At 68.3% G+C, this 56,442-nt stretch carries 51 protein-coding genes, 1 other RNA gene and 1 riboswitch (1 of these 53 only partly in view); of the genes, 24 read left to right on the top strand and 28 right to left on the bottom strand.

The genetic code is table 11. The features are described from left to right. Positions 1–2,978, bottom strand: part of the annotated coding region (locus ACT6QK_RS04970; protein WP_444596705.1) for a LamG-like jellyroll fold domain-containing protein (this coding region is incomplete at its 3' end). 353 nt of the annotated region lie to the left of the window's left edge; 2,978 of its 3,331 annotated nt are in view. A gap of 257 nt (positions 2,979–3,235) precedes the next feature. Between ACT6QK_RS04970 and ACT6QK_RS04965 the strand changes: the two genes are divergently transcribed. Continuing rightward, positions 3,236–6,100 carry a TonB-dependent receptor gene (locus tag ACT6QK_RS04965; RefSeq protein WP_444596704.1) on the top strand — a complete coding sequence of 955 codons (2,865 nt, stop codon included), beginning with the start codon at positions 3,236–3,238 and terminating at the stop codon, positions 6,098–6,100. Positions 6,101–6,160: 60 nt separating this feature from the next. Here ACT6QK_RS04965 and ACT6QK_RS04960 read toward each other — a convergent pair whose 3' ends face one another. Further along, positions 6,161–6,826 (bottom strand): LamG domain-containing protein, encoded by a 666-nt coding sequence (locus ACT6QK_RS04960; protein WP_444596703.1) that lies wholly within the window; start codon positions 6,824–6,826, stop codon positions 6,161–6,163. 247 nt (positions 6,827–7,073) lie between these two features. Here ACT6QK_RS04960 and gluQRS point away from each other — a divergent pair, with 247 nt between their 5' ends. The 9 genes from gluQRS (at position 7,074) to ACT6QK_RS04915 (ending at position 13,192) form a co-directional block, all read left to right on the top strand. Continuing rightward, on the top strand, positions 7,074–7,925 hold the full coding sequence (gene gluQRS, locus ACT6QK_RS04955; RefSeq protein ID WP_444596702.1) for a tRNA glutamyl-Q(34) synthetase GluQRS: 852 nt from the start codon (positions 7,074–7,076) through the stop codon (positions 7,923–7,925). Positions 7,926–7,972: 47 nt separating this feature from the next. Then, on the top strand, positions 7,973–9,496 hold the full coding sequence (gene gltX / locus ACT6QK_RS04950) for a glutamate--tRNA ligase (protein ID WP_444596701.1): 1,524 nt from the start codon (positions 7,973–7,975) through the stop codon (positions 9,494–9,496). Between the two features lie 4 nt (positions 9,497–9,500). Continuing rightward, positions 9,501–10,190 (top strand): fumarylacetoacetate hydrolase family protein, encoded by a 690-nt coding sequence (locus ACT6QK_RS04945; protein ID WP_444596700.1) that lies wholly within the window; start codon positions 9,501–9,503, stop codon positions 10,188–10,190. Positions 10,191–10,206: 16 nt separating this feature from the next. Next, the gene (maiA, locus tag ACT6QK_RS04940) at positions 10,207–10,827 is read left to right on the top strand and encodes a maleylacetoacetate isomerase (protein WP_444596699.1); all 621 of its coding nucleotides are present in this window, start codon (positions 10,207–10,209) and stop codon (positions 10,825–10,827) included. 72 nt (positions 10,828–10,899) lie between these two features. Next, positions 10,900–11,062, top strand: a non-coding RNA gene (gene ssrS / locus ACT6QK_RS04935) — 6S RNA. A 66-nt stretch (positions 11,063–11,128) separates the two neighbouring features. Further along, complete coding sequence (locus ACT6QK_RS04930; RefSeq protein ID WP_444596698.1) at positions 11,129–11,689, top strand: 5-formyltetrahydrofolate cyclo-ligase; 561 nt, start codon at positions 11,129–11,131, stop codon at positions 11,687–11,689. A 31-nt stretch (positions 11,690–11,720) separates the two neighbouring features. Next, positions 11,721–11,954 (top strand): type II toxin-antitoxin system VapB family antitoxin, encoded by a 234-nt coding sequence (gene vapB / locus ACT6QK_RS04925; RefSeq protein ID WP_444596697.1) that lies wholly within the window; start codon positions 11,721–11,723, stop codon positions 11,952–11,954. Beyond that, the gene (locus ACT6QK_RS04920) at positions 11,955–12,374 is read left to right on the top strand and encodes a PIN domain-containing protein (RefSeq protein ID WP_444596696.1); all 420 of its coding nucleotides are present in this window, start codon (positions 11,955–11,957) and stop codon (positions 12,372–12,374) included. It begins immediately after the preceding gene. Next, a complete protein-coding gene (locus ACT6QK_RS04915) occupies positions 12,371–13,192 on the top strand; it encodes a TIGR00282 family metallophosphoesterase (RefSeq protein WP_444596695.1) in 822 nt (273 codons plus the stop codon). The genes ACT6QK_RS04920 and ACT6QK_RS04915 overlap by 4 nt, the downstream gene beginning before the upstream one ends. Here the strand turns inward: ACT6QK_RS04915 and ACT6QK_RS04910 are convergent. Further along, complete coding sequence (locus ACT6QK_RS04910) at positions 13,189–14,757, bottom strand: alkaline phosphatase D family protein (protein ID WP_444596694.1); 1,569 nt, start codon at positions 14,755–14,757, stop codon at positions 13,189–13,191. The two genes, ACT6QK_RS04915 and ACT6QK_RS04910, sit on opposite strands and share 4 nt — an antisense overlap. Positions 14,758–14,887: 130 nt before the next feature. On the opposite strand from ACT6QK_RS04910, the gene ACT6QK_RS04905 reads away from it, so the two are divergent. Beyond that, positions 14,888–15,322, top strand: coding sequence for a hypothetical protein (locus ACT6QK_RS04905; RefSeq protein ID WP_444596693.1), 435 nt, complete (start codon positions 14,888–14,890; stop codon positions 15,320–15,322). On the opposite strand, the gene ACT6QK_RS04900 is transcribed toward ACT6QK_RS04905, so the two are convergent. The 4 genes from ACT6QK_RS04900 to ACT6QK_RS04885 all read right to left on the bottom strand — a co-directional run bounded on the left by ACT6QK_RS04900 (position 15,294) and on the right by ACT6QK_RS04885 (position 20,349). Further along, entirely contained in the window at positions 15,294–16,688 is a 1,395-nt protein-coding gene (locus ACT6QK_RS04900) for a cytochrome P450 (RefSeq protein WP_444596692.1), read from the bottom strand. The genes ACT6QK_RS04905 and ACT6QK_RS04900 overlap by 29 nt on opposite strands. A 68-nt stretch (positions 16,689–16,756) precedes the next feature. After that, a complete protein-coding gene (locus ACT6QK_RS04895; protein WP_444596691.1) occupies positions 16,757–17,272 on the bottom strand; it encodes a hypothetical protein in 516 nt (171 codons plus the stop codon). 32 nt (positions 17,273–17,304) lie between these two features. Continuing rightward, on the bottom strand, positions 17,305–19,503 hold the full coding sequence (gene purL, locus ACT6QK_RS04890; protein WP_444596690.1) for a phosphoribosylformylglycinamidine synthase subunit PurL: 2,199 nt from the start codon (positions 19,501–19,503) through the stop codon (positions 17,305–17,307). A 54-nt stretch (positions 19,504–19,557) separates the two neighbouring features. Beyond that, positions 19,558–20,349, bottom strand: a complete 792-nt coding sequence (locus tag ACT6QK_RS04885; protein ID WP_444596689.1) for a hypothetical protein — start codon at positions 20,347–20,349, stop codon at positions 19,558–19,560. A 132-nt stretch (positions 20,350–20,481) separates the two neighbouring features. Between ACT6QK_RS04885 and ACT6QK_RS04880 the strand changes: the two genes are divergently transcribed. Next, a complete protein-coding gene (locus ACT6QK_RS04880; RefSeq protein WP_444596688.1) occupies positions 20,482–20,697 on the top strand; it encodes a hypothetical protein in 216 nt (71 codons plus the stop codon). A gap of 65 nt (positions 20,698–20,762) precedes the next feature. Further along, positions 20,763–21,800: an aspartyl/asparaginyl beta-hydroxylase domain-containing protein gene (locus ACT6QK_RS04875; RefSeq protein WP_444596687.1), complete on the top strand. Its 1,038-nt coding sequence runs from the start codon at positions 20,763–20,765 to the stop codon at positions 21,798–21,800. Here ACT6QK_RS04875 and ACT6QK_RS04870 read toward each other — a convergent pair. The 7 genes from ACT6QK_RS04870 to ACT6QK_RS04840 all read right to left on the bottom strand — a co-directional run bounded on the left by ACT6QK_RS04870 (position 21,797) and on the right by ACT6QK_RS04840 (position 27,940). Beyond that, on the bottom strand, positions 21,797–23,170 hold the full coding sequence (locus tag ACT6QK_RS04870) for a sulfite reductase subunit alpha (protein WP_444596686.1): 1,374 nt from the start codon (positions 23,168–23,170) through the stop codon (positions 21,797–21,799). The genes ACT6QK_RS04875 and ACT6QK_RS04870 overlap by 4 nt on opposite strands. Position 23,171: 1 nt before the next feature. Then, positions 23,172–24,191 carry an FAD:protein FMN transferase gene (locus tag ACT6QK_RS04865; protein ID WP_444596685.1) on the bottom strand — a complete coding sequence of 340 codons (1,020 nt, stop codon included), beginning with the start codon at positions 24,189–24,191 and terminating at the stop codon, positions 23,172–23,174. 65 nt (positions 24,192–24,256) lie between these two features. Continuing rightward, on the bottom strand, positions 24,257–25,081 hold the full coding sequence (locus tag ACT6QK_RS04860; RefSeq protein WP_444596684.1) for a DUF4198 domain-containing protein: 825 nt from the start codon (positions 25,079–25,081) through the stop codon (positions 24,257–24,259). 21 nt (positions 25,082–25,102) lie between these two features. Continuing rightward, on the bottom strand, positions 25,103–25,618 hold the full coding sequence (locus ACT6QK_RS04855) for a DUF2271 domain-containing protein (RefSeq protein ID WP_444596683.1): 516 nt from the start codon (positions 25,616–25,618) through the stop codon (positions 25,103–25,105). A gap of 14 nt (positions 25,619–25,632) precedes the next feature. Beyond that, positions 25,633–26,307, bottom strand: a complete 675-nt coding sequence (locus ACT6QK_RS04850) for a PepSY-associated TM helix domain-containing protein (RefSeq protein WP_444596682.1) — start codon at positions 26,305–26,307, stop codon at positions 25,633–25,635. Positions 26,308–26,531: 224 nt separating this feature from the next. Next, positions 26,532–27,503: a glutamate ligase domain-containing protein gene (locus ACT6QK_RS04845; RefSeq protein ID WP_444596681.1), complete on the bottom strand. Its 972-nt coding sequence runs from the start codon at positions 27,501–27,503 to the stop codon at positions 26,532–26,534. An 11-nt stretch (positions 27,504–27,514) separates the two neighbouring features. After that, entirely contained in the window at positions 27,515–27,940 is a 426-nt protein-coding gene (locus ACT6QK_RS04840) for a Mur ligase domain-containing protein (RefSeq protein WP_444596680.1), read from the bottom strand. 118 nt (positions 27,941–28,058) lie between these two features. On the opposite strand from ACT6QK_RS04840, the gene ACT6QK_RS04835 reads away from it, so the two are divergent. Beyond that, positions 28,059–28,385: a hypothetical protein gene (locus ACT6QK_RS04835; RefSeq protein ID WP_444596679.1), complete on the top strand. Its 327-nt coding sequence runs from the start codon at positions 28,059–28,061 to the stop codon at positions 28,383–28,385. Then, on the top strand, positions 28,382–29,227 hold the full coding sequence (locus ACT6QK_RS04830; protein ID WP_444596678.1) for an LD-carboxypeptidase: 846 nt from the start codon (positions 28,382–28,384) through the stop codon (positions 29,225–29,227). The genes ACT6QK_RS04835 and ACT6QK_RS04830 overlap by 4 nt, the downstream gene beginning before the upstream one ends. Positions 29,228–29,535: 308 nt before the next feature. On the opposite strand, the gene ACT6QK_RS04825 is transcribed toward ACT6QK_RS04830, so the two are convergent. The 4 genes from ACT6QK_RS04825 to ACT6QK_RS04810 form a co-directional block, all read right to left on the bottom strand. Next, complete coding sequence (locus ACT6QK_RS04825) at positions 29,536–30,000, bottom strand: RcnB family protein (RefSeq protein ID WP_444596677.1); 465 nt, start codon at positions 29,998–30,000, stop codon at positions 29,536–29,538. Between the two features lie 177 nt (positions 30,001–30,177). Beyond that, a complete protein-coding gene (gene metB, locus ACT6QK_RS04820) occupies positions 30,178–31,362 on the bottom strand; it encodes a cystathionine gamma-synthase (RefSeq protein WP_444596676.1) in 1,185 nt (394 codons plus the stop codon). Continuing rightward, complete coding sequence (metX, locus tag ACT6QK_RS04815; protein WP_444596675.1) at positions 31,359–32,414, bottom strand: homoserine O-succinyltransferase MetX; 1,056 nt, start codon at positions 32,412–32,414, stop codon at positions 31,359–31,361. Before metX ends, metB begins: the two co-directional genes overlap by 4 nt. A 76-nt stretch (positions 32,415–32,490) precedes the next feature. Next, a riboswitch (SAM riboswitch) is annotated at positions 32,491–32,606 on the bottom strand. Positions 32,607–32,773: 167 nt separating this feature from the next. After that, positions 32,774–32,896 (bottom strand): hypothetical protein, encoded by a 123-nt coding sequence (locus tag ACT6QK_RS04810; protein ID WP_444596674.1) that lies wholly within the window; start codon positions 32,894–32,896, stop codon positions 32,774–32,776. A gap of 156 nt (positions 32,897–33,052) precedes the next feature. Between ACT6QK_RS04810 and ACT6QK_RS04805 the strand changes: the two genes are divergently transcribed. Continuing rightward, a complete protein-coding gene (locus ACT6QK_RS04805) occupies positions 33,053–34,801 on the top strand; it encodes an amino acid kinase family protein (protein ID WP_444596673.1) in 1,749 nt (582 codons plus the stop codon). A 27-nt stretch (positions 34,802–34,828) separates the two neighbouring features. Then, entirely contained in the window at positions 34,829–35,776 is a 948-nt protein-coding gene (gene thrB, locus ACT6QK_RS04800; RefSeq protein WP_444596672.1) for a homoserine kinase, read from the top strand. 214 nt (positions 35,777–35,990) lie between these two features. Here thrB and thrC read toward each other — a convergent pair whose 3' ends face one another. After that, positions 35,991–37,412, bottom strand: coding sequence for a threonine synthase (gene thrC, locus ACT6QK_RS04795; RefSeq protein ID WP_444596671.1), 1,422 nt, complete (start codon positions 37,410–37,412; stop codon positions 35,991–35,993). Positions 37,413–37,620: 208 nt separating this feature from the next. Between thrC and ACT6QK_RS04790 the strand changes: the two genes are divergently transcribed. Together ACT6QK_RS04790 and ACT6QK_RS04785 are read left to right on the top strand one after the other, a co-directional pair. Then, a complete protein-coding gene (locus tag ACT6QK_RS04790) occupies positions 37,621–38,568 on the top strand; it encodes an aspartyl protease family protein (protein ID WP_444596670.1) in 948 nt (315 codons plus the stop codon). A gap of 14 nt (positions 38,569–38,582) precedes the next feature. Then, positions 38,583–39,302: a 16S rRNA (uracil(1498)-N(3))-methyltransferase gene (locus ACT6QK_RS04785; RefSeq protein ID WP_444596669.1), complete on the top strand. Its 720-nt coding sequence runs from the start codon at positions 38,583–38,585 to the stop codon at positions 39,300–39,302. A 30-nt stretch (positions 39,303–39,332) separates the two neighbouring features. Here the strand turns inward: ACT6QK_RS04785 and ACT6QK_RS04780 are convergent, their stop codons facing one another. Together ACT6QK_RS04780 and ACT6QK_RS04775 are read right to left on the bottom strand one after the other, a co-directional pair. Then, positions 39,333–40,310 carry a quinone oxidoreductase family protein gene (locus tag ACT6QK_RS04780; protein WP_444596668.1) on the bottom strand — a complete coding sequence of 326 codons (978 nt, stop codon included), beginning with the start codon at positions 40,308–40,310 and terminating at the stop codon, positions 39,333–39,335. Between the two features lie 57 nt (positions 40,311–40,367). After that, entirely contained in the window at positions 40,368–41,297 is a 930-nt protein-coding gene (locus ACT6QK_RS04775; RefSeq protein ID WP_444596667.1) for a type IIL restriction-modification enzyme MmeI, read from the bottom strand. A 295-nt stretch (positions 41,298–41,592) separates the two neighbouring features. Here ACT6QK_RS04775 and ACT6QK_RS04770 point away from each other — a divergent pair, with 295 nt between their 5' ends. Continuing rightward, positions 41,593–41,862 carry a hypothetical protein gene (locus tag ACT6QK_RS04770; RefSeq protein WP_444596666.1) on the top strand — a complete coding sequence of 90 codons (270 nt, stop codon included), beginning with the start codon at positions 41,593–41,595 and terminating at the stop codon, positions 41,860–41,862. A gap of 69 nt (positions 41,863–41,931) precedes the next feature. On the opposite strand, the gene ACT6QK_RS04765 is transcribed toward ACT6QK_RS04770, so the two are convergent. From ACT6QK_RS04765 to ACT6QK_RS04745, 5 genes are all read right to left on the bottom strand, one after another. Beyond that, a complete protein-coding gene (locus tag ACT6QK_RS04765) occupies positions 41,932–42,471 on the bottom strand; it encodes a methylated-DNA--[protein]-cysteine S-methyltransferase (protein WP_444596665.1) in 540 nt (179 codons plus the stop codon). After that, the gene (locus ACT6QK_RS04760; RefSeq protein ID WP_444596664.1) at positions 42,452–43,594 is read right to left on the bottom strand and encodes a bifunctional transcriptional activator/DNA repair enzyme AdaA; all 1,143 of its coding nucleotides are present in this window, start codon (positions 43,592–43,594) and stop codon (positions 42,452–42,454) included. The genes ACT6QK_RS04765 and ACT6QK_RS04760 overlap by 20 nt, the downstream gene beginning before the upstream one ends. A gap of 76 nt (positions 43,595–43,670) precedes the next feature. Beyond that, on the bottom strand, positions 43,671–44,807 hold the full coding sequence (locus tag ACT6QK_RS04755; RefSeq protein ID WP_444596663.1) for an HAAS signaling domain-containing protein: 1,137 nt from the start codon (positions 44,805–44,807) through the stop codon (positions 43,671–43,673). A 27-nt stretch (positions 44,808–44,834) separates the two neighbouring features. Continuing rightward, complete coding sequence (locus tag ACT6QK_RS04750) at positions 44,835–45,164, bottom strand: PadR family transcriptional regulator (protein WP_444596662.1); 330 nt, start codon at positions 45,162–45,164, stop codon at positions 44,835–44,837. 276 nt (positions 45,165–45,440) lie between these two features. Continuing rightward, on the bottom strand, positions 45,441–46,139 hold the full coding sequence (locus tag ACT6QK_RS04745; protein ID WP_444596661.1) for a helix-turn-helix transcriptional regulator: 699 nt from the start codon (positions 46,137–46,139) through the stop codon (positions 45,441–45,443). A 171-nt stretch (positions 46,140–46,310) separates the two neighbouring features. Here ACT6QK_RS04745 and ACT6QK_RS04740 point away from each other — a divergent pair, with 171 nt between their 5' ends. The 4 genes from ACT6QK_RS04740 (at position 46,311) to ACT6QK_RS04725 (ending at position 53,734) form a co-directional block, all read left to right on the top strand. Continuing rightward, entirely contained in the window at positions 46,311–48,977 is a 2,667-nt protein-coding gene (locus ACT6QK_RS04740) for a M14 family metallopeptidase (protein ID WP_444596660.1), read from the top strand. 41 nt (positions 48,978–49,018) lie between these two features. Beyond that, positions 49,019–50,905, top strand: a complete 1,887-nt coding sequence (gene dnaG / locus ACT6QK_RS04735) for a DNA primase (RefSeq protein WP_444596659.1) — start codon at positions 49,019–49,021, stop codon at positions 50,903–50,905. 90 nt (positions 50,906–50,995) lie between these two features. Further along, a complete protein-coding gene (gene rpoD, locus ACT6QK_RS04730; RefSeq protein WP_444596658.1) occupies positions 50,996–52,954 on the top strand; it encodes an RNA polymerase sigma factor RpoD in 1,959 nt (652 codons plus the stop codon). A 357-nt stretch (positions 52,955–53,311) separates the two neighbouring features. Continuing rightward, positions 53,312–53,734, top strand: coding sequence for a hypothetical protein (locus ACT6QK_RS04725; RefSeq protein ID WP_444596657.1), 423 nt, complete (start codon positions 53,312–53,314; stop codon positions 53,732–53,734). Between the two features lie 6 nt (positions 53,735–53,740). Here the strand turns inward: ACT6QK_RS04725 and ACT6QK_RS04720 are convergent, their stop codons facing one another. Beyond that, positions 53,741–54,598 (bottom strand): restriction endonuclease, encoded by an 858-nt coding sequence (locus ACT6QK_RS04720; RefSeq protein ID WP_444596656.1) that lies wholly within the window; start codon positions 54,596–54,598, stop codon positions 53,741–53,743. Beyond that, on the bottom strand, positions 54,598–56,442 hold a 1,845-nt coding region (locus ACT6QK_RS04715), incomplete at its 5' end, for a type ISP restriction/modification enzyme (protein ID WP_444596655.1). The genes ACT6QK_RS04715 and ACT6QK_RS04720, both read right to left, overlap by 1 nt.

Below are 56,442 nucleotides of genomic sequence, written 5' to 3'. Positions count from 1 at the left end.
GCCGGGTTGCGTGCGGCGGCGGCCTCGACCCAGCCCTCGCGCAGTTCGGGCCGGTTCAGCTCCGCGGCGAAATCGCCGTTGACGATGCCGACCAGCGAACGCGGCCCGCCCTCGCGCAGGGCCTGTTCGATGGGGCGCAGGTATTTGACGTCGCCGGTCCAACGATAGGCCGCCCACATCAAAAGGTTGGTCTGCTGCGGCCCGCCCGAGCCGCGCGTTGCGCCGTCGGGCCAGTTGATCTCGGCCGGGAAGCTCCAGCGGCCTTCGGCGTCCTGGGTCCCGTGGGCCAGATAGCCGTCGGCCAGTTCCAGCAGCAGGGCTTTCACCTGCGGCGAGCCGTTGTAGTCCACCAGGCGGATGCCCGGATGAAGGATCAGGTAGGAATAGGGTTTGGACCACTGCCACGGGTCCTCGCGCACGATATGGTCGCCGCCGAAATAGTTGCTGACGAACAGGCGGTTGCCCTTGGGGTTCACGGCCGTCAGGTCGGAATAGCGGGCCGCCGTCTCCATCAGCCGCTCGACTGCCTGCGGGTCGGACGGGGTCAGGTAGGAGGCCTGGCTGATGGCGTTGATGCCCTCCTCGTAGACGTGGAGTTCGTCGGTCACGATCTTGCCGAGGCCGTTCTCCCACATGTCGTTGCGGTAGGTGGCGTCGATCAGGTCAGCGAGCGACCGGGTGATCTTGTCCGGCTCGACCCCCATCAGGGCGACGCCTGGCCACTGGTTCATCAGGTCGGTGTCGTCCGACAGGCCGCCGCCGAACTCGCCATCGACCTGACGGTTGTCGATCCACCAGTTGATGAAGCCGCCCGCCTGTTTCAGCGCCTCGGTCTGGCCCCAGGCCCAGGCGGGGACGCCGGCCGGGGCGGCCGCGATCTCGACCGGCGGGCGCGGCTGCTGCGGATTCCATTCGGACCAGTAGGCGACGGCGCCCGGATGCTCCGGGCTGACGCGCAGCAGGTCGGTCAGGTCCTCGTAAAAGCGTTCGAACAGGCCCAAATTTCGGTTCGACTGCCGCTCCTCGACGAGGAAGCCATAGTTGTCGCGGATCTGCTCGAAGCGATCCTTTTCGTGCTCGGCCAGGGCGTCGGCGCGGCTCTTGAAGACCAGGCCGATCTTCGCGCCGTTCAGGCTGGCGGCGCCAAAGGCCGGATTGGACGAGGCGACGGTCAGATAGAGGGGCTTGTTGGGCGGCAGGATGCGGTCGCGCGTGTCCAGCCACAGGGTCCGCGCCTCGCCGGGCTTCACCGAGATATTGACGTCCATCAGGTCGCGGGTCGGATTCAGTGGATCCTTCACCCGGATGTTCAGCGGGATCAGGCCGTCGCGCCCGGCGGGAATGTCCAGAGCCGGGACGGTCAGCTCCATGCCGTCGAGACCGCCGAAATTCTCGAAGCCGAAGGTCGCGCCCCGGTTCAGGGGCAGGCCCCGACCCTGGGTGCGCGAGTCCTGCGGGATGAGGATGTGGACGAGGGGGCGCGCATCGGGCGCGGCGTCGGTGGAGCGAGCACGGGTGGCGGCGCCGGCGGGCACGGCCACGACCGTGGCCCGCTCCTCGACCGGATAGCGGCCGGCGATCCAGTCGGTCAGGTCCTTCGTGACCGGGAAGTCGGCGGCGACGTCTGAGCGCACGATCATGTCGAAGCGGCCGATGCCGTCGGGGGCCTTGCCGGCTGAGACGCGATAGACGCCGATCTCCTCGATCGGGGTCTCCTGGGCGTCGTTGACGAAGTGGACGGCGCCTCCGGTGCGATCCGCGGACAGGCGAGTGGTGGTGCGTTCGGCGCCCTGGGGCCTGCGGGCCAGCAGATCGCCGTCGGCCGTGACCTGTCCGGCCCCAGCGGGCGGCGTTCCGTCGGCGAGGGCCGACAGACGGCCATAGGCCGCGCCTTGGATCTCCACCTGGTTCCAGGGTTCGGACGGCAGGAACCATGTCCCGGCCTTGCCCCCGGTCGAATAGACGTTCCAGTCGGGCAGGGTGAAATAGTCGTGGCGGCCGGTCAGGCGCGAGCGGTTGTAAACGCCGGGCCAGGTGGTCTCGCGGATGCCGTCATTTCCCTTCCACATCCGCTGGGCGACGTCGCGCTGGTCGGTGAACTCCACCCGTCGGATCGCGGTTGAGGTGTCGGCCAGATAGGGGGGAGGGGCGCCGTCGAAGCCGAGGCGGCGGTTCCAGGTCGCCTGCCACTCCGGCGCGGCGGGCGCTATGGCTGGCTCGGCGTTCTTCGCCAGGGCCGAGATCGCCTCGGGCGTCAGGGCGTGGTCGTAGATGCGCAACTCGTCCAGATCGCCGCCGCGCAGGAAGTTGTAGCGGCTCTGCACCTGCATCGGGCTGATGATGCGGCTGTGCGGCCCGAACTGGTCGAGTCCGGCGTCGAGCAGGGCCGGCTGGTCCTTGCGCGCCGCCAGCTGGCCGTTGACGTAGAGCTGGACGCCCGTGGTCTCGTCCCAGGCGAAGGCGATGTGCGTCCAGGCGTCGGGGGCGGGGGTCTGCGGAACCTTCCACGACACCCGGACGCGCGACAGGTTGGCGTCGGTGACGAAGGCGTCAAAGCCCTCGCCGTTCCAGTCGATGCGCAGGAAGACCATGTCCCAGCTGGAATGGTCGGCGAAGCTGACGCGGAAGATCGGGAACTGATTCGTCCCGAGCGGGGTCCGGGCGCGCCAGAAGAAGGACAGGGTTCCGCGCTGGGCCTGAACATTGCCGGGCGCCGACCAGGCCAGGACCTGTTCGTCCTCGGCCTTCAGATAGCCGTTGGAGACGCCGCCGGAGGGCTGGATCGCGACGCGGTCGGCGAACGTCGGCTCGGCCGGACCGGTCGCCTGATCGGCGGTCAGGGTCGTGTCGGCGGACAACCGAAACAGCAGCCCTGATTCAGTCGTGCCGCTGGTCTGCGCGAGAGTCTCGGTCTGGGCGGCTCCGCCCAGCAGCAGGCCCATAGCGGCGCCGGTCAGCAGAATTCTGCGCAAAGCCATATCGATTTCCTCCTGCCGGACATCGTCGCGTCCGATCGATTTTGTTGTCGCCGTCGCCCGACTGTGGCGCGGGTGCGTCACGGATGAAATCCGGTCGGCCACCTTCTTGCCACATGCGCGAAACTGTGCGTAAGAACTATGACACCGGTAGCAGAGCTTTGGCAAACCAATCCTGACACCGGTGTCGTCCGCCTCGGCGGGCTTCGACACAGGGGGCGCTTCGACCTCCGAAATGACTCATCAGGGAGGAGACCCAAATGAACCACCACACGCCCTATTCGCGCCGTTTCCTGGCCGCCGGCGCCTCGCTGGCCGCCATGACCCTGGCTATGGCCGCTTCGCCGGCACTGGCCCAGACGACCCCCGCCAGCCCGCAGGACGATGCGACCGAGGTCGAGGAAATCGTCGTCACCGGCTTCCGCGCCTCGCTGGCCAACGCCCTGAACATCAAGCGCCGCGAAGCCGGCGTGGTGGACGCCATCTCGGCGGAGGATATCGCCGACTTCCCCGACACCAACCTCGCTGAATCGATCCAGCGCATTCCCGGTGTCTCCATCGACCGCGACGCCGGCGAAGGCCGAACGATCACTGTGCGCGGTCTGAGCTCGGAGTTCACCCGCACGCGCATCAACGGCATCGAGGCCCAGGCGACCACGGGCGCCACGGACTCCTCGGGCAGCGTGAACCGCGGTCGGGGCTTCGACTTCAACGTCTTCGCCTCGGAACTCTTCAACAACATCACCGTGCGCAAGACCGCTTCGGCCGAGGTCGAGGAAGGGTCGCTGGGCGCCACGGTGGACCTGCGCACCAGCCGCCCATTCGACAGCGGCGGCGCGGCCCAGACGGTTCTGTCGGCCCAGTACGGCTACAACGACCTGTCGCAGGAATACTCGCCGCGCGTCGCCGGCCTGATCTCGCGCACCTGGATGGACGGCCGCATCGGCGCCCTGGCCTCCGTGGCCTACAGCGACAAGGACTCGATCGAGGAAGGCTTCTCGTCCGTGCGTTGGGGCCCGGCCAACGGCGACAACGGCTTCCAGAACCCGGCGGCCCTGCCGGGCGGCGCTGCGGCGGCCGGCGGCCTGTTCCATCCTCGTATCCCGCGCTACGGCCGCCTGACCCACGGTCAGGAGCGTCTGGGCGGCACCCTGTCGCTGCAGGCGCGCCCGAACAGCGATCGCACCCTGTTCACCTTCGACGCCATGTATTCCAAGCTGGATTCGACGCGCAAGGAACAGTTCCTTGAAGCCTGGTCGCTGAGCCGCAACGCCTCGGCCGGCGGCAAGCCCGAGGTCGACATCGTCGAGGCCGTCGCCGATCCGGAAACGGGTGAGCTGGTCTATATGAAGCTCGACGACATGGACCTGCGGACCGAGAGCCGTTTCGACGTCCTGGAAACCGAGTTCACCCAGTACACCCTGGCGGTCGAGCACGAGTTCACCGACAATCTGAAGTTCTCCGGCACGGTCGGCCGCTCCAAGTCGGCCTTCTCCAACCCGCTTCAGGTCAATGCGATCATCGATCGCCAGAACACCGACGGCTATAGCTGGGACTTCCGCCAGAACCGCAATCTGCCGCTCATCAACTACGGCTTCGATGTCGCCAATCCGGCGAACTGGACCTTCACCGGCCCCAATGGCCTTCAGCCGCTGACGGAGCTGCGCCTGAGCTCCAGCGAGCAGACCAATATCTACACGACGGTCGAGGGCGGCCTGGATTGGGCGCTGAACGACAATCTTACCCTGAAGGGCGGCGCCAGCTACAAGGAGTACAGCTCCATCGGTTCCGGCCTGGCCCGGCTCAGCAACACGGCTCCCGCTCTGCCGGCCGGCACCTCGGTCGCCTCGGTGACGGGGCTGCTCGAAGGCTTCGGGCGCAATCTCGACCTGCCGGCCGGTTCGGCCACGTCCTGGGTCATTCCCGATCTTGAAGCCCTGCGGAACCTGTGGAAGTGGGACTGTAACTGCAACACGGGCGTGGCCGGCGGCGACTTCCGCCTGCTGGGCCTGGACAACCCGTCCTCCTTCGGCAGCTTCCGCGAAGTCACGGAAAAGGACACCGGCTTCTGGGTCCAGGCCGACTGGAACATGACGCTCGGCTCCATGCCGTTCCGCGGCAATGTCGGCGTGCGGCAGGTCAAGACCGAGATCGAGGCGATCGGCTTCTCGAACGTCGGCGGGGTCGCGCGCGTCACGCCCGGCGAGAACGAGTATGACGACACCCTGCCATCGCTGAACATGTCGCTGGAGCCGGTCGAGAACGTGATCGTCCGCTTCGGCGCGGCCAAGGTGATGGCGCGTCCGCCGGTGACCAGCCTGATCCCGGTCTTCACGATCACGGCCCTGAACGCGCCGAACCCCAGCGCCTCGCTGGGCAACGTCGAACTCGAGCCCTATCGCGCCAAAACCTACGACCTCTCGCTGGAATGGTATTTCGCGCCTGAGTCGCTGATTTCCTTCGCCTACTTCTACAAGGACATCTCGACCTATGTGCAGACGACCCAGCAGACGCTGACCTATGCCCAACTGACGGAGCTCAACGCCGTCGCCTTCCCGGCCGGCGGGGGTCGCGATCCGACCCTGACCTATATCTATTCGACCCCGACCAACTCCGAGGGCGGGCCGTTGAAGGGTTGGGAGATCAGTTATCAGCAGCCGTTCCGCTTCCTGCCCGGCCTCCTGTCCAACCTGGGCACCCAGCTGAACTACACCCACGTCGAATCTGAGATCGACTACTGCACGACCGCGGCCTGCACCGTCATCGTGACGGAGGATCTGGTGAACCTGTCGCCCAACGCCTGGAACGCCACCCTCTACTACGACGACGGCAAGTTTAATGCCCGGGTGTCGGCCGCCTATCGCGACGGCTACTACCAGAACGTCCCGGGCAGCAACGGCGGCACGCGCGGCATTCCGGTGCAGGGCAAGACCGAGACGCTCAGCATCGACGCTTCGGCCTCCTATGCGCTGAACGACAAGATGACTTTCTCGCTGGAGGGCATCAACCTGACCGACGAGCCCAACCGCCAATACCACGGCGACCTGGGCGGCAATCGCGACAGCACCTACGTCTATCACCACACGGGCCGGCAGGTGTTCGCCGGCATCCGCTACAAGTTCTGATACCGCATTACTCCTGGAACTGACCGGCCGGCGTCCTTCGGGACGTCGGCCTTTTCTTTGTCAGATCAGCCGGGTGAAGCGCTCGGGCGTCAGGGCCTCGGGTGTGAAGCGCGCCTCGCGCACCGCCCCGTTGAAAAAGTTGACCCGGTTGATGCGGCAGCCGACCGAGGCGCGGCCGGCGCCCTGGGGCTTGAAGGCCACGGCCGCCTCGCCCTGGAGTACGCCATCGACGTAGGAGCGATAGGTCGTCCCGTCATAGGTCTGGGCGACGTGGAACCACTGTCCGATCGGGTGGCGCTTCTCCGGATAGATCAGCACCTGATTGTAGCCGGGGCCCTTGATGAAGGCGTCCAGCCACCATTCGTCCTTCTCGACGCGGATCTCGAACAGGAAGCGGGTGCCGGGCGGCTGGCCCTGGGCGGCGCTGATCTCCTCGGCCTCCTGCAGGTGGAACCAGCGTTGCTCGAAGGCGCCGCCGTCGGGGCGGAAGACGGCCTCGAAGGTGAACATCTCCGCGCCCGCCAGCGGATGGTTGTCGATGAACAGGGCGTCGTCCACCCCGTCGAACTTGACCGCCTTGCCCAGCGGCGTGTCGATCAGGACCGGCTCGCCCTCGACCGTCGTGGCATGGCCGCCGATGTCGGTCAGCCGGTCGAAGGTCCAGACGGTGGTTTCAGTCGTCGGAGAGCCCGAAACGGTGGCGCAGCCGGGCAGGGCGCCAATCACGCCAACGGCCCCGGCCCCAACCAGAATGTCTCGACGATTCAATGCGGTCTCCCATGTTTTGATCTGGTCGGCGACCCTTAGGAGACACCGGAGATTTTGGCGACGGTCGGCGCGACGATTTCGGTGACACCGGTGACAGAGACTACTCTGGCGAGCCTGTGGTCGAAAGCGGAATGACGTCGGTCGGCCCCGGCCCGAACGGGGAGGCGGCTCTGGTCGGGCGGAATGCGGTGTGCGAACAAGGCTGATGCCCGCCGTCCGTTTCGCCCCCAGCCCCACGGGAGACCTGCACCTGGGCCACGCCTTCTCGGCGGCCTATGCGGCGCGGGCCGGACAGGAGATCGGCGCGCGCCTGCTGATCCGCATCGAGGACATAGACCAGGGTCGCAGCCGGCCGGAGTTCATCGCTCGCAATCTGGAGGATCTGGCCTGGCTGGGGCTGGTGTCCGAAGGCGAGGTCTGGCGCCAGTCGGAGCGGATGCCCGTCTATCGAGAGGCCCTGGATCGGCTGGAGGGGCTGGGCGTCCTCTATCCCTGTTTCTGCACCCGGGCCGACATCCGGCGCGAGATCGAGGCCATGGGCGGGGCGCCTCAGGACCATGTCGGGCATGTCTATTCCGGGCGATGCCGGACGCTGTCGCCCGACGAATGCGCAGAGCGGATCGGGCGCGGCGAGGCCTACGCCGTCCGCATCGACGGCGACCGGGCGCTGGACCTGACCGGACCGCTGGACTGGACCGACGTGCATCGCGGGAGCTTCGCCGTCTCTCTGGCCACGCTCGGCGATTTCGTGGTGGCGCGGAAGGAGACGCCGACCTCCTATCACCTGGCCGTCACGGTCGATGATGCGGCCCAGAGTGTGACCCGGGTGACGCGCGGCGAGGACCTGCTGTCCTCCACCCACGCCCACCGATTGTTGCAGGCTCTGCTGGGGCTGGAGGTTCCGGTCTGGGATCACCATCTGCTGGTCGTGGATGATGAAGGCCGTCGTCTGGCCAAACGTCTGGGCTCTCCATCCCTGCGCGACATGCGCGAGGCGGGGCTCAGTCCCCAATCCGTGCTTGAGACCGCCGCCGCGCGGGCTATAGGACGCGCCTGAGACATTGAGCGAGACGCGGCGATCCGCGACCGCACTGGAGTAGAGACATGACCGTCAAGACGCGCGTGGCGCCGTCGCCCACCGGCGATCCCCACGTCGGCACCGCCTATGTGGCCCTGATGAACTATCTGTTCGCCAAGCAGCACGGCGGCACGTTCATCCTGCGCATCGAGGACACCGACCGGGCGCGCAGCACGCTGGAGTCCGAACAGGTCATTCTGAAGGCCCTGAAGTGGATGGGCCTGTCCTGGTCGGAGGGCCCGGACGTGGGCGGTCCGAACGGCCCCTATCGTCAGTCCGAGCGCAGCGACATCTATGCGAGATACGCGGACCAGCTGCTGAACGACGGCCACGCCTTCCGCTGCTTCTGCACGCCCGAGCGGCTGGACGCCCTGCGCGCGCGCCAGTCGTCGGAAGGCCAGCCGCCCCGCTATGACGGCCGCTGCCTGCATGTGCCTCCGGCCGAGGCCGAGGCGCGCGTGGCGGCCGGCGAGCCCCACGTCCTGCGCATGAAGGTGCCCAGCGAGGGGGTCTGCGTCTTCAACGATATGGCCCGCGGCGACATCGAGATTCCGTGGGAAAGCGTCGACATGCAGGTGCTGATGAAGTCCGACGGCTTCCCCACCTATCACCTCGCCAATGTCGTCGACGACCATCTGATGGGCATTACCCATGTGCTGCGCGGCGAGGAGTGGATTCCGTCCGCGCCCAAGCACCAGCTGCTCTATCGCTATTTCGGCTGGGACATGCCGCAGCTGTTCCACCTGCCGCTGCTGCGCAATCCGGACAAGTCCAAGCTGTCAAAGCGCAAGAACCCGACCAGCGTCCTGTTTTACGAGCGGATGGGATATCTGCCGGAGGCCCTGACCAACTTCCTCGGTCTGTCGGCGGTGTCGCAGGCCGAGGGCGACGAGCTGATGGATTTCGCGACGCTCCAGTCGCGGTTCGACGTGTCCAACATCTCGCTGGGCGGGCCGATCTTTGACATCTCCAAGCTGGACTGGCTGAACGGCCGCTGGCTGCGCGAGGTGCTGTCGCCCGAGGGCTTCCGCGCCGCCATCAATGCCTGGATCACCCCGGCCTATCTGAACGAGGTGGCCGACATGGCCCAGTCGCGGGTGACGCGGCTGTCGGACCTCGGCCCCGCGACCAGCTTCCTGTTCGCCGGCCGCCTGGAACCGTCGCTGGCGATCCTGCTGGACGGCAAGCTGGACCAGCCGACCTTGAACCGCGCCCTGAACCTGGCCTCCATCGCCTTCGAGCGCGAGGCCGACTGGACGCATGAGGCGATCGAAGGCGCACTGCGGACCGTGGCGGAGATCACGGGCGTGAAGTTCAAGGATCTGGTGCGCCACATGTTCATCGTCATGACCGGCAAGCCCCAGTCCCTGCCCCTGTTCCGCTCGATGGAGCTGATGGGCCGCGACATCGCGCGCGAGCGGATGCGCGAGTCCATCGCGGTCCTCGGCGGCGCCTCGGCCAAGGAGGTCAAGGCCTGGACCGCCGACTTCGACAAACACCTCAAGGCCAAGGCGGCCGAAGCCGCCGCCGAACCCGCCGTGGAAGGCTGATCCCATGACCCTGGCCTTCGCCGCACCCCCGCCCGTCCTGGCCGCCGTCTCCAACGGCGAGCAGTTCCCGGTGCGCCGGGTCTTCTGCGTCGGGCGCAACTACGCCGACCATGCGCGCGAGATGGGGTCGGACCCCGACCGCGAACCGCCCTTCTTCTTCACCGCCTGGGCCGAGGCGGTCGTGCCGTCGGGGACGACCATCGTCTATCCGCAGGCGACCAGGGACTATCAGTTCGAGGTCGAGCTGGTCGTGGCCATCGGCAAGGGCGGTCGGAACATCGATGCCGCCGATGCCCTTGGTCACGTCTATGGCTATGGCGTCGGTCTCGACATGACCCGGCGTGATCTCCAGAACGCGGCCAAGAAGACCGGCCGTCCTTGGGACACCGGCAAGAATGTCGAACAGTCCAAGCCCCTGGGTCTGCTGCGTCCGGCCGAGGGGTTCGATCCCGGCCTCGGCGCCATCCGCCTGACCGTCAACGGCGAGACGAAACAGACCGGCGACCTGTCCGATCAGATCTGGCCGGTGGCCGACGTCATCGCCCATCTGTCGGGCCTCTATCGGCTGGAGCCCGGCGACCTGATCTATACGGGCACGCCGGCGGGCGTCGGCCCCGTGGTTCCGGGGGACGTTCTGGTCGCGACCATCGAGGGTCTGGAGACCCTGACCGTCGCCATCGGCGATCCGGTCTGACACAAAGGGTGAGGGCATGATCCTGCACGGCTATTGGCGGTCCTCGGCGGCCTGGCGGGTGCGCATCGTTCTGGCGCTCAAGGGGCTGACGGCGGATCAGGTCCCCCATCACCTGCGCGATGGAGGCCAGCGCGCGCCCGGCTATCTGGCGCTGAACCCGCAGGGGCTGGTGCCGGCCTTGGTCACTGACGACGGGCAGGTGCTGACCCAGTCCCTGGCCATCTGCGAGTATCTGGAGGAGATCGCGCCGGAGCCCTCGATCCTGCCCGGCGATGCGGCGATGCGGGCCCGCATCCGGGCGGCGGCGCTTGTGGTGGCGGCCGATATCCATCCGATCCAGAATCTGAAGATCCTCAGGCGGCTGCGCGACCTGGGGCAGGACGATCAGGCCTGGGCGCGACAGGTGATCGAGGACGGGTTCGACGCCCTGGAGGCCCTGCTGGCGGACACGCCCGGCCCCTTCGCCTTCGGCGCCGCCCCGACCCTGGCCGACGTCTGCCTCGTTCCCCAGATGGCCAACACCCGTCGCTTCGGCTGCGACCTGCGCTGGCCGCGGCTGCAGGCGATCGAGGCCGAATGCCTGAAACTGGACGCCTTCCGCCTGACCGCCGCCGAGCATCAGCCCGACGCGGAATAGTCTTCGCCCGATGTCATCACCGGGCGGCCGCTTGTGGGGCGGAGGACGAAGGCCTATCTTGTTCCATGGCGGGTCATGCTGTGGCTCTCGTCGAAGGCAACATATCCTCGCGGCCTTAATTCACTCGAAGGGATCTGTCCCTGTCTGACCTCGTGGGGTCGGGTACACGGAGCCCACCTGGCTACCCAGGCTCGAGAGGATTCAAACCGTCCTTCACGGCTCTTACGGCGCCGCCAACCCATTCCCTTCCGGTGCGCTACCGCTCGCGACGCGGTCGCTCGCTGCTTGAGCGCGGCAGGCCATGACCCCTTCAGACAAGGCGGCCCTTCGCGCGGAGATGCGCGCCATTCGCAAGCGGCTGGCGGAAGTCGGGCCGGAAGCTGCCGAACGGGCGGCGTCCCATATGGCTGATCTGCCGCCCGGCGATCTCCTGGCCGTCTATCGCGCCATGGGATCGGAGCTGGACCCAGAGCCACTGGCCCGCGCCCTGGTCGCGTCAGGGCGTCGGCTCTGTCTGCCGGTCGTTCTGGAACGCGACGCTCCGATGATCTTCCGCGCCTGGACGCCGGGGGAGCCGCTGGAACTGGACGCCGCCGGATGCCCCGCCCCCCTGCCGTTGGCCGAGGCCGTCGATCCCGACCTGATCGTCACCCCCCTGCTGGCGTTCGATGACACAGGCGGCCGGCTGGGGCAGGGCGGAGGCTACTACGACCGGACCTTCGCGGCTCGACCCGGAGCCACCCGGATAGGCCTGGCCTACGCCGGACAGGCGACCGCGAACCTGCCGGTCGAGGCCCACGACATTCGATTGCACGGTGTCCTGACCGAGGCCGGCTACAGGTCATTCGGCATATCCCATTGACATATACATGACGCAGGCCGATACCGCCGTCATGAACGCGCCGCTGAAAGCCACGGTCTTCAAGTCCAACCGCTCGCAGGCGGTGCGCCTGCCCAAGGCCGTCGCCTTTCCGGACGACGTCAAGGAACTGCGCGTCATCAAGGAGGGCAAGAGCCTGCGCCTGGTGCCGGTGAATGCGCTCTGGGACGACTTTTTCGCCCAGCCCGGAATCGATATTCGGATCGCCGAGGATGTGATCGACGATGGCGTCGTCGAGTTCGAGTGAGTGTATCTGCTCGATTCTGACATCTGTGTTCGCATTCTGCGTAATCGCGCCGCAACGCTGGAACCCCGGCTGAAGGCCCATGCGGAGGCCTTGTTCACCTCGACCGTGGTGCGTCATGAGCTGATGCACGGTGCGCTGATGTCTGAACGACCTACGGACCAGCGAGCGGCCGTAGAGGCCCTGCTGGATCGACTTGAGGTTCTGGATTTCGATGAGGCGGCGGCTGACCACGCCGCCGACATCAAGGCGGACTTGCAGCGGCGGGGGCTGATGATCGGCGCGAACGACCTGCTGATCGCAGGGCATGCCCGCAGCCGCGCCTTGATCGTTGTTACCGGCAACCTGCGCGAGTTCGGTCGTGTGGACGGACTGCGGTGTGAAGATTGGCCGGCGGGACCGGCGGGACCTTACCTTTCATGAGACTGGCGTTTTTTGGTGATGTGGTCGGCAAGTCGGGCAGGGATGGTCTTTCGGACCATCTGCCGGGGCTGAAGCGCGACCTGAAGCTCGACTTTGTGGTGGTGAATGCGGAGAACGCCGCCGGTGGTTTCGGCATCACCGAGAACACGGCGCGCGAACTGTTCATGGCGGGCGCTGATTGCCTGACGCTCGGCAACCATTCGTGGGACCAGCGCGAAGCCCTGACCTATATCGTACGCGAGCCGCGGCTGATCCGCCCGGCCAACTATCCGCCCCTGATGGATGCGCCGGGCGCGGGGGCCAATCTGTTCGAGACGCAGAGCGGCAAGACGGTTCTGGTCATGAATGTTCTGGGCCGCGTCCATATGGACCCGATGGACGATCCCTTCGGCGCCGTGGACCGCGAACTGAACGCCGCGCCCTTGGGCGCCGTGGCCGACGCCGTCATCGTCGACATGCACGCCGAGGCGACGTCGGAGAAGATGGCCATGGGGCACTTCTGCGACGGGCGGGCGAGTCTGGTCGTCGGCACCCACACCCATGTGCCCACCGCCGACTGCCAGATCCTGCCGGGCGGCACGGCCTATCAGACCGACGCCGGCGGCTGCTGCGACTATGACTCGGTGATCGGCAACGAGAAGGAAGAGCCGCTCAGGCGCTTCACCACCCGCATCTCGGGCGGCCGCTATGCGCCCGCCCACGGCCCGGCCACCATCTGCGGCGTCTATGTCGAGACCGACGACCGGACCGGGCTGGCGACGCGCGTCGAGCCGATCCGGGTGGGCGGACGGCTGAGCCAGGCCATCCCGGCTCTCTAGGCGGCGACCAGCCGCGCGTCGCCCGCCTCCACCGCCAGTTTCAGCCGCGTGGAGAGCACGCCGTCACGATCGTGGATCTGGTCCAGCACCTTGAACTCGGTCTGCCAGCGTTCCTTTGTCACGTCGCAGAGGACATAGCCGCGCTGGCTGTTGCGGAACTTCAGCTGGGGGTTGGCCGCGAGGAAGGCCTCCTGATCCGGCCGCTGGTCCGATCCGTCGCCGCCCGAACTGATCGAGGTCGAGACGAATTCCGTGGCGATCGGCGCGCCTTCGGGATTACGGCCGTCGAGGTAGAGTTCGCCGGCGTAGTTCTGATGCTCGTCGCCGGTCAGGACGACGGTGTTGGCGATGCGGCGGTCGCGGATATGGCGCAGCAGTCGTTCGCGGGGCGTCCGGTATCCGGCCCAGCTGTCGGTGTTGACGGCGTAACCGTCACCCGGATGGCGATCCAGGTCCATGACCATGACCTGCTGAGCCAGGGCCTTCCAGGTCGCCTCCGACCGATCCAGATTGTTCAGCAGCCAGGCTTCCTGCGCCTCGCCCAGGACCTGGGCCGCGCGGTCGTTGATGCCTTCACAGCTGCTGTTGGGCCGGTCGTCGCAGGGCTGGTCGGTGCGGAACTGCCGGGTGTCCAGCAGGTTCAGGTCCAACAGGTCGCCATAGACGGCGCGGCGATAGAGCTGCATGGCCGAGCCGCGCGGGAAGGAGGATTTCCGCAGCGGCATATGCTCATAATAGGCCTGCATGGCCGCCGCCTTTCGCAGGGCGAAGATCTGCGGGTCGGTGCCGTCCTGATCCAGGTCAGAGACCCAGTTGTTGTCGATTTCGTGGTCGTCCCAGACGGTGAACCAGGCCGCCGAGGCGTGGCTCGCCTGCAGGTCCGTGTCCATCTTGTACTGGGCGTAGCGCTGGCGATAGTCGGTGACGGTGTAGACCTCGCCGCCGACATGAGTGCGCAGGTTCTCCTGCGGGCTGGTCGAACCATAGAGGCGATTGCCCCGGCCTTCGTAGATGTAGTCGCCGTAGCAGTAGATGAAATCCAGATCCTCGCCGGCGATCTTGCGGTGGGCCGTGTAGTAGCCGCTCTCATAAGCCTGGCAGCCGACGACGCCGAAGCGCACGCCGGCCAATGGAGCGCCCGCGACGGGCATGGTCTTGGCCCGACCGACGCCCGACCGCTCGCGCCCGGACATGAAGCGGTAGAAATAGGGACGGCCCGGCTCCAGACCGCCGACCTCGACGTGAACGGCGTGGCCCAGTTCGGGGCGGGCGACCGTATCGCCCTTCTGAACGACGCTGTTTCCGAAGCCGACTTCGGTGGCGACCTCCCACGAGACGGCGACAGGCTGGGACGGCATGCCGTGGTCGGGCTCGAGGGGTCGGGGCGCGAGCCGGGACCAGATCACGAAACCGTCGGGCAGGGGGTCGCCCGCGGCGACTCCCAGCTGGAACGGATTGTCCTCGTAGACCATCTGGGCCATGGCCTGGCGGCCGGCCACCAGGGTGGCCCCGCCGGCGGCGACGGTCAGCAGCAGGCCGCGTCGTGAAAGATTGATCCTGTCCATGGGCCCCGCTCCGGATGTGTGGCCGACATCTAGCCCCTCCATGTGACAGTCATCCTGCGATCGTCAGCCGTCGTCAGGTGCGTTGACGCCGTCATCCGCCCTAGTCTGCGAGGGTGCAGGGGAGACGGCCATGAAGCGGATCGATTGGGGGCGAACCCTTGTGGTGGTCGGGGTCTTCGCCCTGGTGGGGCCGTTCATCGGCTTCCTGACGGCTCTGGGATGGAGCATTTCCCAGGCGCCTGAGGATGCGCCCCGGCTGCGATCCCTGATGCTGCTGTCGGGCTTCTTCACCGTCGTTGTCGGCTATGTGATCGGCCTGCCGCTGGCGCTGCTGACGGGACTGGCGTCCGGTCTGGCGTCGCACTGGATCCGCTCAAGCCTGATCTGGGTGGTGGCGACGACGGGGCTGGGCGCGGGTCTGACCTATGCCCTGCACCCCGTGGTCAGTCCCAACACAGGCCAGGGGCTGGTCGTCAGCTGCGCCGCTGTGGCGTCCCTGGGTTGCGCCCTGACGCTGGCGTCCGTCCGGCCCCGGTTCAGGCCGGGGAAGGCGTCCTCGACCTGAGCTGGAGCCGGAGCCGCATCGGATCACGGCTGCGCAGGGTGATCTGATGCACGGGGTAGGGCTCCATCGTGGTGACCGCCTCGACCTCGGCGGACCGAAGGACGGTCGCAAGCGCGATCATCGCCTCCTGCATGGCGAAGGCCGCGCCGATGCAGACACGCGGCCCGGCGCTGAAGGGGATATAGGCGTAGCGGTCTATGGCCTTGCGGTTCTCGGGAAGGAAACGGTGGGGACGGAAGGCGGCGGGATCGTCCCACAGCGTCTCGTGACGGTGCAGGACCCAGGGCGAGACGATCACCGCCGTGCCGGCCTCGATCGGCTGACCCCCGATCACGTCGGGGCCGAGCGCGCGTCTGGCCAGACTGGGGGCCGGGGGAAACAGCCGCATGGCCTCCTCGATCACGGCGCGGGTCCAGGGCAGGTGGTCGGCCCAGTCGGGGGCGGCCACATCCAGACCGTCGGCCTCGATCTTGAGCCTCGCTGCGACCTCCGGGCTGCGGGAAATCAGATGCAGGGTCCAGCCCAGGGTGCGCGCCGTCGTCTCATGCCCGGCCAGGATGAAGGTCAGGATGTTGGCGGCGACCTCGCGATCGCTGAGCGCCGCGCCGTCGGTTTCGTCGCGGGCCGAGAGCAGGGCGGTCAGGAGGTCGTCCGGGGCGGACTCCCCGGTGTCGATCCGGGCGCGGCGCGCCTTCACCAGGCTGGCGACCCGGCTTTCGAAGAAGCGGGCCGTGTCCCCGGCCGCCAGCCGTCCGAGGCGGGGGATCCAGGCCGGAGCGCCGATGACGTCCAGCGGGCTGATCCGGGCGCCGACGCCGAGATAACGGTTCAGGGCGGCCTCGAAACCCGCCGCGTCGCCGTCCAGTTCGTCGGAGAAGAGGGTGGCCGACAGGATGTCGAAGGTCAGGCCCGACATCTCCGAGTCCATGTTCAGCACTCGCGCGCCCTGCTCCAGCCGCCAGCCCTCGACCCGACGGGCGCAAACCTCCGCCATCCTGGCCGACGTCCGGACGGTGCGGGCGGGGGTGAACAGGGGCGCCAGGATGCGGCGCGCGCGGCGCCAGACGTCGCCCTCGGTCAACAGCAGGCCGTCCGCGAGCAAGGGCCCCAGCACCCGCCTTTGCAGCGCGCCCTTCTCGTAGTTGGCGGCGTTTTCAGTCAGGACGTGCCGGACGCCTTCGGGATGGCTGACCACCATGACGGCGCCCAGAGGCCCGTTGCCGTACAGCTGCGGCTCACGGAAATGGCGGTCCGACCAGATGCCCAGGGGATCGCGCCACGCCTGCCACATGAAGGGCAGCAGTTTCAGCGGCGCGGTGCGTCGCGGCGGCGTCCATGGACGGAAGTGGGGAGAACCGTCGGCCATGGCGGGAAGCTAAGCCCGGATCATGGCGGAGGGAAGACAGTGGGTAAGCGGCACGACGAAGGGTGCTGTCAGAGCCAAGGCCCTTGTTGTGGAGATGCGGCCAGATCGCGTATTTTTGCTACGATGTCGGCTGCATTTATCGAATGGTAAACTGGGTTGATCAGGATCAGCGGCTTCTTCCGATCATGCACAAACACCGAAATCTCCTCGACACGACCATAGATTGACAGACGCCGCTTCACGACGATGTCCCCGATTTCGTCGAGGGCTGCGGCTTGTCTGAAGGGGTTGAACACCACCAGTTTCTTTCCATCCACGAAGATCGATGGGCCGTCTTGGCGGATATTGCGAATGGCCGCAGCTGTCCAAGACACAAGAGCGACAGCCATCGCCGCGCATAGAAGCGCTTGAATGACGATGTAGCCGGGCTGAGCCGCCATCGGCGGTAGGGTCCCGCGCCCGGCGTTCCAGAGCAGAAGCGCAATCACGACCGCACATCCGGCAATCAACACCGCCGCCATCAGCAAAAGCGTCCATGTCAGACGCTGGGCCACCTTTGGGTTGTGATAGGCGATCGGCAGCATACAACGCCTTGCTTGCGGGGTCTTGGGAGAGCTTAGCCCTCTATCCAACCCGGCATCCAGCCTTCATGCCATTCGCGCAGGTGGGCGAGGGGGATGCGGAACAGGTCGCCGGACGCGAAGTCCGTTCCGCCGACCCGGCCGACGACAGAGGCGTGCAGACCCGCCTCCTGCGCCTTGGCGATCAGGGCGGCGGGGTCCGACACCGCCGTCAGATAGCGGGCCTGGTCCTCGCCGAAGAGGAAGATGTGGGCATGGGTCGCCGAGGTCGCGTCCAGTTCGATGCCAACGTCCGAGGCCAGGGCGATGTCGGCCGCCGCGCCGATCAGGCCGCCGTCGGACAGGTCGTGGACGCAGGTCAGTTCGCCGGCCTCGATCAGGTCGCGCACGAAATCGCCGGTCTTGCGTTCCAGCTTCAGGTCCACCGGTGGCGGGGCGCCGTCCTCGCGGCCCAGAACCTCGCGCAGATAGATGGAGGCGCCGAGTTCTCCGACTGTGTCGCCGATCAGGACCAGGGTCTCGCCGTCGGTCGCCCCGCCGAACCCGGTGACGACGTCATAGTTGGGCAAGAGGCCGACGGCGCCGACGGTTGGCGTCGGGGGAATGGCGACGCCGTTGGTCTCGTTATAGAGGCTGACGTTTCCGCTCACGACCGGGAAGTCCAGCTCGCGGCAGGCCTCGGCCATGCCGTCGATCGCGCGGACGATCTGGCCCATGATCTCGGGGCGTTGCGGGTTGCCGAAGTTCAGGTTGTCGGTGATGGCAATGGGGCGGCTGCCCACGGCCGTCAGGTTGCGCCAGGCCTCGGCCACGGCCTGTTTGCCACCCTCATAGGGGTCGTTCTGGACATAGCGGGGGGTGCAGTCCGAGGTGACCGCCAGACCCTTGTCCGTGCCATGGACACGGACCACGCCGGCGTCGGCGCCGGTGGAGCTGTCCTGAAGCGTGTCGGCCATGACGTGGCGGTCGTACTGTTCCCAGATCCAGCGCTTTGACGCCATGTCGGGACAGGCGACGACCTTCATCACCGCATCGGCCCAGTTCTCGGGGGCCGGCACGTCGGCGGGGGCGAGGCGGGCGTGCAACTCCGGCTGGACCCAAGGGCGATCATAGAGCGGCGCATCGTCGAACAGGGGCGCCAAGGGCACGTCGCAGACGACTTCGCCGTGGTGGTTCAGCACCAGACGGCCGGTGTCGGTGGTCTTGCCGATGACGGCGAAGTCCAGGCCCCACTTCCTGAAGATGCGCTCTCCGTCCGCCTCGCGGCCCGGCTTCAGCACCGCCAGCATCCGCTCCTGGCTTTCCGACAGCATCATCTCATAGGCCGTCATGCCGGTTTCGCGCTGCGGCACCTTGTTCATGTCCAGCTCGATGCCGACGCCGCCCTTCCCGGCCATCTCCACGGAGGAAGAGGTCAGACCCGCTGCGCCCATGTCCTGGATGGCGGCGACGGCGCCCGAGGCCATCAGCTCCAGCGTGGCCTCGATCAGCAGCTTTTCGGCGAAGGGGTCGCCGACCTGGACGGTGGGGCGCTTGGAGTCCGACTCGTCGTCGAACTCGGCCGAGGACATGGTGGCGCCGTGGATGCCGTCGCGGCCCGTCTTGGAGCCGAAATAGACCACGGCGTGGCCCGCTTCCGGGGCGGCCGAATAGTAGATCTCGTCGGCACGGGCCAGGCCCACGCACATGGCGTTGACCAGGATGTTGCCGTTGTAGCCCTTGTGGAAGTTGGTCTCGCCGGCGACGGTCGGCACCCCGACGCAGTTGCCGTAGCCGCCGATGCCCGACACCACTCCGGAGACCAGACGCTTCGTCTTCTCGTGTGACGGATCGCCGAAACGCAGGGCGTTCAGCAGGGCCACGGGACGGGCGCCCATGGTGAAGACGTCGCGCATGATGCCGCCCACGCCCGTCGCCGCGCCCTGGTAGGGCTCGATGTAGGAGGGGTGGTTGTGGCTCTCCATCTTGAAGATGCAGGCGTCGCCGTCGTCGATGTCGATCACGCCCGCGTTCTCGCCAGGGCCGCAAATGACGCGATCGCCGGTGGTCGGGAACTTGCCGAGGTGGATTTTCGAGGACTTGTAGGAGCAGTGCTCCGACCACATGACCGAGAAGACGCCCAGCTCGACATGGTTGGGTTCGCGCCCCAGCCGTTCCAGCACGACGGCGTATTCATTCGGGGCCAGGCCGTAGTCGGCGGCCAGTTCGGCCTTGGATTTTTCAGGAGCGCTCATGGGCGCGCCTTCTAGACGGACTCGCGCCAAGAGTCAGCCACGGCGCCCCCTAAACTACCGCTCGATGCCGGGGCGAAGACGGAACGTCAGCAGCACCCCCGCCAGGATCAGGATGACGGCGGCGGCCAGCGCCGCGAATCCGAGCGTCGGGTTGCGTTCCTGCTCGGCCGCGAAGGCGCCGATCAGGCCCCAGGCGATGGGCAGGGGATAGGCCAGCACACGCAGACGCCAGGTCACGCCGAGCCCGACCAGCAACACAACGGCCACCGCCGCGAGCGCCCAGCCGGTCGGGGACAGGGCGGCGGGCAAGGCGTCCAGAGCCGTCGCCGTGGTGATCAGGTTCAGCGGCGCCGCCACCGTCAACCAGCCCGCGAGGGCGGCGAGGGGCCAAGCGACCAGCAAACGATCCCGGTCGCCGCGCGACAGGCTGCGGATCGTCCCGGCGCTCAGCAGCAGCGGGATCAGCAAGGCCAGCAGAGAGGCGAAGATGACCCCGACGCTGGCGACCTTGAGATCCAGCGCCGCCACGACGATCCAGAAACCGATGCCGAACAGGGCGACCGCCGAGGGCCAGCCCATGCGGGTGATCAGTGGGCTCTCGCCCGTCTGGGGCAGGGCCTGACGGATCGCATAGGCCATCAGCCCCAGATAGATCAGGCTCCAGATCGCAAAGGCGTAGCCGGCCACGCGAAGGGTGGTGTTGCCGTCGGCGGCGAACTCGGCTTGGGTCAGGCCCAGACCGGCGAGGTTCTGGACCAGCGGCACGACCACGGCGAAGACGGCGGCGGCGAGAACGATCAGGCGGCGGGTGCGCTGGGCCGGGGTGGGGCGGACGATGGAGGACATGACGATCTTTCAATGACGCTCGGACACCCCATACGCAGGAACAACGGCAAAGGTTCACCCACACCGCGATTTGCCGCACGGAACCGCCGTCGCGGCGGCTGGTTGTCCTTCTGAACCTCACAGGAGACCGACATGGCCGATCCCAAGGATATCGAACCCGAAACCCCGCATTTCGACACCAGCGACGTCGAGGCCAATCTGGCGATCGAACAGGGTCTGGGCGTCGGCGCCCGAGAACTGGCCGCCCCGCGCGATCCCGGTGGGGTGGTGACGCCGGATGAGGAAGACGATGCTGACGCCCTTGACCAGACCGTGGGCCGCGAGGCCGGGGACGACGCGCAAATCTAGCGATCAGCGACGGCTGAGCCCGCTTTCGGCTTGACCAACCCGGATCGACGACGTCCGATCCGGGAATGGCGCTATCCGAACCGAACCCGAAGCTGGCCGAGGCCGAGGCGCGGCTGTCGCGCGATCCCAACGACATGGCCGCCCTGATCGCCAAGGGCGACGCTCTTGCGGCGTCGGGCGACGGGCGTGGGGCGTCCAGCTTTTACAATGCGGCCTTGAGGATCGCGGGCGAAAGGCAGGGGCAGGGGCGAGCGCTCGCCGCCGACCTTATCCCCGAACTGCGCCGGGTCCAGGCGGCGGTGAAGGCCCAGGCCGAGGCGTTTCAGACCCATCTGGCTGAGGGACTGTCGGCGGCAGGTTTCGACCCGGCGACCTCCAGCGACCGCTTCGCCCTGTCGCTGGACCTGATGGCGGGGCGGAAACAGCTCTATTTCCAGCAGCCGCGCTTCTATCTGTTTCCCGGACTGCCGCAGGTTCAGTTTCAGCCGCGCGAGACCCTGCCCTGGCTTTCGGCGGTGGAAAAGGCGACCGACGACATCGCCGCCGAGCTGCGAACCCTTCTGGAGGAGCCGGGCCTGTTCGAGCCCTATATCCAGCCCCGCAAGGACCGGCCCAACTCGGACCAGGCGGGCATGATGGCCAACCCCGACTGGAGCGCGCTGTTCCTGTGGAAGGACGGCGTCGAGCAGCCCGACATCGCCCGCCGCTGTCCCCGCACGATGGAGGCCCTGGCCGAGGTTCCCCTGTGCCGGATCGAGGGGCGGACGCCGTCGATCCTGTTCTCGCGCCTGACGCCGGGGGCGAGGATTCCGCCGCACAACGGGCTCATCAATACGAGGCTGATCTGCCACCTGCCGCTGATCACCCCGCCGAACTGCACCTTCCGCGTCGGAAACGATGTGCGCGACTGGGAACAGGGTCGAGCCTGGGCCTTCGATGACACCATCGAGCATGAGGCGGCGAACCACAGCGATCAGGATCGCACCATCCTGATCTTCGATGTCTGGAAGCCCGAACTGACGGCCGAGGAGCGGGAGCTGGTCGCCAGTCTGTTCCGCACCATCGACGCCTATGGGGCCAAGGGCGCGGCCTGGGGGGTTTAGTAGACGTCGCGCCGGTAGCGGCCGGTCTCGGTGAGTTCGATCAGGCGGTCAGGGCCGAGCGCCGTTTCGAGCGCCGCATGGACGCCAGAGGCCATGCCGTCCAGGCTGCCGCAGACATAGATGGCCGCGCCGCGTTCGACCCAGGCGACGATCTCCTCGGCATGGTCGTCGATCAGGTGCTGGACATAGCGGCCGGTGCGGCCCTCGGCGTCGGGGTCGCGGGAGAAGGTGCGGTCCAGGCGGGTGAGGACGCCGGCGGCGAGAGCGGTCTGGAGCTCGTCGTCGAAGAAGGCGTCGTGGGCGGCGGTGCGTTCGCCGAACAGCAGCCAGGCCCCGCCGTCCCCAGTCGTGCGCGATTTCAGATGGGCGCGCAGGCCGGCGATACCGGTCCCGTTGCCGATCAGGATCATCGGCGTCGAGGCCGCCGGGGCGTGGAAAGCCGCGTTGGTGCGGATACGCAAGGGAAGCTCGTCGCCGACGCCAAGACCCAGGGCGAGACGGCCCGAGCCCAGCCCGGGCGTTCCGTCCGGATGGCGCATCAGACGCACCAGCAGCTCGAGCCGCCCGTCCGACGGCAGGGAGCCGATGGAGTATTCGCGCGAGACCTCCCCGCCGTCGGCCGTCGGCACGCCGATCTCGGCGATATCGCCGGCGACCCAGTTCGCAGGGCCATCGAGCGGTTCCAGCGCGATATGGAAGGCCTCGCCGCCCGGGCTGCCGGGATTGACGTGGGTCCGCTCGACCATCCGCCAGCGGTCGTAGGCGGGCGGGGTCCAGTCGGGGGCGGTGGTTGCGCCGGTCAGCTGGTTCAACTGGTGCTGCCAGTGGCGGACGGCCGCTGGATCACCGTCGTCCACCTCGACCGTGTCGAACAGGGGCAGGGCGTCGGAGCGGCGCAGCCAGGCTTCCAGCGCCCGGCCGAAGCCGCAGTAGTCGCGATAGGTCAGGTCGCCGAGCGACAGAACGCCGTAGCTCAGCCCGTCGAGGCCGGCGGCCTCGCCCAGCAGGGTGCGGACCACGCGGCCCGCACTGTCCGGGGCGTCGCCCTCGCCGGTGGTGGAGACGACGAACAGGGCGCGGCGCGAACCCTTCAGCAGGTCCAGATCGAGGTCCGAGAAGGAGACGACGCGCACGGGCCAACCGCCGTCGGACAGGGCGCGGGCGGTCATCCAGGCCAGTTGCTCGGCCAGGCCGGTCTGGCTGGCGTAGGCGATCAGAGTGGCGTCGCCGCCGTCTCCCGCGAGCGACTCGGAGCGGGCCTTTTCCTCACGGCGGGCACGTCGCACACCCAGGATCACAGCCAGCACCGAGGCCAGCCAGAGGCCGGTCGCGAGGGCCGCGAGCGTCAGACGGGCGACGTCCTCGGTCACCTCAGTCCTCGTCCATCATCTCAAGGAAGGCGGGGGAAAGAACCTCGACCAGCCCGCCCCGGTCGTGGGCCATGAATCGGGCGGCCAGTTTCATGTCCGTGGCGAAGGCCAGGCCTTCGTCCATGCCCATGACGGTCAGGGCGGTGGCGAAGGCGTCGGCCTGCATGGCCGAGGGGTGCAGGACGGTGACAGAGGCCAGCCCGTTCTCGATCGGACGGCCGGTGCGGCCATCGATGCTGTGGGCGTAGAGGCGGCCATCATAGCCGAAGTAGCGGCGGTAATCGCCGGAGGTGGCGACCGACAGGCCGTACAGGGCGACCACGGTCCGGCGCGCCTCGCCGGCCGGCGGCTGCTCCAACTCGACCCACCAAGGCTGGCCGTCCGGCTTGACGCCCTCGCCACGCAACTCGCCCCCGACCTCGATCAGGTGGGAGGTCGCGCCCAGCGCCGTCAGGCGTTCGGAGATGCGGTCCACCGCATGGCCCTTGGCGATGGCGGAGAAATCCAGACGCAGGCCGCCGGGCTGGAGCGCGGCGCGGGCTCCGGGGTCCAGCCGCAGCCTTCGCCAGCCGGAGACGGCCAGAGCCTCCTCGATCTCGCTCGGCCAGGGCAGGGGCTGTTCGGAGCTGCGCGGACCGGGCGGGCCGAAGCCCCAGAGATCGACGAGGGCGCCCAAGGTCGGATCGACGGCGCCGTCGGTGTCGTCCGACAGGTCCATCGACGCCTGCAGCAGGGCCCAGAAGGGCTCGGACAGGGAGACCGCACCCGGCGGGGCGGTGTTGAACCGGCTGATCTCGCTGTCGGCGACCCAGGGGCTGAACAGGGCGACGACGGCGTCGAGCTCGGCCTGGATCGCATCGGCGTAGGCGGTCTGGATCGCGCCGGGCGCAGCGATGACGCGGGCGGACCAGGTGGTGCCCATGGTCTCGCCGCCGAGGGACCAGATGTCGTCGCTGGGCGGAAGCGTGGGCGGGGCGTTGGTGACGGGGACGAGGACGCGATTTTCGATGCGCTCCGCCAACGGCGCCGATGCGGGATCGGCGCCGATGACGACAGGCGGCGGCGCGCCTTTCGATCCCCTGCGGTTCAGGGCAGGACTTCCAGGATCGCGACATAGGAGGCGCTGGCGACGGGGGGACCGCCGCGACCGCCGCCCTGGGGCGCCGAGGGGTCGCGCCAGGTGGTGTTGACCCAGTACATGCCGGCCGCCGGCCAGGTCACGGTGAATTTGCCGTCGGCGTCGGTCTTGGTGGTGATCTCTTCGGGGTTGTTGCGGTAGCGGGTCCCGCCGCGCGCCAGGGTCACCTCGGCGTCGGCATAGGGCTTGCCGTCGCGCAGGAACTGGAAGGTCGCGGCCTCGCCTTCAACGAGATCGTTCGGGTGGGTGACGGGGACGAACTCGATGCCCTGGCCCGTCGGCTTGAACACCTCGGTGGTGGCGTCGCCGAGGGTGACGAAGGTCTCCAGACGGGTGGCGCTGGGGGCGCTGACGACGTTCTCGGCGCCGGCGGGGATGGCGGCCTGCAGGCCCGAGGCCGGACCCCGCCAGCGGCCGGGTTGGCCGTTCAGGGTCCAGGCGGCCATGACGCCGATGTTGTTGTTGGCGATCCGGTAGGTGCCGGGCTGGGTCAGGTGGACGTCGAAGGTCGAGCGGTACTTGCCGACCAGCGGGTTGGCGGTCTCGACCGTCGTCGTCCCATCGGGGGCGGTGACGCGGATGTTGTCCAGACGCATGGCGGCGTGGTCGGCGATGAAGACGCCGTTGGAAATGCCGCCGTCGACCCCGACCCAGGCGTCATTGCCGGACAGGACGGTGGAGGAGGGCAGGATCCATTGGCGGTGGGCATGGGCGGACATCGGGGCGATCAGGGTCGCCAGGGCGACGGCGGCGAAGGCGAGAGACTTCTTCATGTCAGGCTTCCTGTCAGAAAATCAGCGAGTGACGGCGACGGAGACGGCGCCGAGTTCGGTGGAGCCGGTCGCCCGGCCGGTGTTGGGCGCGCCCCAGCGGAAGGGCACGCGGACGACCTCCCGGCCGCCCAGTTCACGCGCGGCCTCGACGACCAGGGTGTACTGGCCGTGCTGGACGCCATTCAGCCGGGCGCCGGGGACGCGGATCGTCTGGGTTCCGGGCGCGCGGGTGGCGCCGGAGACGCCGTCGGCGGGCAGGGCCATGGCGCGGCCGCCCTTGCGCCACCAGGTGCGCATGTCCTTGAGCCAGTCCTTGCCGTCGCCCTCCGCGTTGCGGGTCTGCTGGTACCAGACGGCCAGGGTGCGCACGGCGGTCTGGTCCGGGGTCTCGATCCAGACCGCGACATAGGGACGGTGATAGGAGCCCGAGTTGATGCGGGGGATTTCGACCGTGACGTTCAGGTCGGCGGCCTGGGCCAGGCTCGGGGCAGTGGTGGCCAGGGCGGCGGTGGTCAGGACGAGGGGGAGGGCGCGCATGGGTCTCTACTCGGTCAGTGAATGAACAACAGGGCGATGATGACGGGGATCAGCAGGCCCAGCCCGACCAGGGGCCAGGTTGAGGGGCGGCTGCGGCCGTGCAGCCACAGCAGGCCCAGGCCGGTCAGGGCGAAGACGACGCAGGCCACGGCGAAGACGTCGATGAACCAGTACCAGACCACGCCGGTGTTGCGGCCCTTGTGCAGGTCGTTGACATAGGCGACCCAGCCCTGGTTCGTGACCTCCATGACGACGTCGCCGGAGGCGCGGTCGATGGTCAGCCAGCCGTCGCCGCCGGGGCGGGGCAGGGCGACATAGACCTCGTCCGGGGTGGTCTCGGTGGCGCGGCCGGCGATGGTGGCCTTCAGCTCTTTCGACGCCCAGCGGGCGACGGCGTCGGGCACCGGCTCGGTGGTCTCCTCCGGCATGTCGGTCAGGCGCTGGACCAGGGGGGCGGGCAGGGTCGCCGTCCGTTCGGACACGACCGGGTCGGCCTTGATCTGGGCGGCGTGGTTCAGGGTGATCCCGGTGATGGCGAACAGGATCATCGAGGCCAGCGACACCCCGGCCGAGATCCAGTGCCAGGAGTGGAGCTGCTTCAGCCAGAAGGCGCGCGCGCGGTTGACGCCGGGCGTCTTGGCCGGGCGGGCGGGCGTTTCGGGCACGGGGCGGGCGGGGGCGTCAGTCACAGGGGGGCTGTGCCACAAGATGCGAACGAGTTGCAATAGAAACAGCGCTCGATGTGCAATCCGTCGCAGGTTTTATTCCTCCTCCAGCAAAGCGCAGGGAGAGGGGGACCGCAGCGCGCTTGCGCTGTGGTGGAGGGGGCCCGATCCAGACACGGTGATAGGGTTTGCCCCCTCCACCGCGAAGACGCGGTCCCCTCCCCCGATGGGGGAGGAATGTCTGAGCCCTAACCCAGCCGCTGCACCAGATCGGCGGCGAACTCCGACAGGGTGTCGTCGCGGGCGCCCATGATGATGATCCGGTCGCCGGGGCGGGCCAGTTCGATCAGCCGGTCGCCGCAGGCGGCGCGGTCGGGCAGGGCCTCGGCCTGACGACCGTGGGCGCGGACGCCGGAGGCGATGTCTTCGGATCCCACGCTGCGATCCGTGGTGCCGCCGTAATAGACGGGCTCGGACAGGATCAGAATGTCGTCGGGACGCATCAGGCCCGCGAATCCCTCGATGAACTCGGTCTTCATCAGCTTCAGCGGGCCGAAGCCGTGCGGCTGGAACAGGATCAGCAGCCGACCGTCGAAGACGTGCAGGGTCTTGAGCGTGGCGGCGATCGTGTCCGGGTTGTGGGCGAAGTCGTCGATGACCGTCACCCCGCCTGTGGTCCCGACCACCTCCATGCGGCGGCGGATGCCGGCGAAGGTCTCCAGAGCCGCGACGGCCTGATCCAGCGGGATGTCCAGCGCGCGCACGGCGCCGAGGGCGGCGAGGGCGTTGGCGACATTGTGGGCGCCGGGGACGTTGAGGGTGACGGCCAGATCCGCGCCGCCGCGCTCGCTCAGCCGGAAGGTCATGCCGGTCGGCAAGGGGACGAGGTCGTCGGCCGAGAGGTCGGCCTGTGCGTCGCCTAGGGAGAAGGTGACGACATCGGCCGCGCGCCCGGCGGCCGCGAGCATCTGAGCGAGCACCTGGGTCTCGGGATTGTCGAGGTTGAGGACGGCTCTTCCAGCGCGCGTGACGAAGCCGCCGAACAGGTCGCGCAGCTCCTCCATCGACTTGTGATCGAGCGAGATGTTGGAGACGACCGCGACCGTCGCGTCATAGCGGGCGATTGAGCCGTCGGATTCATCCACCTCGGCGACGAAGGCCTCGGGTCCGCCGATCAGGGCGCTGGCGTAGGGGTGGTCGGCGTCGGTGAAATTCTTCATCACGGCGCCGTTCATGACGGTGGGGTCGCGACCGGCCCGATGCAGGATCCAGGCATCATACCGGTGATGGTCGATTTGCCCGATGTGCCGGCCACGCCCACCGAGGTCGGGGCCGCGTTGAACAGTTCGCTCAGAAGTTGGGGCCGGGTCTTGATCGTCGCGCCGACCCGTTTGGCCGCCGCGATGTCGGGCACCGTGTCCTCGATGGCGCCGGAGGCGATCACCACCTGATCCGGCGAGGTGACGCCCGATCCGTCCTGGGGGAACAGGCCGACGCCATGGTCGGCCAGCCAGGCGAACTTCTCCGGCGTCCGGCCCTGATCCCGCGACCGGTCGGAGCCCTGAATGGCGTGGCCGCGCGACTGGACGATCAGGGCCAGGGGCAGCATCCCCGACCCGCCGATGCCGCAGAAGAAATAGGAGGCGTCGCTTTTCATTCCGGCTGAGTAACTGCCCGGAGGCACAAGGAAAAGCGAAACCCCGGCCGGCTTCGACAATCGGCTTTCCCGAGCGTCTCCCACATTCTACGGTCTGGCGTCAGACGAGGCGGGACGCATGGAAGCTCCGAAATCCAAGTCAGTAGGCGCGCGCCTGCTTGATATTCTGTTTGGCGAGAAAGTGCCTTCGGAAGAAGGCTCGAGGCCGGTCGCCCCCAAGCCCCGGCTGGTCGCCATCTATATGGTCATATTTTTTCTTTGGCTGGTCTTCATGTTGGCCTGCGTGACGAACTATTTCGTCGCACTCCCTTATGTAGGCGGCTGGTTCAGCGAAAACGGCCGGAGCTATATGTCATGGGGCAACATAGTCTTGTGTGTGGTTTTGTGGCTGCTGTCGCGGAAACCCCGGCGGCATGGCGATGACCCAACGAAGGCCCCGAAGTGATCGCCAACAGCTTCAAGATCGGCGTGGTCTGCGCCAGTTCGCGCTTCGCGCGTGAGCGGGCCGACGCCGTCAACGACTGGTTCGCCGAACACTATCCGGACGGGTCGGTGTCGGTGGTGTTTCATCCGGCCTGTTTCCTTAAGCACGGCCATTTCGCCGGGGACGACCGGGCGCGGGCCGAGGCCTTCATCGAATACGCCAACGATCCGCGCATCGACGCCATCTGGTTCGCGCGGGGCGGCTACGGATCGTGCCGCATCGCCGAGGCGGTGATCCCGCGTCTGAACGAGGTGGCCCGCAAGAAGCGCTTCATGGGCTATTCCGACGCGGGCAGCCTGCTGGCCGGAATGTACAGGGCCGGGTTCAGGCATCTGGCGCACGGGCCGATGGCCTCGGATTCAGTGCGGCATGACGAGACGGCCCAGGGGGCGCTGGCCTGGCTGACCACGGGGCGGACCGCCTGGATCGAGCCGTCGCTGGCGATCGACAGAAAGCCCGCCGTCGCCTTCAACCTGACCATCATCGACCAGCTGGTCGGGACGGCGCTGGAACCGGACCTGACCGACCATGTGCTGATGATCGAGGAGGTGTCCGAGGCCCTGTATCGCGTCGACCGGATGATGTTCCACCTGACCGGTCAGGCCTCGATCCGGAAGGTCGCGGGCATCCGTCTGGGGCGGGTGTCGGATGTGACCGTCAACGACCCCGACTTCGGCCTGACGCCCGAGGAGATCGTCCGATACTGGTGCGCCCGTTCGGGCATCCCCTATCTGGGCGCTGCCGACATCGGCCATGACGGCCTGAACAAGGTTGTCCCCTTCGGACAGGGGCCTGGTTCGTGACCGTCGCGCCGCACTCCCTGACCGGTTTTGGGGGATGGTACGAAAAGTGGGTCATTTTGTTACATGACCCCTCGACACCGGTAACAAACCGGGGTTCACATACGCCCCGATGACGCCCGACGGTTCGCCGTCAGGGGGTGCGGCCGGAGCGATCCGACCGCGACCGCCTGAAGGCCTCTACGGTTTGCGAAGGGTGGGGGATGACGTGGGGGCGTCGTCGTGACCCGTTGAAGAGCCGGGGTGCATCTTTCCGACAGGGCCCGCCCTCACGTCAGTGAAGGCGGGCCCGCTTGGTTTCGGACACAGGCCTAGTTGAACAGACCGGCGATGACGGCCGTGATCAGGCCGGTGGCGACGGCGGTCAGGACCACGTCATTGCCCGAGCGGATATATTCATATCCAAGCGGCGGAGCCCGAAGGCCGTAGCGGCCGTAGTCGGACACCACATAGGTCCGTGAGCGATACTGGGCCGGCATCCGCTGGCCATAGGACCAGGCGCGGGCCTGATAGCCGCGCGGAGCGACGTAGCGGGGCGCCGAATAGCGACGCTGGGCCTGCTGCCAGCGACCATAGGCCGGGGCTGGCTGGGCGCGGGGCGGCGCCGGGCGGACCTGGACGTGACGACTGGGCGCGGGAGGGGCTGCCCGTTGCGGCTGGCCGGCGTGCGGCCGGTCGTGCGGACCGCGCGATTGGGCCGAGGCGGCCGAAGCGGTCCCCAGGGCGGAGGCGGCGGTCAGGGCCGCCAGAGCGACGGCGATGGACTTGCGGGTCATGGCGATCTCCTTTTCGATTTGAGCCATGACGCCAAACTAGCGGGTGGACGCTGAGCCCAGTCTGAGGACCGGCGGCAGTCGAGGTTCATCGCAGGGTCCGTTCACCGCCCGGAGTGTTGCAGCGCCGACATGCATGGGGGGCGACGCCGGAGTCCGTGACCCCGGCGTCGAAATGGATCAGGCCGCCTCGGCCTCGACCTCGGAGGAGACCAGGGCGTCGAGGGCGCGGGTCAGGTCGGCGATGACGTCGTCCTGATGCTCCAGCCCGACCGAGAGGCGCAGCAGGCCCTCGGTGATGCCGGCGGTGACGCGCGCCTCGGGCGTCATGGCCGCATGGGTCATGGTGGCCGGGTGGGCGATCAGGCTTTCGACGCCGCCGAGCGACTCGGCCAGGGTGAAGACCTCCAGTTCCTCGATCAGGGTGCGGACGGCCTCGGTCCCGCCCTTCAGCTCGAAGCTGAGCATGGCGCCCGGACCCTTTTGCTGGCGCGCGGCCAGGGCGTGGCCGGAGTGGGAGGCGAGGCCCGGATAGTGAACCGCCTTGACCGCCGGGTGGGCGGCCAGGATCTCGGCGACGGCGCCGGCGGTGGCTTGCTGATGCTCGATGCGGGCGAACAGGGTGCGCAGGCCGCGCAGGGTCAGATAGGCGTCGAACGGCGAGCCTGTGACGCCCAGGCAGTTGGCCCACCAGGCGACCTCGGCATGGTCCGCCGCATCGGCCGAGACCACAGCGCCGCCGACCACGTCGGAGTGGCCGTTGATGTATTTGGTCGTGGAGTGGACGACGAAGTCGGCGCCCAGCTCGATCGGCCGCTGCAGGGCCGGCGACAGGAAGGTGTTGTCGGCGACGACCTTGGCTCCGACCCGGTGGGCGCGGGTGCAGATGTCGGCCACGTCCACCACGCGCAGCAGGGGGTTGGACGGGGTCTCGACCAGCACCAGTTTGGGGTTGAGGGCCAGGGCGGCCTCGAGCGCGGGGGGGTCACCCTGATCGACGAAGGCGACCTCGAAATGACCCTTCTTCGCCCGGGCGCAGAGCAGGCGGTGGGTGCCGCCATAACAGTCGTGCGGGGCGATCAGCAGGTCGCCGGGCGACAGCAGGCTGAGCGGCAGGTCCACCGCGGCCATGCCGGTGGCGGTGACGACGCAGCCGGCGCCGCCCTCCAGCTGAGCCAGGGTCTCGGCCAGGACGTCACGGGTCGGGTTGCCCGAGCGGCTGTAGTCATACTTCCGCTTCTGCTCGAAGCCGGCGAAGGAGTAGTTGGACGACAGATAGAGGGGCGGCATGACCGCGCCGTGCGCCGTGTCCTGATCGACGCCGGAACGGGCGCAGAGGGTGCGGACATCTTGCGGACGAGTCATTGGTCGATTTCCTTGAGGGCGGAGCGGAGGATGTTGCCGACGAAGGCGTCCTCCTTGAGAAAGGCGTCGTGGCCGTACAGGGACGGGGCCTCGACCAGTCGGAACAGGGTGGGCAGGCGGGCGGCCAGTTCGCGGATGTCGTCGATCGGCACCAGCCGGTCGGAGGTGAAGCCGATCAGGGTGGTGGGGACGGTGATGGCCTCGGGCGTGACCCGGTGGCGGTCGATCGAATCCGACAGCGACAGCCACCGGGCGGGCGTCGTGTGGGTGCGGTAGGCGTCGCCCCGCGCCGTCAGATAGTCGCAGACCGGGTAGAGGCCGCCGGCCGCATCGGCGACGGAATCGTCGAACCGCTCGCCGAACTCCTCGGGCGTGCGATAGGTGGTCATGGCCAGTTCGCGGGCCAGGGCGACGCCGTCCTCGGGCCGACCGGCCTCGGTCGCCAGCTTCAGGATGCGACGCTGGATGCCGCGCCAGGCGGTGGCCAGGGGATGGGTGCGGTGGGCGGCGGAGACGACGACCAGCTTCTTCAGGCGCTCGGGATAAAGCTCGGCGAAGGCCAGGCCGATCATGCCGCCGTAGGAGCAGCCGACGAAGGCCGATACGGTTTCGGCGCCGAGGTGATCCAGCACCACGGTCAGAAGCCGGGCCTGATCGTGAGTGGTGATGGTGACGGCCGGCTGACCCTCGATGGCCTCCGGGGCGTAGTCGAAGGCCAGGACCTGGCAGCGGCGCAGATCGACCGGGCCGCCGACCGACACGGCGCCCGACCACCAGCCCAGGCCGTTGGTCTCGGTCCGGTGCACGAAGCGGCCCGAGGAGATGCCGCCGGCGACGACGACCAGGGGCGCGCCGGCCCGGCCATGCAGGCGGGCCACGACCGAGGCCTGGCCCAGGCGTTCGCCGGACTGGAGGCGGAAGTCGGCGGGAATGGGCGTGACAATATCGGCGGCCGTGTCGGCGCGCAGGGCTTCGAGCACGGCGTGATCGACGGCCGGCGCTTCGGCGTCGCGACAGAGGGGTTCGAGGGTGGTTTCGGTGTCGAAAGCCATCAGGGTCGTCCGCATATCCCGCCCACCAAGGCTCATGCGTGACAGACCGTGGAGACGCCGCCGTAGACCGACGCTCCACCCATCTCTCGCGAACCCTTGAAAGGGTCCTCGCAGGAGTTGGCACCGTTCGGGCGGAACCCGATGGTTGCCCCGGCGTCAAAGGGCCTATCCCTCAGCCGGTCTTGATGAGTGCCTTTAGGGATGGTGGAATCGTCGTCGCGCGTCAAGCGGAAAAATCTGGCGTCGATGGCGACGAAGGCTGAGGGCTTGTGCGGCCCTATACTCGTTGAAATGCCATAACGCGCAAAAAACTTGCATGATGGGGTTGACGCTTTGATCCGCCGCCGTCACCCTGAGGCTCAAGTTTTTCGCAGGATCACGCCCTTGTCGCGCCCCGGCCTCATCGCCGTTTCGATTACCACCGCCGCCGGAATGGCGCGGACGGTTTCGCCTGCGCTCACCACCACCGGCGGTACGACCATGACCGGCCCCACTCGGGCGGGAACAGGTTAGCGCGCGTCGAACACGACAAGCCCGAACCCAGACCCGCCCGGACCCACCGGGCGGGTTTTTTCTTGCCTCACATCCTCTCTCCCGACCTTCCCCCACACACCGCTTCCAGATTTCAGAGACCTCTCATGCCCCACTCCGCCGCCGCCCTCGCCCTCGTCGAACCGCTCAAACCGAGCGTGTCCGCCCAGCCCGCTCCCGCCGCTGACGTGGTGGTGCTGAAGTTCGGTTCGTCGATCCTGCGCACCGCCGCCCAGGCGCCCGCCGTGGCCTCTGAGGTCTATGGCCATGTCCGGGCCGGCCGGAAGGTGGTGGCGGTGGTCTCGGCCCTGGCGGGTCAGACCGATCACCTGCTGGCCGAGGCGCGCGAACTGGGGCTGGATCACGACAACGACCTGTTGCCCGACTATGTGGTCCTGGGCGAGGAGCGGGCGGCGGCCCTGACCGCTATCGCCTGCGATCGGATCGGCCTGGACGCCAAGTCCCTGTCGGTGCGCGAGCTCGGCGTGGTAGCCGAGGGGCCGCTGGAACACGCCCGACCCGTCGGGCTGAAGGGCGACCTGCTGCGCCAGGCCCTGGCCGAGCATCAGGTGGTGGTGGTTCCGGGCTTCGGGGCGGTGAGGCCCGACGAGAAGGTCGCCCTTCTGGGGCGCGGCGGATCGGACCTGACGGCGGTCTTCCTGGCGGCGGAGCTGGGGCTGAAGCGGGTCCGGCTGGTGAAGGACGTGGACGGGCTTTACGACCGCGATCCGGCGTCGAACTCCGGGCGTCCGCTGCGCTATCGGCAGGCCAGCTGGGACGACGCCCGTCGCCACGGCGGGGCCCTGGTCCAGCATGACGCCATCGAACTGGCAGAAAGCCGGGGGGTGGAGATCGAGGTGGCCGCCCTTGGACGTGCGGACTGCACGGTGGTGGGGAACCACTCGGCGCCTCCGGGACGGTCGATCCCCGACGCCCCGGTGCGAGTGGCCGTGGCCGGATGCGGCGTGGTCGGCGGCGGCCTGCTGGCCCGACTGCTGCCCGACAGCCGCTATGAGGTAGTGGGGGTTCTGGTCCGCGATCCAAAGAAGGCGCGTGATGTGGACGCCCCGGCCGAACTCTTCACCGCCGACCGCGAGGCCCTTCTGGATCTGAAGCCGGACCTGCTGGTCGAGGCCCTGTCAGAGGGCGGCGCCGGACATGACCTGATCCGGGCGGCGCTGGAGCGCGGCATCGACGTGGCCAGCGCCAACAAGCAGGCCATCAGCCGCGACCCCGGCGGGCTGCAGAAGCTGGCTGAACAGAACGGCGCGCGCCTGGCCTATTCGGCGGCGGTGGGCGGCGGCTCGCCCATGATCGAGACCCTGCGCGCGGCGCGGGCGGCCGGGCCGGTGGCCGGGTTCGAGGCGGTGCTGAACGGCACGGTCAACTTCATGCTGGACCGGCTGGATCAGGGCGCCGATTTCGCCGACGCCCTGTCCGACGCCCGGATCGCCGGCTTCGCCGAGGAGGACCCTTCGTCGGATCTGGAGGGCCGCGACTCGGCCGCCAAGGTCAGGCTGCTGGCCTTCGAGGCTTTCGGCGAGACGCCCGGCGACGACCTGCCGTGCGATGTGCTGGCGTCGGACTTCGCGGCCGAGGGGCCGGTGCGCCAGATCGGCGCCTGCCGTCTGGAGGACGGAGTGCTGCGCGCCTCGGTCAAGCTGGACCGGAATCTGGAAGACCCCTTGTTCAGCGCCCTCAAGGGCGAGCGCAATGCGTTGAAGGTCTACGGCGAGGACGGCCGGGTCTGGTCGTGCAAGGGCCGGGGCGCCGGGCGCTGGCCGACGACGGAGAGCGTTCTGGCCGACGTCGCCGACATCATCCGCGCGCGCCACGCCGCCCTGGGCTATCACTGAGCGGAGGGGCGGGACGAGAGCGGGCACATGGCGGTTTTCACGCCGGTATCGGAACAGGACGCGCGGGACTTCGTCGGGGGTTACGACCTCGGCGAGGTCACGGGTTTGCACGCCATCGCCGAGGGGGTGGAGAACACCAACTATCGGCTGGAGACGACCTCTGGCCGGTTCGTCCTGACCCTGTTCGAGGGGCGGACGGATGCGGCGAGCCTGCCCTTTTGTCTGGGGCTGACGGATCATCTCGGGGCGGCAGGGTTTCCCTCGGCCCGGCCGCTGCGGAGCCGGGCGGGCGACTGGATCGGCGAACTGAACGGCCGACCCGCCGCCATCGTCGAATGGCTGACGGGCGCCTGGCTGCGCTCGCCCTCGGCCGGGGAACTGGTCCAGGCCGGCGCGGCGCTGGCCGGATTTCACCGGAAGGCTGCGGATTTCGCGGGGCGGCGTGTCAATCCGGTCGGGCCGGCCCAATGGCGGGTGCTGCTGGAGCGCTCGGCCTCGGGCGCGCGTTCGACCGAGGACCGGGCCCTGGTCGCGGGGTGCCGCTCGGCCCTGGACCGGATCGGCGATCCCTTCGCGGACGATCTGCCTTCCGGCGCGATCCACGCCGACTACTTCCCCGACAATGTCCTGTTCCACGAAGGGCGGTTGTCGGGGGTGATCGACTTCTATTTCGGCTGCGACGGGCCCTTCGCCTATGATCTGGCGATCGCCCTGACGGCCTGGGGGTTCGACGGAGAGGGGCGGCGTATTCCGGGCGCGGTCGAGGCCTTCCGGCGCGGCTATGAAGGGGTTCGGCCGTTGACGGCGGCCGAGGCCGAAGCCTTGCCCCTGCTGGGCGAGGCGGCCTGTCTGAGGTTCACCCTGACCCGGCTGCACGACCGCATCTTCCACGATCCAGCCAATCTGGTGACGCCCAAGGACCCGGCGGCCTTCTATCGCCGGATGGACTACTGGCGGGTGGCGGAGGCGGTTTAGGGTTCAATCCTCGGGGTGGCGGAGCTTTCAGGAATCTCGCCACATCATCCGCCCCCGTCATCCTCGGGCTAAACCCGAGGATCGGGCGCCGTACCGCACGGCGCCTGATGAACAAGTGGGGTAGGTGGCGATGAACGGGCGTCTGCTCATGCGCACATCGGGCTGACAGTCCGGCCCTCGGGTCAAGCCCGAGGGTGACGGGTTTCTGGGGCGTCTACGCTGCCATGAACCCCTTCACCGTCGCCAGCACCGCGTCGGGCGTGCCCTCGACCACAGTCAGCCTTTCCGGCCGATCGCCCAGATCGCGGATGACGGGGCAGGGCTCCGGATCGAAACCGAGAACCGAGGAGACGTCGCCGCCGAACTTGGCCGCATGGGCGGTGGACAGGGCGACGACGGGGGCTCCCTTGCCTTCGAGGCGGCGCGCGGCCGACAGCGCCACGGCGGTGTGGGGGCAGACGACGCGGCCATACGCTTGATACGCATGGGCGATCTCGGCGCGGGTGGTGTCCTCATCGACCGAGACGGCGGCGACCTGGGCGCGGACGGCGGAGAGGATGGGGGCCGTGATCTCGACCCGGCCGTCGGCGGCGAAGGTCTCGAACAGGGCGCGGGTGGCCCCGGCGTCACGGTCTGAGGCTTCGTAGATGAGCCGCTCGAAGTTGGACGGGGCCTGGACATCCATGGAGACGCTGGCCGTCTCGACGGCGGCACGGCGTTCGTAGAGGCCGTCATTGATGGCGCGGGCCAGGGCGTCGTTGCGGTTGACGGCGGCGGTGAAGCCGGCCACCGGCAGGCCGGTCTTCTGCGCGGCGATGCCGGCGAAGGCGTCGCCGAAATTGCCGGTGGGGACGACGAAGTGCGGCGCCCGTCCCTCGCCCGCCGCCCGCAGCTGCATGGCTGCGGAGACATAGTAGGGGATCTGGCCCGCCAGCCGCGCCCAGTTGATCGAATTGACCGAGCTGAACCGGGCGCCGTCGCGCAGGCTCTCCTCGGCCAGCAGACCCTTCACCAGCCGCTGGCAGTCGTCGAAGTCGCCCTCGACCGCCAGGTTCAGGACATTGTCGGCGGGGACGGTCGTCATCTGCTTGCGCTGGACGGGCGACACGCGGTCCAGCGGGTGCAGGACGATCAGCCGGATACTGGCCTTGTTCGCAAAGGCGTTGACGGCGGCGGCGCCGGTGTCGCCGCTGGTGGCCGTGACCAGGGTCAGCCGTTCGCCCGAGACGGCCAGGGCCTCCTCCGACAGGGCGGCGGCCAGCTGCATGGCCAGATCCTTGAAGGCCGCCGTGGGGCCGTGCCACAGCTCCAGCATCCACAGATCGTCCGAGAGCTGGACGAGGGGGGTGACGGCCGGATCGTCGAAGCCGGCGACCAGCTTGGCCAGCGACCTTTGCAGGGCGCCCTCGGGCAGGGCGTCGCCCAGATAGGGCGTCAGCACATCGGTCGCGATCTCCGCATAGCCGCGGCCCGGGCAGGCGACGTCGGCGGGCAGGATGGGCCAGGCGGCGGGCATGTAGAGGCCGCCGTCGGGGGCCATGCCGCGCAGCAGGGCGCCGGTGAAATCGGTCGGGGTCGTGTCGCCTCGGGTGGAGACGTAGCGGTCGGCGGACGGGGCGGAGGCAGAGGCGGTCATGACGGCCCGTTCCTAGCCAGACCACGCCCGGGCGTCACCCCCGAAGGCGGTCTGTGCGGCGAAAGTTTGCGTCTGTGACCCGGATTGCAACGGGCGACGGCAAAGGCTTGCCCCGGCTCGGGTCGCGAGGGCCGCGATACAGTTGGCCGCACCCACTGGCGCGGCGCGGACGAACCGGCCATGTCTGGGGCATGAGGCGCCTCTCCGCATGAATCGCAGGAAGCTGCTGCTCCGGCTGGGGCTGTTCGGCGCCGCCGTGGGGGCCGGGGTCGTCCTGCGCGACAAGGTGGTGTGGCGTCGGCCGGACGTGAGTTTCACAGGCGACGACTGGCAGGACTGGGCCGAGCCGCGCGCCGACACTCCGACCGCCGACGTGGTTGTGAATGGCCGCCCGGTGCGCGCCCTGATCGATTCCGGCGCCCAGTATTCGGTGATCGACGGCCGCCTGTTCGAGACCCTGGGCCTGACCGGCGGCTTCAACATGCCGCTGGTGGCCTACGGCGTCGGCGGCATTCCCCAGATGGGGCGGGGGACGACCCTGTCGGTGCAGGTCGGCGGCGCCCGGATCGACCGGCTGCAGGCGGCCATCCTCGACCTCGGTCAACTGGCGCGGGCGGACGGACTGGCCACCCCCCTGATCCTGGGACAGGACGTCCTGGGGCAAGCGGTGCTGGACATGGACCTGACGCCGCGTCGTCGAGCCGAGCGGCGGTTGCGCCTCCTGCCGTCGGGCACGACGCCGCCGCCCGAGGTTTTGCCGGTCGCCGTCCGCCGCGCGGGCCGCAGCCTGAAGACCTCGGTCACGGTCGAGAACGCCTCCGTCGAGGCGGTCGTGGACACGGGCTCGTCGTCGCATCTGGCTCTGAGCGAGGGAACCGCCCGCAGCGCCGGCCTGCTGGACGGCCGCCCCCAGACCGAGGGCCAGAGTCTGGTCCTGGGCGGGGTGATGACCTCGCGCATCGTCCGGGCCGGGCGCGTCGCCATCGGCGGGGTGGAGCACGGCGCCGTCGATACGCCCATCTATCCGGGCCTGCCCGTGCCCGGCTTCCCGGCCGCTCTCGTGGGCATGGCGGCGTTTCGCGACCGACGGGTGGTGATGGATCTGGGCGCCGGGACGATGTTCGCCTCCCGCCCGCTGGACCTGACCGTCGGCTGAGGCGAAAAGACGGGATGATCCGTCTCTATGTGACCTCTGACCTGTCGCCCGGCGCCGCCGTGGCCCCGACCCTGGACCAGTCCCGCTATCTGACCCAGGTGATGCGGCTGGGCGTCGGCGACGCCCTGCTGATCTTCAACGGCCGCGACGGCGAGTGGCGCGCCGAGGTGGCGGAGGTGCTGAAGAAGGGCGTGATCCTGAAGGCCGTCGAACAGACCCGGCCGCAGGTCTTCGGTCCCGACCTCGAACTGATCGTGGCCGTGGTGAAGAAGGCTCGCGTCGAGACCATCGTCGAAAAGGCCGCCGAACTGGGCGCCAAACGGGTGCGGCTGGTCGTGACGCGGCGCACCAACACCGACCGCATCCGGCTGGATCGTCTGGACGCCATCGCCGAGGAGGCGGCCGAGCAGACCGGCCGTCTGGACGTGCCCGTGATCGACGACCCGGTGAAGCTGGAGGCGGTGCTGGACGGCTGGGAAGACGGCCGCCGCCTGATGTTCTGCGACGAGACCGGCGGAGCCCCGGCCATCGGGGCCCTGACGGCGGAGGGACCCGGACCCTGGGCCATTCTGATCGGGCCCGAAGGCGGGTTCTCGCCCGAGGAAGGCGAGCGGCTGCGGGGCCTGCCCTACGCCACGGCGGTGTCCCTGGGGCCGCGCATCCTGCGGGCCGACACGGCGGCGATCACCGCCATGAGCCTGTGGCAGGCGGCGGTGGGGGACTGGGAGCGGTAAGCGGCCCCGCGGCCTGACGCGGAACGGCGCCTAGACCGTCAGCACGGTCGAACCCGTCGTCTGGCGCGCTTCGAGGGCGCGATGGGCGTCGGCGGCCCGGCTCAGCGGGAAGGTCTGGCCGATGGCGACCTTGACCGCCCCGGTCTCGATCAGGGCGAACAGGCGGCTGGACAGGTCGCGGCGCTCCTCGGGCGTGGTCGCATAGTCGTTCATCGTCGGGCGGGTGACGAAGATCGACCCGGCGCGCATCAGGTCCAGAGGGTTGAAGGCCGGCACAGGACCGCTGGCGTTGCCATAGGTGACCAGAAGGCCGCGCTTCGCCACCGAGGCGAGGGAGGCGGCCCAGCTGTCGGCGCCCACCCCGTCGATGACGACGTCGACGCCGCGTCCGTCGGTGGCCTCGCGCACGGCGGCGGCCAACTGGTCGAAGGGAACCGACAGGGCGACGTCGGCGCCGTCGGCCTCAGCCAGGGCCGCCTTTTCCGAGGAACCGGCATGGGCGATGACACGGGCGCCGAGGCGGTGCAGCCACTGCACCAGAATGGCGCCGACGCCGCCGGCGGCCGCATGGACGAGAACCGACTGGCCGGGCCGCACCCTGGCGCATTCCTCGATCAAGAAGGCGGCGGTGATCCCCTTCAACAGGCTGGCGGCCGCGACCTCGTCGGAAACGGCGTCGGGCAGGGGGATCAGGTGTTCGGGCGCCAGATCGCGCACCGTGGCGCAGGCGCCGAGGGGGCCGCTGACATAGCCGACGCGGTCGCCGACCCGAACGCCGGTCACGCCCTCGCCCACGGCCTCGACCACCCCGGCGGCCTCCGTCCCCATGCCGGAGGGCAGGTCGGTCGGATAGAGGCCCGAGCGGCGATACACGTCGATGAAGTTCAGCCCCACGGCGCGATGGCGGATGCGCACCTGACCGGGCGCGACGGGCCCGAGATCCATGGGTTCGATCTCGATGACCTCCGGCCCGCCGACGCTTCGGATCACAAGGCGATAGTCGGACATGCGGCGTCTCCAGCGTTCGGGCTCGAACCCACCAACTGGGGACCGACGACGAATGGATCAAGGTGATTGCGACAGGCTCTGGGCCGCGATCCACCGTCCGTCGGGCAGGCGGCTGACGTGGCCGTAGCGATGCAGGCTGGTCAGGGCGCGCTCGATCCTTGCCTCACGTCGGCGACCGTGGAAGCGGCGGGCCAGATCGTGCGTGGCCAGGGGCGCCCCGGCGCGAACGAGGGCCGCCTGGACGGCCAGGGGCTGGTCGCCGCTATGCTGGGGCAGGGCGTCGGGACCAGGCGGATCGACGGGGGTGAACCGCAGCCGGGGTCCGGGCGGCAGAGCACGCAGCGAGCTCGCGGCGGCGAAGGGGCGGGGCCTCACGGGATAAAGGCCGCCGTCGGACCCGATCTGATGAAGGCTGAGTATCGGCGCCAGTCGTTGCGGCGCGGTCCAGATGGCGCGCAGACGGTTCTGGACCTCGGCCTCTATCAGAGCCTCGTGGGCGATGCGGAAGCCGGTGCGGTCGGGGAAGGGCGTATAGCCCCGACCGGTTCCCGAGAAGTCGGCCCAGATCTCGAACTGCCGGGCGACGTCGCAGACGATCAGGAAGGGCGGCGCCGGATGGTCGGCCGGGAGCAGGGCCACATAGCCGTGGGCCTGGGCGCGGGCGCGGCGCATCATCGCGTCCCAACGCCCGTCCGGCGGGGCCCGCCAGGCGCCGTCCTGACGCGGGGCCCAGCGCGACTGCTTGGCCTCGAGCACGAAGCAGCCGCGCTTGTAGAGGTCGATGCGGTTCGGCGGTCCCGCGTCGCAGAAGGGCGAACGCACCGCGCGCTCGAAGACATAGTCGTTGTGCGCGGTGTCCGCGCCGGCCGGGTCGGGCGGCGGCAGGTCCAGGGCCTGGGTCAGCTCCAGCAGGTACATGGTCGCATTGGCCCGCTCGGCCCCGCCCTCGCGATCGCGCCACCGGCGAATGAAGGTCTCGATGTCCATGCCCGCCCCCACAAGGCCATGGAATCCAATCTTAAGTTGAATCGCAACTAAAAAGCGTTGCGGCGCGCGACGAGTTGGAAAGGGGCGCGGCTTCGCCAGTTGCGGCATTAACCTCCGGTTAACCACTATGTCGAAATCGAGATGATAAGCGACTGATTTACAGCATATTTTTATCCGACAACGGAACTGTCCACAGGGCTTGTGGATTGTCGAAACGCACCGCCTCAGAAGGAGGAGGTCTGTGGGGGCCAAGACGCGATCGGCGTCGCAATCCCGAAACCGAAAGACCGATCCGATGTTCATCTCCGTCGTCCGACCGGCGGTGGAGCCCAAAGGACCCGACGCCGTCGCCGTTCCGGGCTCGCCCGCCATCACCGAAGCCACGCCGCGCGCCCTGCATGCGCGCCTGCTCGAGAACGCCGCCCTGCGCCGCCTGCGCGGGCTGGAGCGGAAACGCGCCCATCGCAATGAGGACGCCGGCTACTGGTTCAGCGCCGCGCCGATGGCGGTGCGCAAGGCCAGCGAGCTTCGGCTGTGCACGGGCGGGTTCGCCAGTCTGCCATAAAGGCGGGCCGTGGTCGTCGGCCCTTCGGGACCTCCCGACCCGACACGGCCTTGGTGGGGGCGCGGGCCTTCAGGCCGCCGCCTGTTTGGGTGCGTGCTTGCGTTCGTGCTCAAGCAACCATTGTTTCCGCTCCAGCCCGCCCGCATAGCCGGTCAGGGTTCCGTTCGCGCCGATGACGCGGTGGCAGGGGACGATGACGGCGATGGGGTTGGAGCCGTTGGCCAGGCCCACGGCCCGCACCGCCGAAGGCCGGCCGATGGCGGCGGCGAGTTGGCCGTAGGTGCGGGTTTGGCCGGGGGGAATGGCGCGCAAGGCCGCCCAGACGGAACGCTGGAAATCGGTGCCGCCCGTCTGGACGTCCAGCCTGTCGAGGGCGGTCGGATCGCCCGTGAAATAGGCGGCGACCGCCGCGCGCACCGCCTCGGGCGCGGCGCCCGGTGTGAGGTCGAAGGCGCCGTAGTGCAGGCGCAGCAGGCGACGCAGGCGAGGCTCATAGTCGTGGAAGTCGAGCGCGCGAACGGTGCCGTCGCCGTCCACGACCAGCAGGGCCTGGCCGACCGGAGTGTCGATGCGGTCGAGGATCAGGGCTTCAGGCAGCTTGCGGCTCATCACGGGTCTCCTTGATGTCGGCGGCGTCCAGCCCGGCCATGTTCAGACCGGCGGTCGCGAGATGCAGGGCGGCGTAGGCGCGCCAGGGACGCCAGCGGTCCGCGCGCGCCCTCAGGCGCATGTCGAAATCGGGCGGCAGGCGGTCGCTCGGCGCGTCTTCGCCGTCATCCACCCACCGGCCGGGCAGACGCAGGCCGGGCCGGGCGGCGATCAGGGGCGCCAGAACCGGATCAGCGGACAGGTCGGCGGCGATGGCGGCGGGGTCGGCGGACAGGTCGAATACGCGCCGGATCCGGGCGAGAACGGCGGGCAGGACGCGCAGATCGTCGGCCTCCACCACGATGTCGAGACGGTCGTGTCGGCCGCGCGCGACGGTCACGCGACCAGAGGCGGCGTCGATCTCCGGCGTCAGTTCGCGGGTCCAGCGGCCGTCCATTACCGTTTCACCCCGCGCGGCGAGGGCCGCGATCTGGGCGTCCCAGTCGTAGGGCGGGCGATAGGGCAGGGAGAGGCGAACGCCCGGGGCCGCGCCGGCGCGTTCGCCGCGACGTCGCAGGGCCGAGGGGGGACGGCCATAAAGGGCCTGAAAGGTCTCGTTGAAGCGACGCACGCTGCCGAATCCTGATGCGAGGGCGACCTCGGCCATCGACAGGTCGGTGTCATGGATCAGGGTCTTGGCCAGCAGCACGCGCCGGGTCTGGGCCACGCTGACCGGGGCGGCCCCCAGATGCTGGCGGAACAGCCGACGCAGCTGGCGCTCGCCCACCCCCAGTCGTCCGGCCAGAGCGTCGACGTCGGCCTCATCCAGGGCTCCGGCCTCGATCAGGCTCAGAGCCCGGCTGACGGTGTTGGAGGTGCCGCGCCAGGCGCCCATGTCGGGCGCCGTCTCCGGTCGGCAGCGCAGACAGGCGCGGAAGCCCGCCTCCTCGGCCGCCGCCGCCGTGGGATAGAAGACCATGTTCTTGCGCAGCGGCGTGCGCGCCGGGCAGATGGGACGGCAATAGATCCCGGTCGTCTTCACCCCGCCGAAGAACCGGCCGTCGAACCGGGCGTCGCGGGTCAGGACGGCGCGATAGCAGGCGTCCTGGTCCAGATCGGCATGAGGGGCGGCGGCGGTTTCCATGACGACAACATGGGCGCACGGGGCGCCCATGTCTCGCGGTTTTCGGACATTCAGGTGGAGAGGCGGGCGGGCGGCCTCAGGCCGCGCGGGGCCCGGTGCCGACCGCCGCCTTTCCGCCGATCAGACGGGTGGCGGCGGTGACGGCCTCCCACGCCGCGGTGACGAAGGTGATGATGACGATGATCGTCAGCAGGGTCGACAGCGCGCCTTGACCTTCGTGGACCATCAGCTGGACCCGCCGGATGAAGTCGTCGAGCCCGGCCGGGCGGATCAGGGGCGACAGGGTCGAGGCGGTCAGGAGCCAGGAACAGAAGGCCATGCGCACCCCCGCCAGCAACAGATCGCCGAGACCCGTCAGACGGACCGCCTCGGGGCGCCAGGCGCGGAACAGGCCGAAGACGATACGGGCCACGGCATAGGCGATGACGGGCCAGTAGAGGGCGGCGGCGATCTGGTTCAGGATCACGCTGTAGTCGATCCCGTCGATGGTCGCCCCCAGATCGCCGATCGACACCGGCACGACCCGGAACAGGCCGGTCCACCACAGGAGGAAGACGAACCAGCCCACGGCGCTGGCCAGGGCGCCGGCGACCGGCGGCATGCTCCCCTTGCCCCAGCTGGAGGCATAGGCGCCCTTGGACGTTGTGGAGGCGGCGCCTTCCGCGACCTTCCGGCCGAAGGATTCGTGATCGAAGGCGGCCCATTCGAACAGGCCCAGATCCTTGACCCGCCAGTCGCGCAGGAAGGCGGGCTTTTCCTTCTGCCGCTCGATGATGAAGGCGGCGATGGTGGCGAAGCCGATCAGGGTGATGGCGCTGGAGAAGACGTCGGCGAAGGCCTGGCCGATGGCCTGGCCGGCCAGGATGTCGCCGGAGAGAACGCGCACCGCCAGCCCCAGAAGGGTCAGGGCGATCATGACGCCGATGCCGACCTTCAGTCCGAACATCCACCAGGGATAGAGTTCCGGCCCGACGACATGCTGGGGCCCCGAGCCGTAGCGGGCGGCGACGGAGAGGGGATGGCCCATCTCGCGCAGAACCGCCTCCTGTTCGTCCTCGGTCAGGGGGCGGCCGAGGTCTTCCTCGCGGGCCTCCATGCGGTCGGCGATGGCGTCGGCCAGTTCGGCGATGATGTCGTCGCGCGTCGCCTGGGGCAGTTGAGCGGCGACGGCTTTCAGATAGCGTTCGGTCAGGGTTTGAGCGGTCTGGGTCATGTTGGGTCCCTCCTCAAAATCGAAATGTCAGAGAATCTTGTCGAGCGAGGCGTTGATGCCGCGCCATTCCTCGGCCAGGGCGGCCAGCACACGCTCGCCCAGCGGCGACAGGCGATAGAAGCGCTTCTTCCGCTTCTCTTCCTCGCGCCATTCGCTGGTCAGAAGGCCCTGGCTCTCCAGTCGGCGCAGCAGGGGGTAGAGGGTGGACTCCTCCATCTCCAGCCCGTCGCCGGCCAGGGCCTGACGCAGGGTGTAGCCGTAGCGTTCCTCGCGCAGCCGGGCGAGGACGGCCAGAACCAGCGACCCGCGCCGCAGCTCCAGCCGCATGGATTCGAAAAGTTCGCCCTCGTTCGGCATCTGCACCCTGCTCGTCGTATAGTGTGTGTCACACAGTGTATGGCGCATACTGTGTGAGACGTCAAGCGGGCGGGAGCGGCCGTGGGGCTGGGCGTGGAATTAGAAACGCCCCGGGCGGCCTGAGCCGCCCGGGGCGTCCTGTCGGAACTTGATAGCCGGAAGGCGTCCGACGGCGTCTTCCGTCGTCCGGCCAGATTGTGGGGGGCCAGCCGGACTACCCTTATTAGGCGAACGCGGTCGGATGGCTCAACCTAAGGAAAACCTTAGGTTTGGTCCCTATGTGGCGTCGATCTGGCGGTACAACAATCCGCGCGCCACGGCCTCCGGCAGGCTGCGGGCGCCGAGCTTGTGCCGGGCGTTGCGCAGGTGGAGTTCGACGGTCGCCTCCGACAGACCCAGCTGGTGGGCGGCGGCGGCCACCCGCTCTCCGCGCGAGATGATCTGCAGGCAGCTTCGCTCGCGGGTCGTCAAGGTCGCCACGCCGTCACGCCGTCGCATGAGCTCGCCCGCGGCGCGCGCATGAAACAGATGCGCCCGGGCGACCAGCCGCTGTCCCTCGCGTTGCAGCAGTTCGACGATCTGCGGATAGGAGAGGGGGGAGGCGGCGATCAATCCCGCCACCGGACATCCCGCCTGAGGCGGCAGGGGGAAGAGCAGGCCGCTCTTCAGGCCGATGGCGCGCATCTCGGACAACATGTCGGACGCCATCTCCATGGCCTCGATGTCGAAGGCCAGAGGCTCCAGTCGCCCTGCGCGCAGCGCGCGCATGAGGGGATCGAAAGCCAGGCAGCCGTGCTTGAAATGCTGCTCGATGAGCGCGCGGCTCATTGTCGACATCGCCAGGTCGGCGCAAAGGCTGGGCTTTTCAGACGTGTCGACCTCAGCCAGGCCATAGGTCAGGTGAATCAGGCCGTCGGCGGAGAATTCCTCGACCAGCCGTTCCCATCTCAAGGCGTGTTCCTGATCGAAGGTCACGGGGAACGGTTGCGAACCCGATGAACTCATACGCGAAGCGACTGTTGAACCCATAACTCTACATTGTCCCCCGACCCGGCGTTGATCAAGCGGGTCAAACACACCGCCGCCGGACGTTTTCTTTTTCTGGTGAAGCGTTAAACCCGACCCGGGTTGTTCCGGGAGGGCCGTATGCGGAAGTTCAAGGGCGCGTTGAGCGCCGGTGTGTGTTTTGTCCTGGCCCTAACGACCGGCGCCGTTGCGGCGCAGGTTCGGTCGCCGTCGCCCCAAGGCTCGGCGACCCCGCTCGTGGCGGGGGCGACCTACGACCCGGCCGTGTCCACCGTCGCCTCGGTGCTCGGCTATGACAGCGGGGGAAGGATCACCCCCGCCGCCGACCTGCGCCGCTACTTCGACGCGCTGAAAGCCGCGGCGCCCGACCGGGTGGTCCTGGGGTCGTCGGCCGTTTCGCATGAAGGCCGGCCGGTGTTCTGGGCGGCGATCGGTTCGCCGCGCAACATCGCCCGTCTGGACCAGATCCGCGCCAACGCCCGCGCCCTGGCCGATCCGCGTCGCACGACCCGCGCCCAAGCGGACGCCCTGATCGCCGATCAGCCGGTGATCGTCTGGCTGGCCAACTCGGTCCACGGCGACGAGATCAGCCCGGCCGACGCCTCCCTGGCGACGGCCTATCATCTCCTGGCGTCTCGTGATCCGGCGGTTCAAGGGTGGTTGGCCAATACTGTCGTGCTTGTGGTTCCGTCACAGAACCCCGACGGCCGCGAACGGTTCCTGCAAAGCTTCAACGCCGGGTTCGGGACGCAGGCCAATCCCGATCCCCTGTCGGCGGAACGGGACCAGCCCTGGCCCGGGGGTCGCTTCAACCATGACCTGTTCGACCTGAACCGCGACTGGTTCATCCAGACCCAGCCGGAGACGCGCGGCCACGCCGCCCTGATCCGCGAATGGCGGCCCCAGGTGGTGGTCGACGCCCATGAGATGGGCACGGACGAGAGTTTCTTCTTCCCGCCCGAGGCCCAGCCGCTGAACCCCTGGATCGCGCCTTCGACGCTGGAGAGCCGGGAGATCTTCGGCCGCAACACCGCACGGTGGTTCGACCGGGCGGGGCAGGCCTATTTCAACCGCCAGGTCTTCGACGCCTTCTATCCCGGCTATGGCGACGGCTGGCCCGGGTATCTGGGCGCGGTGTCCATGACCTACGAACAGGGCTCGGCGCGGGGGCTTGAGGCGCGGCGGTCGTCGGGGGAAATCCTGACCTATCGCGACACGGTCCGGAACCACACCCTGGCGGCCCTGGCGACGATCGAGACCGCCTCGGTCAACCACAACCGGCTGCTGAACGCCTTCTACGCCTATCATGCGGACGGGGTCGCCGGACGAGGCGCCTATGTGCTGGGGCGGAACGCCGCTGACCCGATCGCGACGGATCGTCTGGCGAGCCTGCTGGTGAAATCGGGGGTCGAGGTCGGGCGCGCCCAGGCCGGATTCACCGCCTGCGGCCAGTCCTGGCCCGCCGGCGCCTATGTCGTGAACCTCAGCCAGCCGCAGCGTCGGATGGCCGAGGTGCTGCTGGCCAGGGACGTGGCCGTCCCCGCCGACTTCCTGGCCGAACAGGAGCGACGCCGCGCAAGGGGCCTGGGCGACGAGATCTATGACGTGACCGCCTGGTCCTTGCCCCTGCTGTTCAATGTGCCGTCGGAACGGTGCGCGACGGCGCCGACGGTGGCGGTCGCGGCCTTGTCGGAGACCTTGCGACCAGCCTCGAACATCGCCGATCCGGAGGCGGCCTACGGCTATCTGGTCACGCCAGGCATGGCGGGAACCGAGCTGATGACCGCCGCCCTGCGTCAGGGCGTGGCCCTGCGGTCAATGGACAGGCCCTTCACCCATGCCGGGCGCCGCTGGCCGTCGGGAACCCTGGTCATTCCCCGGACCGGCAATGCGGCCGACCTGACCGGCCGGATGCAGGCGCTGGCGACCGAGACCGGCGCCGAGATCGTGGGGATCGCCGACAGCTGGGTGTCGGACGGGCCGAGTTTCGGGTCCGGCGACGCGGTGGCGCTGAAGGCGCCGAGCGTGGCCCTGGCCTGGGACGCCCCGACCAATCCGACCGCCGTGGGCGCGACCCGCTATGTCCTGGAGCGTCGGCTGGGCTATCCGGTGACGGTGGTGCGGACCGAGAACCTCGGTCGGGCCGACCTGTCGCGGTTCGACGTGATCGTCCTGCCGTCGGCCTATGGCGACTACAAGGGGACGCTGGGCGCCGGAGGCGTGACCCACCTCAAGGCATGGGTCGAGCAGGGCGGCGTCCTGATCGGCCTGGGGTCGGCGACGCGGATGCTGACGGACCCGGCCAACGGCCTGCTGGCCTCGCGGCGCCAGCAGGCGGCGGGGGGTGAAGCCGAGGGCGGGGACGGCAAGCTGATCGAGACCCAGGCCGCCTATGACCGTTTCATCCACGCGGGCGATCGCTCGCCGGATTCGGTGGCGGGCGTCCTGGCGCGGGCCGAGGTCGATCCCGAGCACTGGCTGTCTTCGGGCGTTTCACCGACGTTGAACGTGCTGGTCCAGGGCTCGGACATCTATTCCCCCCTGACGCGGGACGAGGGGACGAACGTGGTCCGCTTCCCGGCGGCGGATCAGCTTCTGGCCTCGGGCCAGCTGTGGGCCGAGAACAGGAAGCAGCTGGCCTTCAAACCCGCCGTCATGGCGTCGTCCCAGGGGTCGGGCTGGGTCATCGCCTTCGTCCAGGATCCGACCTTCCGGGGCTATATGACCGGGCTGGACGCGATCTTCGCCAACGCCGTGTTCCGGGGACCGGCCCACGCAGGGCGGTGAGCGGCGTGGACGACGGGCCCGTCGCTCCGTAAAGAACCCGGGTGCGTTTCGACGAGAGGTTCATCGAAGAACTGAAGGCCCGCCTTCGGCCGTCCGACGTGATCGGGCGGACGGTGAAACTCAAGCGTCAGGGACGGGAGTTCGCGGGCCTGTCGCCCTTTTCGAAAGAGAAGTCGCCGAGCTTTTTCGTCAATGACGACAAGGGCTTCTTTCACGACTTCTCCTCCGGCAAGCACGGCGACATCATCTCCTTCCTGCAGGAGACCGAGCGGCTGAGCTTCGTCGAGGCCGTGACGCGGCTGGCGGCCGAGGCGGGCATGGCCCTGCCGGCCGAGGATCCGCAGGCGGCCGAGCGGGAGCAGAAGCGGCAGGGTCTGGCCGACTGGATGGACCTGGCCCAGAAATGGTTCGCCGCCAATTTGCGCCGCTCGGTCGGCAAGGCGGCGCGCGAGTATCTGGAACGGCGCGGCCTGCCCGAGGACCAATGGGAGAAATTCGGCCTGGGCTATGCGCCCAATGACCGCGAAGGGCTGAAGCAGGCCCTGGTCCAGCGCGGCGCCAAGCCGGGCGAACTGGTCGAGGCCGGGATGCTGATCTCACCGGAGGGCGGCGGCCAGCCCTATGACCGGTTCCGCGACCGGCTGATGTTCCCGATCCTGGACGCGCGCGGGCGGATCGTCAGCTTCGGCGGCAGGGCCATGAATCCCGACGACCGGGCCAAGTATCTGAACGGCCCCGAGAGCCCCCTGTTTCACAAGGGGGCCACCCTCTACGGCCTGCCCGAGGCGCGGCGCATTCTGGGGGCGGAACAGAAGGGCGGCCAGTCCATCGTGGTGGTGGAAGGCTATATGGACGTCATAGCCTGCCAGAGGGCGGGCATCCCGGCCGTGGCCCCCATGGGCACGGCCCTGACCGAAGAGCAGATGGCCCTGCTGTGGCGGGTGTCGGCGGAGCCTGTGCTGTGTTTCGACGGCGACGGGGCGGGGCAGAGGGCGGCATATCGCGCCATCGAGCGGGCCCTGCCCTTGCTGAAACCCGGCAAGTCGTTCCGCTTCGCCCTGCTGGAAGGCGGACAGGACCCGGACGACATCCTGAGGGACAAGGGGGCGCCGGCCCTGCGGCAGGCCTTGGCGGAGACCCGACCCTTTGCAGAGGTCCTGTTCCGGCGCGAGGTGGAGGTCGAGCCGCTGGATACGCCCGAGCGCCGCGCGGGGCTGAAAGGACGACTGCGTCAGGCGGCGGCGGCCGTGGGCGACAAGGATCTGGCCGAACAATACCGCCGCGACCTGTTCGACCGTTTTGACGCCCTGTTCCCCGCCCGATCCCAGCCGGCGCGCGCGCCCCAGACGTCCAGCGGCGGGCGCTGGCGTCCCGGCCCCCCGCCCAAGCTGGGCCAGACGGCGGAAGGCGCCCAGGCCATGCAGGCCCTGAACCGGGCGATCGAGCCGGTCGCGGCCGCCCTGGCCCACGGCGCCATCGACGATCCCGAGCGTATGGATGACCACCTGGAAGCGATCGCCGCCCACGGGTTTGGGGATCACGCGCTGGACGGGCTGGCGCAGGAACTGGTCAGGCTCCGTTTCAGCGGCCAGAGCCTTGACAGCGCCGCCCTGCGTCGCCATCTGGCCGGTTCTGGTCACGATGCTTTAGTGCGCGAGGTCGAGAAGGCGGCGGCGAAGTCCGGCGCGCCTTTCCTGGCCGCAAGTGCGCCCCTCGCCGAAGCTCGGGTCCGTTGGTCGCAAGCGTTTGACGCCCTGACCCGCATCGCGGGTCTGGAGCAGGCGCTGGCCGCAGCGAAGTCGGGCGCCGATCAGGCGTTCGACGCCTCCGCCTTCGCTCGTTTGAAGGCGGAGCGTGACGCCTTGCGACGCGCGATCAGGACCGGGACGATTTGGGACGTTTCAGCAGGCGATACGGGCGGTTCGTAACGAACATTCGCCTCGCGCGTTCTGTTTTGGAACGGTTGTTGCAATTTTGTCGATGAGGCGGACGGGCCTCTCGGACGGAGACGAGACTTTATGAGCGCGCAGACCGAGACGCAGGAAACCGAAGCCCAGACCGACGGCCCCCTGCTCGACCTGACCGACGCCGGCGTCAAACGCTTCATCAAACAGGCCAAGGCGCGCGGCTATGTCACGATGGAGGAGTTGAACAAGGTCCTGCCGTCGGAAGAGGTCACGCCCGACGCGATCGAGGACACCCTGGCGATGCTGTCCGAAATGGGCGTCAACGTCGTGGAGGCCGAAGAGGACGCGGCCGAGTCGTCCGGCGGAGAACTCGCTGAAAAGGCTGAGACTTCCGTCACTGAGGGCGACGCCAAGCCGACGTATGATCGCACCGATGACCCCGTGAGAATGTATCTCAGGGAGATGGGGAGCGTCGAGCTGCTGAGCCGCGAGGGCGAGATCGCCATCGCCAAGCGGATCGAGGCCGGTCGCGACGCGATGATCTCGGGCCTGTGCGAGAGCGCCCTGACGTTCGAGGCCATCATGGTGTGGCGCGACGAACTGGCCAACAACCGCATCCTGCTGCGCGAGGTCATCGACCTGGACGCTACCTACGGCGTGATCAATCCGTCGTCACTGCCGCACAACCAGCCCCAGCCGCCGATCCCCGGTCAGCCGGTTCCGCCCGCGCCTGAGCCCGAGGAAGGTGCTGAAATCAAAGCGGAATCTGATGAGGACGAGGACGAGGATTTTGATGATGGCGGCGGGATGTCGATCTCGGCGCTGGAGGCGGAGCTGCGCGACGGGGTCATGGAGACCCTGGACGCCATCGCCGGCGACTTCGACGCGTTCCGCAAGCTGCAGGAGAAGCTGGTCGAGACGCGGCTGAGGGGCGAGGACCTCGCGGCCAAGGACCGCAAGGCCTATGAGGCCCTGTCGACGGGCATTTCGGACCGGCTGAAGACGGTCAAGCTGAACAACAACCGCATCGAGGCCCTGGTCGAGCAGCTGTACGCGATCAACAAGCGGCTGATCGGTCTGGAAGGCCGGCTGCTGCGCCTGGCCGACAGCTACGGCATCTCGCGGCCCGAGTTCCTGAAGTCCTACTTCGGCAAGGAGCTGGACCCGAACTGGTCCGAGCAGGTCAAGGAGATGGGCGTGCGCTGGACCAAGTTCAGCGACAACGAGGCCGCCCAGATCGCCAAGATCCGCGCCGACGTCGCCGCCGTGGCCACCGAGGCCGGCCTGCCGATCGACGACTATCGCCGCATCGTCCAGACCGTCCAGAAGGGCGAGCGCGAGGCCCGTCAGGCCAAGAAGGAAATGGTCGAGGCGAACCTGCGCCTCGTCATCTCCATCGCCAAGAAATACACCAACCGCGGCCTGCAATTCCTTGATCTCATTCAGGAAGGCAACATCGGCCTGATGAAGGCGGTCGACAAGTTCGAGTACCGTCGCGGCTACAAGTTCTCGACCTACGCCACCTGGTGGATCCGTCAGGCCATCACCCGCTCGATCGCCGACCAGGCGCGGACCATCCGCATCCCGGTCCACATGATCGAGACGATCAACAAGATCGTCCGCACCAGCCGCCAGATGCTGCACGAGATCGGCCGCGAGCCGACCCCGGAAGAGCTGGCCGAAAAGCTGGCCATGCCGCTGGAAAAAGTGCGCAAGGTGTTGAAAATCGCCAAGGAACCGATCTCGCTGGAGACCCCGATCGGCGACGAGGAAGACTCGCACCTGGGCGACTTCATCGAGGACAAGAACGCGATCCTGCCGATCGACGCGGCCATCCAGTCGAACCTGCGCGAGACCACGACCCGCGTGCTCGCGTCGTTGACCCCGCGCGAGGAAAGGGTGCTGCGCATGCGCTTCGGCATCGGCATGAACACCGACCACACCCTGGAAGAAGTCGGGCAACAGTTCAGCGTCACCCGCGAACGCATCCGCCAGATCGAGGCCAAGGCCTTGAGAAAGCTGAAACATCCGAGCCGGAGCCGGAAGCTGCGCAGCTTCCTGGACAGCTGAGGTCAGGCAACAGGCAACAGGCAACAGGGCCGCTTCGGAAATGGGGCGGTCCTTTGTCGTTTCGGCGACCCTATCCCCTTGTGGGAGAGGGCTTGAGCGCCCGTGAGCCGCAGGCGAACGGTTTTGCGCGAAAGGGTGAGGGGGCCAGCGGTGGGCCAGCGGACAAGGTGCACCCCTCACCCTTTCGGCTGGCGCATCGCTGCGCTCTGCGAGCCTCAAGCCCTCTCCCACAAGGGGAGAGGGTGGCATTGGGCGGGGACACCGCGGGGAATTCGGGGACGTTTTCCGGCCAGATGCCGGGACAGGCGGGACGCCGATACGGCCGAAACTGACGTTGCGGCGTGCCAGACTGCAGTCATGGATCATTTCAGACTGCGCAAATATCGCGGGCCGGAGACCTGGGCCCGGGTGCGGGAGGCCTATCTGGCGGGGGAGCCGGCGCCGGCGGTGGCGCGCCGGTTCGACGTCAGCCTGGCCAATCTCAGGAAGAAGGCGTCGCGCGAGGACTGGACCCGCGCCGCCATGGCCCGGCGCTTCGACCTGAAGCCGGTGCGCGGCGCCCCCGACGGCCCGGCGCCGGCGGTCGGCCCGCTGGAGGCCGTGGCCCTGACCCTGCCGCCCGAGCCGGACGAACGGCCGGTCCCCGTGCCCGAGGCCGTCCGCCTGGCCGTCGCCCGGTCCTCCTGGCTGCTGGCCGAAGGCCGCGTCGCCGAAGCCCACGCCATCATCCGCGCCGCCCAGGCCCTGTCGACCCTGAAGGACACCTTCGTGATGATGTGAGGGGAATCAGAAGTCGGCGAAGGCGGCTTCGTTGACGGTCACCTCCTCTACCATGCGGACGGTGACGCCGAGGCCGCGATCCTTGAGCAGGTCGCACAGGGCGTCGCCGTCGACCAGATCAATCGCCGGGGCGCCATCGCGGGTCGCCTCGCGCCGGGCGTCGGCGGTGAAGGTGCCGGTGGTGATGATGAGGCCCTTGTCGGTGCGGCCGACCATGGCCCCCCGGAAGTCGCGCACGGCGCCCGCGCCGACGGAGCCGGCGTAGCGCTTGCACTGGAACAGGACGTGGAAGGACAGCAGGTTGACGCGAAGCACCCCGGTGCCGTCGATGCCGCCGTCACCCGACTTGCCGGTCACCTCGACCTTGATGAAGCCGAACTCGCGCAGCAGGCGCTGGCAGAGGCGTTCGAAGGCGGCCGGGTCGAGGGCGAGCAACAGCGCCATCAACTGGTCTTTCCAGTCGCCCGAGGCGTCCTCGGCTTCGACCGGATCAAGGTCTGGCGAAACCCCGCTCACCGCCTTGGCCTTACGCACATAGGCCCGATTGATCCGGCGGACCTCCTCGTCCAGGTCTTCCCGGGTCATCTCCGCGCCCTTGGGCGTCAAGGTCCAGACGCCGCGTTGGCTGTTCTCCACGGCACCGGCGAGCTTGAGCCAACTCCTCGCGAAGCCCATACGTTGAGCAACCGCGAGCTCGTTGTATTTGCCCACGCGAACCGCAAGGACGTCCTCGCTGAGCCCCATGTATTGGGAGACGTCCTCCACCATCTCAGCGATGGTCATCGAGCGGCCATGAGCCTTGAGCCGCTCGACGATGGGCCACCAGAACTGCTCATGGGTCGGCACGTCTGCTGCGGTCGCCATTATGCGTCGGCTTTCTTCGTTTCGCGGGCGGAGGGCGGCAGGGCCACCATGGCGTCGGTGATGGCGACGGTCTCCAGGCTGACGGTGACGACGCGCGCCAAGAGGTCCACGACCGTCTCCTTGTAGTCGGCGAAGCGGTAGGTGTTGAACTTCTCGCGGATGGTCGGGTCCTTGGGCGTCTTTTCCTTGTGCTGGTCCAGCACCCAGTCGATGGCCGAACGGTTGCCCAGGCGATAGCGCCAGGCCTCGGTCGGAATGCCCGACAGCTGGGTGTCGGCGTCCAGCACCACGATCCCGTTGTCGGGATCGGACTTCAGCCTGACCGCCGGTGTCGTGCCCTCGGCCCGTTTGGGGTCGGGCGTGTCGGTGCGGGTAAGGGCGGCGGGCGCGACCGTCTCGTAGCCGATGTGCAGGTCGAGCAGGCGCTGGCCCCAGTCCCGCCATTTGCGGAAATCGGGATAGAGCGGAATGCGCGGGAACTCGCGCTTCAGGTTCAGGGCATAGGTCTCGCGGTACACCGGGTCGTGCAGCACGGCATAGACGTAGGCGAAGATGTCGTCCTTGGTGATCGCAGCGGCCTTGCCGTAGCGGTCGGAGAACGACTTGAGGGCCCAGTCTGTGATGTTGTCGAGGCGCTCGGTGCCGACGTAGCGGTAGCGGCCGACGCCTTGGTACCCATCGCTTGAAGCCCCGAAATGAAGGTCCCAAGGGCCATCAGTCGCCAAGGACATGAAGTCGGCGCGGAATGCGGTATCGCTCCAAGTGATTGCAGTGTTCGCTTGGCCCGAACCAAACAGCGACCGTTGCTGGTAGGTCATCCCGTTGAAATGCGGATCGAAGTAGAGCCAGCGCGTCGTGAAGGGTCTGTAAGCCGCCCTCACTATCGCTCTTTCGCTAAATGTCTTGACCACACCCTTGCCGAGATAGCGGGTCAGCTCGCGGTCCCACTTGATTGTCTCGCGATGCGGGAACGAAACATCCCGGCGGGTCGCCTCATAGACGTCAACCATTTGACGTGCCTTCGCCGCCAGTTGACCCTTCTCGACGTCGTATGCCCACTCGTCCCGCTGGGTCTTCAAGCCATTTGAGACAAGGCGGAAGACGGCTTTGTGCTGGCTTGTCGTCCGTGTCGCCGCGACGTTCGGGTCGACGAGCGGCACCAGACTGTCCCAGTCATTGTCGCTGAGGTTGAGCCAATCGTTCTTCCTGTCGGGCTGAATCGTCTCGACCGTCAGCTTGCCCAGCCCGCCGATGGAAGAGATCGCCAACAGCTTCTCCTCCGCCGTCTCCATCTCGGGCCGCCGCGCGTAGCGGATGACCGCCCCACCCTTGTGGCCCTTCTTCTTGACCAGGAAGACCATGGCCACGCCGGTCTGGATGCCGAAGACGTTGTGCTTCGTGCCCGACAGCTTGGGATTGTCGCGCACGTCGCCGCCCAGGTCGAAGACCCAGATTTCCGCGAACTCGCGCGCGATCACCTTGCGAAAGCCGTCGTAGGCGGCCTTGGCGAAGGGCTTGCGGCCGATGATGAAGGATATGACGCCCTCGTCCTTCACCCGGTCCGAGGCCCAGCGGACGAAGCGGGTGTACATGTCATAGACGCTGTTCTTGTTCTGGGCCGTGCCTTCCTTGACGTAGGTCGCCGCGATGCGCTGATCGACCCGTTCGTAGGGTCGGTTGGCGTTGTTCTGATTGTAGTTTTCCTGCCAGGCGTTGTAGGGCGGATTGCCGATGACGACGCTGATCCGGCGGCTGTTCTGGCGCTTCACCCGCTCGGAGTTCTCGTCCGAGATGGTGGCGAACAGGTCGTGCTGGTGGCCGGAATAGACACCGAGCGCCGCCAC

The sequence above is a fragment of the Brevundimonas sp. genome (assembly GCF_052436175.1).
Lineage (GTDB): Bacteria > Pseudomonadota > Alphaproteobacteria > Caulobacterales > Caulobacteraceae > Brevundimonas.
Note: the sequence above shows the minus strand (reverse complement) of the source record. Positions and strands in the feature narration are given on the sequence as shown.

Excerpts from the sequence above, each read along its gene's own strand:
- ACT6QK_RS04965 (WP_444596704.1), top strand. The coding sequence starts at position 3,236 with ATGAACCACCACACGCCCTATTCGCGCCGTTTCCTGGCCGCCGGCGCC.
- gluQRS (WP_444596702.1), top strand. The coding sequence starts at position 7,074 with ATGCCCGCCGTCCGTTTCGCCCCCAGCCCCACGGGAGACCTGCACCTG.
- gltX (WP_444596701.1), top strand. The coding sequence starts at position 7,973 with ATGACCGTCAAGACGCGCGTGGCGCCGTCGCCCACCGGCGATCCCCAC.
- ACT6QK_RS04945 (WP_444596700.1), top strand. The coding sequence starts at position 9,501 with ATGACCCTGGCCTTCGCCGCACCCCCGCCCGTCCTGGCCGCCGTCTCC.
- maiA (WP_444596699.1), top strand. The coding sequence starts at position 10,207 with ATGATCCTGCACGGCTATTGGCGGTCCTCGGCGGCCTGGCGGGTGCGC.
- ACT6QK_RS04930 (WP_444596698.1), top strand. The coding sequence starts at position 11,129 with ATGACCCCTTCAGACAAGGCGGCCCTTCGCGCGGAGATGCGCGCCATT.
- vapB (WP_444596697.1), top strand. The coding sequence starts at position 11,721 with ATGAACGCGCCGCTGAAAGCCACGGTCTTCAAGTCCAACCGCTCGCAG.
- ACT6QK_RS04915 (WP_444596695.1), top strand. The coding sequence starts at position 12,371 with ATGAGACTGGCGTTTTTTGGTGATGTGGTCGGCAAGTCGGGCAGGGAT.
- ACT6QK_RS04910 (WP_444596694.1), bottom strand. The coding sequence starts at position 14,757 with ATGGACAGGATCAATCTTTCACGACGCGGCCTGCTGCTGACCGTCGCC.
- ACT6QK_RS04905 (WP_444596693.1), top strand. The coding sequence starts at position 14,888 with ATGAAGCGGATCGATTGGGGGCGAACCCTTGTGGTGGTCGGGGTCTTC.
- ACT6QK_RS04900 (WP_444596692.1), bottom strand. The coding sequence starts at position 16,688 with ATGGCCGACGGTTCTCCCCACTTCCGTCCATGGACGCCGCCGCGACGC.
- ACT6QK_RS04895 (WP_444596691.1), bottom strand. The coding sequence starts at position 17,272 with ATGCTGCCGATCGCCTATCACAACCCAAAGGTGGCCCAGCGTCTGACA.
- purL (WP_444596690.1), bottom strand. The coding sequence starts at position 19,503 with ATGAGCGCTCCTGAAAAATCCAAGGCCGAACTGGCCGCCGACTACGGC.
- ACT6QK_RS04885 (WP_444596689.1), bottom strand. The coding sequence starts at position 20,349 with ATGTCCTCCATCGTCCGCCCCACCCCGGCCCAGCGCACCCGCCGCCTG.
- ACT6QK_RS04880 (WP_444596688.1), top strand. The coding sequence starts at position 20,482 with ATGGCCGATCCCAAGGATATCGAACCCGAAACCCCGCATTTCGACACC.
- ACT6QK_RS04875 (WP_444596687.1), top strand. The coding sequence starts at position 20,763 with ATGGCGCTATCCGAACCGAACCCGAAGCTGGCCGAGGCCGAGGCGCGG.
- ACT6QK_RS04860 (WP_444596684.1), bottom strand. The coding sequence starts at position 25,081 with ATGAAGAAGTCTCTCGCCTTCGCCGCCGTCGCCCTGGCGACCCTGATC.
- ACT6QK_RS04855 (WP_444596683.1), bottom strand. The coding sequence starts at position 25,618 with ATGCGCGCCCTCCCCCTCGTCCTGACCACCGCCGCCCTGGCCACCACT.
- ACT6QK_RS04845 (WP_444596681.1), bottom strand. The coding sequence starts at position 27,503 with ATGAAGAATTTCACCGACGCCGACCACCCCTACGCCAGCGCCCTGATC.
- ACT6QK_RS04840 (WP_444596680.1), bottom strand. The coding sequence starts at position 27,940 with ATGAAAAGCGACGCCTCCTATTTCTTCTGCGGCATCGGCGGGTCGGGG.
- ACT6QK_RS04835 (WP_444596679.1), top strand. The coding sequence starts at position 28,059 with ATGGAAGCTCCGAAATCCAAGTCAGTAGGCGCGCGCCTGCTTGATATT.
- ACT6QK_RS04825 (WP_444596677.1), bottom strand. The coding sequence starts at position 30,000 with ATGACCCGCAAGTCCATCGCCGTCGCTCTGGCGGCCCTGACCGCCGCC.
- metB (WP_444596676.1), bottom strand. The coding sequence starts at position 31,362 with ATGACTCGTCCGCAAGATGTCCGCACCCTCTGCGCCCGTTCCGGCGTC.
- metX (WP_444596675.1), bottom strand. The coding sequence starts at position 32,414 with ATGGCTTTCGACACCGAAACCACCCTCGAACCCCTCTGTCGCGACGCC.
- ACT6QK_RS04810 (WP_444596674.1), bottom strand. The coding sequence starts at position 32,896 with ATGGTCGTACCGCCGGTGGTGGTGAGCGCAGGCGAAACCGTCCGCGCC.
- ACT6QK_RS04805 (WP_444596673.1), top strand. The coding sequence starts at position 33,053 with ATGCCCCACTCCGCCGCCGCCCTCGCCCTCGTCGAACCGCTCAAACCG.
- thrB (WP_444596672.1), top strand. The coding sequence starts at position 34,829 with ATGGCGGTTTTCACGCCGGTATCGGAACAGGACGCGCGGGACTTCGTC.
- thrC (WP_444596671.1), bottom strand. The coding sequence starts at position 37,412 with ATGACCGCCTCTGCCTCCGCCCCGTCCGCCGACCGCTACGTCTCCACC.
- ACT6QK_RS04790 (WP_444596670.1), top strand. The coding sequence starts at position 37,621 with ATGAATCGCAGGAAGCTGCTGCTCCGGCTGGGGCTGTTCGGCGCCGCC.
- ACT6QK_RS04785 (WP_444596669.1), top strand. The coding sequence starts at position 38,583 with ATGATCCGTCTCTATGTGACCTCTGACCTGTCGCCCGGCGCCGCCGTG.
- ACT6QK_RS04780 (WP_444596668.1), bottom strand. The coding sequence starts at position 40,310 with ATGTCCGACTATCGCCTTGTGATCCGAAGCGTCGGCGGGCCGGAGGTC.
- ACT6QK_RS04775 (WP_444596667.1), bottom strand. The coding sequence starts at position 41,297 with ATGGACATCGAGACCTTCATTCGCCGGTGGCGCGATCGCGAGGGCGGG.
- ACT6QK_RS04770 (WP_444596666.1), top strand. The coding sequence starts at position 41,593 with ATGTTCATCTCCGTCGTCCGACCGGCGGTGGAGCCCAAAGGACCCGAC.
- ACT6QK_RS04765 (WP_444596665.1), bottom strand. The coding sequence starts at position 42,471 with ATGAGCCGCAAGCTGCCTGAAGCCCTGATCCTCGACCGCATCGACACT.
- ACT6QK_RS04760 (WP_444596664.1), bottom strand. The coding sequence starts at position 43,594 with ATGGAAACCGCCGCCGCCCCTCATGCCGATCTGGACCAGGACGCCTGC.
- ACT6QK_RS04755 (WP_444596663.1), bottom strand. The coding sequence starts at position 44,807 with ATGACCCAGACCGCTCAAACCCTGACCGAACGCTATCTGAAAGCCGTC.
- ACT6QK_RS04750 (WP_444596662.1), bottom strand. The coding sequence starts at position 45,164 with ATGCCGAACGAGGGCGAACTTTTCGAATCCATGCGGCTGGAGCTGCGG.
- ACT6QK_RS04740 (WP_444596660.1), top strand. The coding sequence starts at position 46,311 with ATGCGGAAGTTCAAGGGCGCGTTGAGCGCCGGTGTGTGTTTTGTCCTG.
- rpoD (WP_444596658.1), top strand. The coding sequence starts at position 50,996 with ATGAGCGCGCAGACCGAGACGCAGGAAACCGAAGCCCAGACCGACGGC.
- ACT6QK_RS04725 (WP_444596657.1), top strand. The coding sequence starts at position 53,312 with ATGGATCATTTCAGACTGCGCAAATATCGCGGGCCGGAGACCTGGGCC.
- ACT6QK_RS04720 (WP_444596656.1), bottom strand. The coding sequence starts at position 54,598 with ATGGCGACCGCAGCAGACGTGCCGACCCATGAGCAGTTCTGGTGGCCC.